This window comes from Agrobacterium sp. 22-226-1, assembly GCF_053522345.1.
The window spans coordinates 1-57,671 of the sequence record NZ_JBNWCP010000022.1; the positions used below are offsets into that span (position 1 = coordinate 1).

Consider the following 57,671-nt stretch of genomic DNA (forward strand, 5'->3'; position numbering starts at 1 on the left):
GAGGGCCGTTCCCATGGCGAAATCTCCTTCCGCCATGTTGAATCATGATTTGCCCGAAAACGGAATCCCGTGAGTCAATTTCATCGGGCCTTGGTATAACACCCTGCTGATGATCCTCGTATTGTCGTCCATGCAGCTCGACATGGTCATCCGGCTCTATGGGCTGATGGTACTTCTGGGCGATAACGGTCTCATCAACGGCGCGCTCATCCGCATGGGCATCGTTTCGCAGCCGCTGCCGCTGATGTACAACATCTTCGGTGTCGTGGTCGGGCTGGTGCAGATCACGCTGCCTTTCATGATCCTCTCCCTGATCGGCATCATTAAATCCATCCATCCGGCGCTGGAAGAGGCGGCCAGATCGCTTGGCGCCTCCCGCACGAAGGCCTTCTTCTCCATCGTGCTCCCGCTTTCCATGCCGGGAATTCTGGCGGGCACGCTGCTGGTCTTCGCACTTGCCATTTCATCCTATGTCGTGCCGGCGCTGATGGGCGGCTGGAAGGTCATGGTCATGCCGATCCACATCTACCAGCAGGTGGCGGAAACCGGGCGCTGGCAGTTCGGTGCGGCCATCGCCGTGGTCCTCTTCGTCACCAGCCTGATGGCGATCGCCGTCTATCACCGCGCTGCCATGCGCACCACGGGAGGGCGCAGCTGATGCGTGAGGAATCATCCATTCCGCTTGTTTTCAGGCTTCTGTCGGTCCTGACACTGACCGTCCTGCTGGTGCCGGTCATCATCGTCATCCTGTCCGGGCTGAATGCCGGCGATTACCTGACCTTTCCGCCGCAGGGTTTTTCCCTGCGCTGGGTCTATGCCTTCCTGACCTCGCCGACCTTCCTTTCGGCCTATGGCGTTTCCTTCCTCGTCGCCGGCATTTCGACAGCGATTGCGACGGTGCTCGGCACCATGGCGGCACTGTTCCTCACACGGTCGTCGAGCCGTCTTGTCGCACCGCTACGCGCCTTCTTCATGATGCCCATCGTCCTGCCGGGGGTGGTGCTTGGCCTTGCGCTCTATGTGTTTTACGTCACCACGGGCATCGGGCTCGCGCGGAGCATGACCGGGCTTATCATCGGCCACGTCATCGTTACCTGCCCCTTTGTCATCGCCACGGTCACCGCCGCCCTCGTCGGCTTCGACCGCAGCCTGGAAGAGGCGGCGCGGTCGCTCGGGGCTTCTCCCTTCACCGCCTTTCGGCTCGTGACGCTGAAGATCATTTCACCGGCCATTTCCGCGGGCACCATCTTCGCTTTCATCATTTCCTTTGGCCAGTTCGAGGTGACGCTCTTTCTCTCAACGCCAAACCTGCAAACCTTGCCGATGGCGATGTATGTGGCGCTGCGCTACGCCTTCGAACCCGCCGCGGCTGCGGCAGGCATCTTCGCCATCCTCCTCGTCGTCGTCTCGATGGTGGCGACCTCCAGGCTCATCAATTTGAAGCGCATTTTCGGCGGCTAGGGGCCCGCCGGACATTCAATGAACTACCCGTATCCATAGATTCAAAAACAAGGGGAACATGGACATGACAGGAATGACATTCGATCCCGGCCGCCGCAGGCTCCTCAAGATGGGTGCTGCAGCGGCAACCTTGCCGCTCTTCAACATCAACCACGCCTTCTCGCAGGATGTGACCTATGACGGTTCCGTCTTCGATGCCGGCGGGGCGGTGTTGCGGATAGGCGAATGGGGCGGCCCCTGGGGCGAGCTGGTGCACAAATATCTGCTGACCGACTTCGCGAAAGATTTCAACTGCAAGATCGAATATGATTCCACCTGGCCGTGGTTTCCGAAATTCGTCGCCAACGGGCCGAAGAAACCGCCGCTCGACATCACCAACTGGAACCTGCCGGAAATGTTCAAGACGGCGGCGGCGGGCGATTTCTTCCACACGATCGACGAAATTCTTCCCAATGTGCCGAACGGCAAAAATCTCTGGCCCTTCGCCACCTCGAACGGCGTCGGCGTCACCTGGGCCTTCAACCAGTATGTGCATGCCTACCGCACCGACCTCGTCACCCCGCCGCCCACCAGCTTCAAGGACATGTGGAAGCCGGAACTCGCCGGCAAGCGCGGCACCTACATCACCTCCAACACCCTGCAGATGGACTTCTTTCTCGTCGCCTGCTCGCTCTTCGGCAAGGATCAGTACGATCTCGATGCCGGTTACAAGGCGATGAAGGAATTGATGCCCGCCAAGATTTCGGATTTCACCGGCAACATGCAGACGCTGATGGATCGCGGTGAAGTGGTCATCGCCGTGCAGAGCGATGCCGAACCCATGCAGGCCCGCGACAAGGGCGCGCCTTTCGCCGTGATGTACTGGAAGGAACTCCAGCCGATCCTGACCCAGACCTACACGGTCAGCCGCTATTCCGAGCCGACCCAGAAGAAGCTTGCCTATGCGCTTCTCAATCGCGCGCTGGAGCCGTCCTTCATGACCAATATGGGCAAGGAATTCTACCTGCGCCCCACCGTCTCCAATGCCGTCCTGCCGGATAATCTCGTCAAGGCCGGCATCGTCAACAGCGCCGACGCCACCAAGGATTTCTGGTTGCCGGACTGGAAAGCCTATCTCGAAAACGAAGACGAGATCGTCGAGACCGTGAACGAGATATTCGCGGGCTGACCTTCGCGCCGGAGAAAGCCCCGGCGCCAGCAGAACGTCGTGGCCGGCCCCGCCGGCCACGCCCTAGAGGAAAGGACAACGGAAGCCGATGTCGGATATTCAACTGAAAAGCCTCGTCAAATCCTATGGCGACAATGTCGCGGTCGCGGGCATCGATCTGCATATAGAACAGGGCGAATTCTTCTCGCTGCTGGGACCTTCCGGCTGCGGCAAGTCCACGACATTGCGCATGATCGCCGGCTTCATCCGCCCATCATCGGGGCAGATCCTGATCGGATCGGACGATGTCACCCATCAGCCGCCCGAAAAGCGCGACATCGGCATCGTCTTCCAGAACTATGCGATTTTTCCGCATATGAGCGTGGCGGAAAACATCGCCTTCGGCCTGAAGCTGCGAAAGAAATCCAGAGAGGAAATCGACAGCTCCGTCGCCTTCGCGTTACGCCAGGTCGGGTTGATGGGATATGAAAACCGCTATCAGCGCCAGCTTTCCGGCGGCGAGCAGCAGCGTGTGGCCCTTGCCCGCGTGCTGGTTACCGAACCGCGTATCCTGCTTCTCGACGAACCGCTTTCGGCGCTCGACAAATCGCTGCGGGAGGAAATGAAATACTGGATCAAGGATCTGCAAAAGAAGCTCGGCATCACCACGGTGTACGTGACCCACGATCAGGATGAGGCGCTCACCATGTCCGACCGCATCGGCGTGATGCAGAAAGCCAGAGTCGAGCAGGTGGGCACGCCGCAGGAAATCTACGAGAGGCCGAAGACGCTTTTCGTCACCACCTTCATCGGCCAGTCGAATGTCATCGACGCCACAGTGAGGGGCCGCCAAGGCGAAAGTCTGGTGGTCAGCTTCGGCGACACCGTGGCGTTGACACGTGTTCCCGCCGAAGACTTCGCCGATGGCAAAGCCGTCAAGCTCGTCGTCAGGCCGGAAAACATCATCATCGGCGAGGCCGGCACCGGCGTTCCGGCAACCGTCGTCTCTGAAACCTATCAGGGCGCCCTTGTCCGCTACCATCTTTCGGTCGGCGGGCAGGATATCGTCGCCGAACGGCAGAACCAGTCCCATCTCGCCAGGCTGTCGCCCGGACAGGCGATCGGCGTGACGTGGGACCCCGAACGATCCGAAGTCTTGGTGGCCTGAGACCCGGCCATCGGAACCAGAAAATCGGGAAAGGATGCAATGTGCGGTGAGCAGCCGCGCAGGCGCCCTTCCCTTGTCAATCGACAGGAGAAAGACATGCGTATTGGCATTGATGTGGGTGGCACGAATACTGACGCCGCCCTTATGGATGGGGCAGCGGTCATCGGCGCCTGCAAAAGCCCGACAACGGCCGATGTCGGCTCGGGCATCGTGGCGGTGCTGAACAAGCTTCTGGGCATGACGGGCGTATCCGTCTCGCAAATTCAGGCGGTGATGATCGGCACGACCCATTTCACCAATGCCGTGGTCGAACGCAAGCGTCTGCTGGAAGTTGCCGCCATCCGCCTCGGCCTGCCGGCCACCAAGGGCCTGCCGCCGCTGACCGACTGGCCGAAGGACCTTGCCGACACACTTGGCCGCCACACCTTCATACTGCGCGGCGGACATGAATTCGACGGGCGCACCATCGCGCCTCTCGACGAAAAAGGATTGGTGGAGGTTGCCGCCACCGTGCGCGAACGCGGCCTGAAGACGGCGGCCATCACCTCGGTTTTTTCGCCGGTCACGCCGGAAATGGAGCTTCGCGCCGCCGAAATCCTGCGCGATGCGGTTCCTGACATCGCCATCTCGCTCAGCCACGAAATCGGCAGGGTCGGCTTTCTTGAGCGTGAAAACGCGTCGATCATGAATGCCTCGCTGGCCGAGCTTTCCCGCAAGGTCGTCTCCTCCTTCCGCAGCGCGCTGAAGGAACTCGACATCAAGGCGCCCTTTTTCATCAGCCAGAACGACGGAACATTGATGTCTCCCGACTATGTCGAGCGTTATCCCGTCCTTACCTTCGCCTCCGGTCCCACCAATTCCATGCGCGGCGCTGCCATGCTGGCCGGTGTCAAGGAAGCCATGGTGGTGGATATTGGCGGTACGACATCGGATGTCGGCATGCTCGTGCACGGTTTTCCGCGAGAATCGGCGGTTGCCGTCGATATTGGCGGAGTGCGTACGAATTTCCGCATGCCGGACGTGCTGGCCATCGGGCTTGGCGGCGGCTCTCTGGTGCGTGACGAAGGTGCGCGCATCGGCCCCGATTCCGTCGGTTACGAGATCACCAGCAAGGCGCTGGTTTTCGGCGGTGATACCCTGACCACCACGGATATCGTGGTGGCGGCCGGTCTGGAGGATATTGGCGACCGCTCCCGCGTTGCGCATATTCCCGCAAAAACCATCGAAACCGCCCTCGACACCATGCATCGCATGGTCGATGAGGCCGTGGATCGCATGAAAACCAGCGCCGATCCGCTTCCCGTCATTCTGGTGGGCGGCGGCTCAATTCTGGTCTCGCGCGACCTGCCTTCGGCATCGAAGGTTTTAAGGCCGGAAAACGCCTCCGTCGCCAATGCCATCGGCGCGGCCATCGCGCAGGTGGGAGGCGAGGTGGACCGCATCTTCTCGCTGGAAGGCACCTCGCGTGACGCCGTTCTGGCAAGCGCCAAGGCCGAGGCTTCTGAACGGGCGGTAAAGGCGGGGGCGACTGCAGCCTCCGTCAAGATCATGGATATCGAGGAAGTGCCGCTTGCCTATCTGCCCGGCAGCGCCACCCGCATCCGCGTCAAGGCGGTCGGCGACCTGGTGATCGGTTGAGGGCATGGCTATGAAACTCACACGCGAACATCTTGCCGATCTTGCCGTCGGCGCGGCTTTTCTCGGAACCGGCGGCGGCGGCGACCCCTATGTCGGGCGCATGATGGTGCAGCAATGCCTGGACGAAGGCTGCGAGGTCGAGCTGATCGACCCCAGTGAGCTGCCGGACGACAGCCTCGTCATCCCCACAGCCATGATGGGTGCGCCGACCGTGCTGGTGGAAAAAATCCCTTCGGGCGATGAAGCCATTTTCTCGCTTCGCCGTCTCGAAAAACGGCTCGGTAAAAAAGCCGGTTACACCATGCCCATTGAGATAGGCGGCATCAATTCCACCATTCCGCTGGTCGTTGGCGCCCGGCTCGGTCTGCCCATCGTCGATGCCGACGGTATGGGGCGCGCCTTTCCGTTTCTGGAAATGGAGACATTCGGCGTTTACGGCATATCCGGCTCCCCCATGGCGGTCAGCAACGAATGGGGTGATTGCGCGCTGATCGAAGCCGTCGATAACAGGCAGATGGAATGGCTCTCCCGTGCCGTCGCCATTCGCATGGGCGGCTGCGCCTATATTGCGGAATATGCCATGAGCGGCGCGGAGGTGAAGCGCACGGCCATTCCCAATACGCTGACACTGGCGATCCACATCGGCAAGGTGTTGCGCAAGGCGCAGGAGGACCACATCAATCCCATCGAAGCGCTTCTCGGTTTCCTGCCTTCCACGCTTTACCGTTACGGCCGCGTCATCTTCAAGGGAAAGATCGTGGATGTGATGCGCGAAACCAAAGCCGGTTTCACCATTGGCCGCGCCCGTATCGAAGCTGTCGCGCCATTCACCTCGCAGATGGAAATCGAAATCCAGAACGAGAACCTGATCGCCAGGCAGGATGGCAGGGTAAGAGCCATCGTGCCGGACCTGATCTCGATCATGAACACGGAAACCGCCGAGCCAATCACCAGCGAAAACCTGCGTTACGGCCAGCGCGTCACCGTGGTCGCCGTCTCGGTGCCCGAGATCATGCGCACCCCGGAAGCGCTCGACGTATTCGGCCCGGCCTGCTTCGGCCTGAAGGAACCCTTTACCTCCATCGAGGAGATCGACTGACATGGCAATCATCACGGAGCAGGACATAGACGATCTGGCCGTCGGCGCGGCCGTTCTCGGCACCGGCGGCGGCGGCGATCCCTATATCGGCAAACTTCTGGCCAAGGCCGCCATCGAAAAATACGGACCGGTCGATCTGATCGCACTCGACGCGGTGCCCGATGGCGCAGCCGTCGTCGCCTGCGGCGCAATGGGAGCGCCCACCATCCTCATCGAAAAAATCCCCTCCGGAGAAGAGGGCGACTTTGCGCTTGAGACCTATGAGGACCACACCGGCATCGATGTCGGCGCCATCATTCCCTTCGAGGCGGGTGGCATCAATTCCATGATACCCATTGTGCTGGCGGCCAAAAAGCGCGTACCCGTCATCGATGCGGACGGCATGGGCCGCGCCTTCCCGCAGCTTGAGATGGAAACCTTCAACGTCTACGGCGTGCCGGCCAGCCCCGTTGCGGTGGCCGACGAACGCGGCAACCGCGTGCTGATCGAGACCGAAGACGCCGCAAAGGCCGAGTGGCTGGCCCGGGGCGTGACCATCCGCATGGGCGGACAGGCTTACATCGTCAATTACGGCATGGATGGCGAAACGGCAAAACGTGTTTCGGTGCCCGCCACCATGTCGCTCGCCATCGGCATTGGCCGGACCCTGCGCGAGGCCGCCGCAGGGCATCTCGACCCGGTCCGGGCGCTTGTCGATTTTTTTGCGGGCACGCATTACGGCCATGCCGAAATCATCACCTCCGGCAAGGTCTGCGATGTCGCCCGCAAGGAGGAAAACGGCTGGTCGGTCGGGATTGCCACCGTGGAACCCTTCGACACCTCGAAACCGAAGGTCAAAATCCGCATCCAGAACGAAAATCTCGTCGCCGAGGAAGAAGGCGGACGCGTGCTGGCGATCGTTCCCGATCTCATCACCGTGCTCGACATCGACACGGCCGAAGCCATCACCACCGAGAGGCTGCGTTATGGACAGCGCGTAAACGTGCTTGCCGTGCGTGTGCCGCCCATCATGCGCACGCCGGAAGCGCTGGCCGTATTCGGTCCCGCCGCCTTCGGCCTGCCGCAAGCCTACCGGCCACTCGGCTCTTGACGAACGCCCGGCATCAGGCGCTGATAATGCCCTGCCCTTTCCGGACATCATTTCGGCTGGGGCCGGTCGTTCAGTGACGAAAGAGGACCGATGCCGAGCCGAGTCTTGCGTGAAAAGCCGTTGCATGCCGTAAGAACCTTTACCGGCGCCGGGTTGCGCTTCAGCCCGCCGCGCATGCTTTTTTCAGGCATCGAAAGACCCTATCTGCTCTCCAAGCTGGCCGCAGGGCTTTCCAGACAGATCGTCGTTCTTCGCGCCCCGCCCGGTTTCGGCAAGACCGCCCTGATGAAAGCGGCCTATGAGCGTCTGGTGGATGGCACCCTCACTTTGCCGGGCATGCGCGATACGGCGGTTTCCCATTGCTCCTGGCTCAACGCGTCGGGCATTGCATCGCCTGAGCGTTTCGTCGGTGAATTGCGTCAATCGCTTGGCCTTGCCGCAATGGCGGACACGCAGGATGCAATGACGGACGCCATGGAAGCGGTGGCGCGGCGTGAGGGTCTGACCATTCTTTTCATCGACAATGTCGACGAAATCGACACCGGCAGCCGATACCGGCTTCTGGAGCAGCTCATTCTTTCCGCGCCCGATGCGCTCCGTATCGCCTGCTCGTCCTGTTCTCCCGCGCAATTGCCGCTTGCCCGGCTGAAGGCACGCGGGGTATTGACGGAGGTGACGGCGCGAGAACTCGAATTCGGGCGATCCGACCTGCGGCGGCTTCTGGCCCGTGGCGCGACGGCGGCGCTTGTCGACCCCCTGATGGAAATCACCCGTGGCTGGCCCGCGCTGGCGCAACTCGCCACCGGCATCGTGACCGGAGGCTCGACGGAAGAAGAGCGGCGCCTGTTGCTCGCCGGGACCCATGCCGATTTGACGGACTACACGCGCGAAACCGTCATCAACCGGCTTTCTCCGGCGCTCCTGTCCACCCTGCGCCGATTGTCGCCTTTCTCGGAATTTCGTCTTGATCTCGCATCCGACCTCGGTTTGCCCGGCTTGACGGAAGAGGATCTGGCCATGCTGGAGGCCATGCATCCCATTATCGAAAACGGGCCGAATGGCTGGCTCTCCCTGCACCCCGTGCTTCGCACCTGCCTCGAACGGGACACCGCCTTCGTTTCGGAAACGGAAAAGAAGGCGCTGCATCGCCAGGCCGCCCTCTGGTTTGCAACCCGCGCCCATCTGGAACGCGCCGTTTCCCACGCCGCCCAGAGCGGCGATTTCCATATGGCGGAAGAAATCATCGGAAAAGCCGGTGGCGTCGATATTTTCCTGCGGGCCGGGCATCAGGTGCTGGAGCACCTGATCGATAATTTTCCGCCGGAAATCCTGCATGCATCGCCCGGCCTGATGGTCTGTTATGCCGTGGTGCTCTCCAAGCGCGGCAATGCGGCGGCCGGGCGCGAACGGCTCGATATTCTGAAAGAAAACGGCGAATGGTCCGCTGCCGCACTTGCCGCCGTCGACCGTAGCGTCCTCGACCATATCGACAGCCTGATCGATGTTTATGAAGACCGCCGCATGAGCCCTGCCGAGGCGCAACGGCTGGAACGGGCCGCCGCCGCCCTGCCGCCGCATGCCACATGGGAACTCGCCTGGCTCTTCAACCACCTCTGCATCATTTACACCCGGACCGGCGAGCTTGAGGAAGCGCGGCGGGCGGCGCTGAAGGCGCTCGGATATTACCGCGAGGAGAAAACGCCCTATGCCCAGGTCTTCATGCTCATCCACCTCGGCCTCGTCAGCACGCTGACCGGTGAATTTTCCGCAGCCCTGCAATTTTGCCGGGAGGCAGAGGAACTGGTGGAACGCGTGCACTGGACGGACAGGAACCTGCTCGCCATCGTCCGCCTCGCAACTGCCGACGTGCTTTATCAACAGGGTGAGGTGCTTCATGTCGAGCAGACCCTGACGGAATGCGTGGAGCCGCTGATACGCGGCGAAAGCTGGGTCGACCTTTTCATGCGCCTGTTCTGGCTGCTGGCCCGCAGCCGTCTTCAGGTCAGCGGCTTCGATGCCGCCGCAGCCGCAATCGACAAGGCGGAGGAAGTGGCGGTGGAGCGCAACCTGCCCCGCCTGAAGACTGCGGCTGCGATCATGCGTGTCGATCTGCTCGTCAGGGCCGGCATGATCGAGTCGGCAACGCAGGCGATGGAACGGGTGGAAAGCCTGAAACAGGCGGGCGGTCCCGGCAACTGGACCTGGCGCGAGGCCTATGATTTCGACATCGCCAGCGCCCGGTTCGCGCTTGCGCAGGGGCAGGCGCCGCAGGCATTGCTAAGGCTCGAAGCTCTGATCCTCTCCGCCAAGGCGTCCGGCCGCGCCTATCACCGCATGCTGGCCGAAATCATGGCGGTACAGGCCTCGTGGAAAGCAGGCCGGCAACAACAGGCCTTCGCCTATCTGCAATCGGCCATCGCCCTTGCCCGCGCTCACGAGGCGACGCAGCTCTTTACCGATGAAGGGCACGATCTTGCCACCACATTGCGCGCCATCGTGCGCCGTTTCGGCCTGAAGGTATTCAGCCCGAACGCGGTGGAATTCATGAGCCGCATCGTCGGACACGGCCTTGGCCGCCAGCCACGTATGGTGATGCCGCTGGGCGGCAATGACGACGGCGCAACACATGCCGCCGGACTGCTGAGCGGGCGGGAAACCACCGTTTTGAAACTTCTCTCCGAAGGCCGCAGCAACAAGGAAATGGCCCGCGATCTCGGCCTTTCGGAAGCGACCGTGAAATTCCACCTGAAGAACATCTACGCGAAACTTGGCGTCAGCCGGCGCGGCATGGCCGTCTCCGTCAGCAAACATCTCAAGTTGACCGACCGCGAATGATGCCGACATCGATATGCGATGTCGGCCGGCTCACATGAGGTTCGTAGACTGGACTACCCTTGAACCAGGTTGAGGCAAATGACGGTCCTGTCATCGCTGAATTCCGCCGTTGTCGAACCTTTGACGGACGGATACTCACGCAGCTTGTGAAAATCCGCCGCCTCGACACGCGCGAATTCCGCTTCCCAGGCCGCAACATCCGTCCCCGCAGGCAGGGACAAATAGCCGTCGGAGAATATTTCAACGCTCGAGAGCCCGTCTTTGGCGATGCGGACGTCAACCGTCCCCTCCTGCATGACGGTTCCGCCATTCACCGAGGCGTAACCCAGTACATGCCCATGCCGGTTTGCGAATTGCGGCTGGACACGGATTCCACCCATCAGGAATTCCTCGACCGTTTCGATGTCGTTTTCAAGACCACTCATCCCGGCCGCGGCAATAACGACATTTTCCGCATCCCGTGCCGTCATGATGCCGTTTGCGACAGCCGAACGCAGGCCTGAGAAGATCGTCGCGCGCGTGCGCGCCTCGGCCGCATCGCCATCGCCTATGGCCGCGAGAAGCTGTTTGAACACGAATATGCGCGCCGAAGTGCTTACCGTATCGATCAGCTTTGTGTGCTGAAACAGACGGGTGCCGTTGATCCTGACGCCGGAATCGCCGGCAAGCAGCAGGCGGAAGCTGTCGCCCATATCCGCGACGAGCGCCAATGTGGTCGATGGCGGATGGCCGGCATTGATGCGCTGCGCCTCCTTTTTCAGGATATCGCTGATATTCTGAAAAAGCGCGGGCGCAGCGAGCGTTTCCAGCCTGCCGTCAAGGCTCATCTCAGCCACGGCATTGGCGGCGGCAAGGGCCGCGATGCGGCCGGAACTCAGCCCGCCGTAACTTGCTCCGGTCGGGTCGGTCGCGCCGTCGAAAACGGCCAGAACCCGTCCGGGAATGAGAAGCGCCACATCGTCCCCCGGCTTTGCGGCGTTCTTGTATTTCGATTGCGAAAAGCTCGCGATATTCATCTTTCTGGTGTCCTTGCAGAGGGAGGCTGGCGGCGACACATGGGTCGCCGCTGCTGCAGTTTTGAATGATATTTGGATGGTTTCAGACGAAAGAGGCTTCCTTGTCTTCCGAAAGCCGGAAGACGACGAAGACGCAAAGTCCGGTGCTGACGAGAAGTAAGGTAGAAAGAGCCGCGGCCGTGCCGAACTCGCCGTCAATCACCTGAATATAGATCAGCACGGGCATCGTAATTGTCCGCGCCGTGTAGAGGATCAGCGTCGAGGACAATTCGTTGATGGCGGTGATGAAGCTCATCAAGGAACCGATGATGAGACCCGGCAACATCAGCGGCACCGTCACCGATATGAACGTCTTTGCCGGCGAAGCGCCGAGATTGACCGCAGCCTCCTCGATGGAAGGCTTGATCTGCCGCAGGATCGACGTCGTGGAGCGCACGCCGTAAGGCAGGCGGCGGATAAACACCAGCAGGATGATGATGAGTGCCGTGCCGGTAATGTCAAAAGGCGGATAACGGAACGTCGTGACGTAGCCGATCGCCATGACGACGCCGGGTATCAGATAGGGCACCATCAGCAGAAGATCGAGTGAGCCCGATACTGCATTGTCCCGCCTGACTACGATGAAAGAAAGCAGGCCGGAAACGATGGCGATCAACACCACGGCGGCAATCGCAAAGGTGAAGCTGTTGGCAATCGCCTGCGGTGAATCGCGAAGAATGCGGGCATAGCTGTCCAACCCGAAACCGCCTGTGAAGACGGGACCGTTCGTTGCGAGGAACGATGTATAGATGACCGTAAGGGACGGCAGCATGGCGACAAAGACGACCAGATAACAGAAACCGTGCACGATAAACGATTTCAGCGGGCGCATGGAACGCTTTACCGGCCGGTTGGTCAATGAGCTGGCATAACGGCGCTTGGCGAGAATGTGCCGCTGCAACAGAAGTGCGGCCATGGAAATAGCGATCATCACCATGGAAATCGTGACTGCCATGGTCGGCGTGCCAGCCATTTCGGAGGTGTATTGCGCATAGGCGATGGTCGAGAGCGTCCTGATGCCCTTGCCGAGGATTGCCGGTGTTCCGAAGTCTGCGATGGACAATACGAAGCAGATGATCGCGCCGGTGCTGACTGCCGGAAAGACCAGCGGCAAGGTGATCTTGCGGAAGCGTTCGAACGCTGTGCAGCCGAGGTTTTCCGCCGCATCCTCATAGGATTTGTTGATGGTGTTCAGCGCATTTTCCGTCATCAGGAAGATATAGGGGAAGAACTTCAGGCTGAAGACCATCACGATGCCCGGTATCCCGTAGATGGTAGGCAGTGAAATGCCGGCGAAAGACAGGAGATTGGTGACCGCACCGTTGGCGCCGAACAGCATGATCCAGGCATAGGCGCCGATGAAGGGCGGCGCGCACAGAACCAGCACCGCGAAGGTGGCAATGAAGGTGCGGCCCTTGATGCGGTAACGCGAGGTGCAGAAGGCAAGCGGAATACCGAGCAGGCAGGCCCCCAACATGCCGAGCACGCCGATGACAAGGGTGTTCCACAATGCCACGGTATAAAAACGCCGCGTCAGCACCTGAACATAGTTGCCGAAACCGAAATCACCCGTCTTGGCGTCGAAGAAGCTGATGAAGAACACGCTGAAAATGGGCAGGATCAAAAAGATCGCCAATATGACAACGGCAAATGCCGTCACGCTGGTCCAGAAGCCCGGCAGTCTCAGGCGGAAGCCGCCCCTGGTTGCGGTCGCGGTCATATCCGTCATGACAGGCGCTCCCCGGTAACGCCCTCACCGAAGAGCTTGGTATCGCCCGCAGACCAGGAGAAAACCGTTTTCTGGCCGGGCTGAAGGGCGATGATATCGGGCGACGGCTTGGTGATCGCCTCGATTTCCTCTCCCGACGACAGCACCGCGGCAACATTCATCTCGCGGCCGGTGAAGCTGACCTGCCTTATGGTGACAGGCAGTTCGATGCGGCGTTCATCTTCGGTCGCAGGCGAGCCGACGGTAATCGCCTCAGGACGGATGGCGGCAACGACCGTTCGTTGCGGCGCAATGGCGTCAACCTGCGGAAGCCCCACACCGTGCCCGGAAATGGATGTCCGCCCACCCGAACGATCCAGCGTCAGGAAATTGTTTGCCCCGACGAAGGAGGCGACGAAACGGTTGGCGGGGTTGTTATAGACCTCCCAGGGCGCTGCGGCCTGCTGGATGACGCCGCCATACATCACACAGACCAGATCGGACATGGCAAGCGCCTCCTCCTGATCGTGGGTCACATAAACCGTGGTAATGTTCATGGCCTGCTGGATTTCGCGCAGCTCGCGCCGCAGATCCACGCGTAGTTTCGCATCGAGGTTGGATAGGGGCTCGTCCATCAACAACACTTTCGGATTGATGACGAGCGCACGCGCCAGACCGACACGCTGCTGCTGACCGCCGGATAATTCATGCGGCATGCGCTTGGCGTAGGGAGCGAGCTGCACGATGTCGAGAATCTTGCCGACGCGTTCGCGAATCTCGGTGGAAGACGCCTTGCGCTGCTTCAAACCGAAGGCGATGTTGTCGAAGACGGAAATATGCGGGAAAACCGCATAATCCTGAAAAACCATGCCGACATCGCGCTTATGCGCAGGCACATGTTGGATCGCCTGTCTTTCGATGCTGATACTGCCGCTATCCTGCTGGTGAAACCCGGCAATCGTGCGCAGGAGGGTCGTCTTGCCGCATCCGCTCGGACCAAGAAGCGTAAAAAACGATCCCGAGGGGATGGAGATATTGATGTCGGAGAGGGCAACGACATCCCGGTAACTCTTCTTGATGCTGGTGATTTCCACGGCGGCCATGTGCTGCTCCATGACAAATCCTGCACGGCCGGTGACCACGCTGGACAAAACGAAAGCGAATTGTGAATGGGATAAAGGGGGACGGTCGCTTCTGCGCTGTCCCCGGCAATTATCTTACTGAACGTCGAGCAATGTCTCGTTCCACTTTTCCATCAGGCGCGCGCGGTTGTCCGCAGCCCATTTGAAATCGTATTTCGCGTCTGGAACATCGGACAGCGGAACGAGTGCCGGATTGGCGGGAACATCGGTTCGAACCGAGCGACGACCCGCCTTCACCACGATTTCCTGCGCTTCCCTGGAGACGATGAAATCGATGAAGGCCTTGCCATTGCCGGCATTCGGCGCTCCCTTCACGAGCGCCATGCCATCAGGCGCGATTGCCGTACCCTCTTTCGGATAAACGATTTCGACCGGCGCACTGCCGAGCTTGTAGCGCAGCGCGGCATCTTCCAGCGTAATGCCAACGGCCTGTTCGCCATCGTTGACGAAACGCGGAACCGCGCCTGAAGAAGTGGAAAGAACCGAGTTGCCGAGGATGCCGGTATAAATTTCCCAGCCTTTTTCCTCGCTGTCGAAATCCTGCAATACCGTCGCCATCTGAATATAGGCCGAGCCGGACTGGTCGGCGCGGGCCGACGAAATCAGGCCCTTATATTCCGGCTTTGCGAGATCGGCCCAGGACGTCGGAACGGGAGCGCCTTTCAGGGCCTCCTTATTGACGATAAAGGCCGTGACGACAGCCGTGAAAGGCACCCAGTTCGCGCTCGGTGAGAAGGCTGGGTTGATCGACGCAGCCTCAACCGGCTTGTATGGCTCGAAAAGGTCGGCGGAGAAATCGATAACCGTCCCGTCGACGCTCCAGATCACATCGCCCGCCGCCTTGCCGCTCTCCGCCTTGATGCGGTTCATCAGCTCGCCGGACCCGGCTTTGACAAGCTCGACCTTGGTGCCGGTTTTCTTTTCGAACATGGGCAGCAATTCGTCCATGAGCTGCTGCGGGGCAGCGGAATAGACCACGACGGTACCTTCGGCATGAGCGAAAGCCGCGCTGGCAAGGAAAGTGGCGCCGGCAAAAAGGCGCGCGAAAATAGTGCATGATTTACGCATAAGGGGGCTCCGTTTTTTTGTTCCCTGACAGACCGGCCCTGCGACATGATTTCTTTTTGATATTGCCTGTCGCCACCCGCTGCCTATTATTTATTTTCTTTACGTAAATTAATTAGTCAGGCCGGAATTTATTTTGAATGCGAAAATAAAATATCCGATTGAAAAGAAATAATTTTTTATGATTTTCACTTACACGCCTTCAATCTCAACGGCAGGTTTTCCGGCAAAACGAGGTGTACAATCGCACGATTTGCGCTAATCATCCGGCGTAACTTCTCGCGGGGAGACTTGTTTGATCGATCTCGGCTACAATGAGAGGCGTCTGCTCGAGATTTTGCGCGGCAAGGGAGGCATGTCGCGTATCGAGCTGGCGCGGGAGATGGATGTTTCCGCACCGACCCTTACCCGCCTGACGGCCAATCTCCTGGAATCCGGCCTCATCGTCGAAGCGGAGGAGGCCCGCAATGACGGCAAACGGGGGAAACCCTCCACCGCCATCGAAATCAACCCGAACGGGCTTTTCACGCTGGGGGTCTACTTCAATCCAGACGATCTGCGTGTCTGCGTGGCCGATCTCAACGGCACGATAAGGCAGGAAATCAGATCGGAACTGGAAGGGCACAGTTTCGAGCATATTATGGAGATGGCCGAGGCCGCCGCCCGGCAAGTGCTTGAAAAAGCAAAGATAAGAAAGAAAGATGTGCTGGGCTGCGGCATCAGCTTTCCCGGCCATTTCAAGCGGGATCGCGGCCATGTCTTCCGGATTAAGCAGTTCGAAAGCTGGCGCGATATCGACGTCGAAAAGGACTTCCAGCCCTATTTCGATTTCCCGGTCTTTCACGAAAATGACGGCAACACCGTCATTCTTTCGGAACTCTATTATGGTGCAGGCCGCAATGTCCGAAATTTCGCGATGATCTGGCTGACATATGGCATTGGCGGCGCGCTGGTGGTGCAGCGCCATCTCTATCGCGGCACCAATGGCAATGCCGGCGAGTTCGGTGGACTGTTTCCCAAATCCCATCCCCGACCCTCGGGACAGGACCTGTGCGACACTCTGGCTGCTCAGGGCATCAGCATTCGACGCCTCAAAGATATTGACGAAAGTTATTCCGATCATCCCGCCGTGGTGTCGTGGCTGGAGCGGGCAACGGATCAGCTTCGCCTGCTTTCACTGACGGTCGCCCGCACGATGGATCCGGCAGCCATCATTTTCGGTGGATCGCTGCCAGACTGGATTCTCGAACATATCGTGCGGCGTATCGGTTCCCTGGAAATGCTCGGCGAGGATTTTTTCGTCGAGCCGCCGGAAATACGCAAATCGATCATGAGCGACTTGCCTCATCTGGGTGCCGCCAGCATACCGATCTACCGCGCCACCACGCCCAGCTATTATTCCGGGCGGGCGCTGAAAGGCTGGGCATGACACGTCATGGCCGGCAGAACTGTTTTCCGCATTTGTCTGGCCGTTGATGACAGGGGACGCCGCTATCTGGATATGCGCCGCCGGAATTCCTCCGTGCCCTGCATGATCTTGTCCAGAAGAGCCTCTATCGCCCAGAAACGCTCCTGAATATCGAACGTCACCGCGCGGCTTTCGACATCGCTTATGGTGCCGAGGCGCTGGTGATAGAGCTTCGCCAGTTTGGGATACCCCATGGGCTCCGCCATGGCGGCGAGCGCCAGATAGACCGACAGCTCGTCAGCCAGTTCCGGTTGCCGGCCGGCTTCCGTCAGCAGCCATTTGTAGAGATCGGGATGGAAATTGGTGAAGACCCCGGTGAAACCGCGCGATCCCGCTTTCATGGCGTCGAACGCAATTGCCGCATTGGCGTTGACGATGGCGAGCGGCGTATTCGCGGTGAGCGCTACACGCCGCTTGACCGTTTCAAGATCACAGGAGACATCCTTGAGGATAACGAAACGACCGCTCTTGGCGCAGAAGGAAATTTCGGCATCGGTCATGAGACGGCGATAGGGAGCCGGGCATTCGTAGAGACCAAGCGGCAGATCGGAAGGCAGACGCTCGAGAAGCCAGCCGAGATCATCGAGAAACTTCGAGCCGCCCTCCTGCCGGGCATCCAGCCGGTTGGTGACAAGCACCATGCCGTCAACACCCGTCTGCGCGATGGCATTGAGCTCTTTCTGCTGATCTTCAAGCGTCTCGCTGATATGGCCCGAGGCAATGACGGGAATGCGGCCGGCTGTGGCCTTCTTGACAAAAGCAGCCAGTTCCACGCGCTCCTGAAGGGTGAGGAACATCATTTCAGAAGACTGGCAAACGGCAAACAGCGCGTCCGATCCATTGGCGATGTACCATTCCACGAGATTGGCGACGCCCTCGAAATCTATTTTGCCGCCCCTGAAGGGGGTGATCATCACGGGAATGATGCCTTCGATACGCTTGGTCATTGTTTTCGTCCTGTCAAACATATGTGGTCCCGGCATTCCGATGCGGAAGCCATGCCGGCGTGGATCAGAGCTGGTTGCGTGGCTGGCGGTTCGCGAGCACATCGATCACGGCCTCGGCGGTAATCCGGCCGATAGACGTGTAGGTTTCGTAGGTTTCCGCTGCCGTATGCGGCGTGGTGACGATCTGCGGCAGCGTAAAGAGCGGATTATCGGGCAAGGCAGGCTCCATCTCATAGACATCGATCGCCGCCGCCTGAAGATGGCCGCTGACGATGGCGTCGTAAAGCGCCTTCTCATCCACAAGGGCGCCACGCGCCGTGTTTATGAAGATCGAGCCGGGTTTCATCCGGGCAAAACGGCCTGCATCCATGAGACGGCGTGTCTCTGGCAGGCTTGGCATCATCATCACGAGAATGTCTGAAGACGAAAGCACCTCATCCATCTCGCACATCCGCACGCCAAGCTTCGTTGCGGCAGCCTGGTCGGGAAACTTGTCGTAAGCGATCACCTCCACATCGAAACCGGAGAGTTTGCGCGCGATCTTGCGGGCGATGTTACCGAAACCGAGGAGGCCGACGCGGCGGCCGATCAGTTCCTGCCCGACGAAACGGTCCCACGCGCCACCGCGCAAGGCATCGTGCAGATAGGGTATCCGGCGCATTGCCGAAAGGATCAGTCCGAGCGTCAGTTCGGCCACCGCATTGGCATTGCCGCCCGGCGCATTCGTCACCGCGATGCCATGCCGGTGGGCCGCATCGATATCGATATTATCGACACCGACGCCAAAACGCGCAATCGCCTTCAGTCGCGGGGCAAGGTCGAAAACACGGTCATTCCAGGTGTCGACACCGGCGATAACGGCATCGACATCGCCAAGTCTCGCGGATAATTCATCAAATGTCATCGGCCGCCCGAAGCCGTTTTCAACGACGTCGATACCTTCCGCCTCCAGCATCGCCTTGGCGTCCGCGCAATAGCGGGAATAATTCGTTGCCGTTACCAGTACGGTCTTGCTCATTGCAGTGTCTCTCGGAAAATCGAAATTAAATACGTGCACCGGCCTGATCGAACAGAACGCAGCGATCGGGATCGAAACTCACGGTCAGGATCTCGCCCGGTGCAGGCGCCATATCGCCCGACAGGCGGCAATTCAGCCGGTTGCCGGCAATATCCAGCAAGGCGAGCGTGTCGGCCCCCAATGGCTCGATCAGTTGAACCGGACCGGAAATCGTGGCGGACAACGAAGCCCGATGGGCCGAATCCAGCGAAAGATGTTCTGGCCGCACGCCGAGTTCCGCTGCACCTTCATAGTCCCGGCGTTCGACCGAAACGGGGATGCGCGTGCCATCCGGCAGGGTTGCGACACCCTTCGAAAGCTGCACGGGCAGGAAATTCATGGCCGGCGCCCCGATAAAACCGGCGACGAAGCGGGTTCTCGGGTTGCGGTAAAGCTCCTGCGGCGCACCGATCTGCTGGATGTGACCGTCCTTCAGCACGACGATACGATCGGCCATGGTCATGGCTTCCACCTGATCGTGAGTGACATAGATCATGGTGCTGCCGAGCCGCTGGTGGAGCTGCTTGATTTCCGCACGCAGATCGACACGCAACTGGGCGTCGAGATTGGAGAGCGGCTCATCGAAGAGAAAAACTTTCGGTCCGCGCACCATGGCGCGCCCCATCGCCACACGCTGGCGCTGGCCACCGGAAAGCTCGCGCGGGCGTCGCTTCAGCAGATGGGTAAGCTGCAGGGTGCGCGACACGTCTTCGACGCGCTGCTTCACCTGCGCCTCCGGCACACCGTTCATCCGCAGGGCAAAGCCGATGTTCTTTTCCACGGTCATATGCGGATAAAGCGCATATTCCTGAAACACCATCGCCACGTCCCGTTCCCAGGGGCGGAGCCTGTTGACGACCGTTCCCTCAATGGAGATCGAACCCTCCTGAAAATTCTCCAGGCCGGCAATCATGCGCAGCAGCGTCGATTTTCCGCAGCCGGAAGGACCGACGAAGACAATGAACTCGCCATCGACAATATCAAAGGAGAGGCCATGGATGACACGGTGCGCGCCGTAAGCCTTGACGACGTTCTGAATGGAAAGAGTGGCCATGGAATTATCCTTTGACTGCCCCTGCGGACAGGCCCGCGACAAGGCGGCGCTGGACGAGCAGGGTAAGAATGAGCGGCGGAAGAGCGATCATGGTTGCGGCGGCCATCAGCGCGCCCCAGTTGGTGACGCCCTCGCCGATGAAATTGAACGACGCGACGATGGCGGTCTTGGTGTCGAAGCCGGAGAGCGCCAGAGCGAACAGGAAATAGTTCCAGGTGAAGATGAAGCAGAGAATGGATGACACCACCACGCCGGGCATGACGACCGGAAGAACGATGCGCCAGAGCACCGACAGCGGACGGCAACCGTCCATCTGGGCGGCTTCCACCAGTTCGCGCGGCATGGCGTCGAAATAGGGCAGCATCGTCCACAGGGCGACCGGCATGGCGATGACGGCATGGGTCAGGATCAACACCGTGTAGGAACCGACAAGCCCGAGTTCGGAAAAGATGATGAACCAGGGCAGCAGGAACAGCGTGCCCGGCGCCATGCGTGAAAACAGCGCCAGTGTCGCGGGCCATGTGGTGCGATGCCAGGAGACCGCAAAGGCCGCCGGAAATGCGAGCAGGATGCCGAGCAACGTCGCGCCCGTGGAAACGATGAGCGAATTCAGCGTATTGGACAGGAATTCCGTGCGCTCGAAAAGCTGCCGGTAATTGTCCAGGGTGGGCGTGAAAAAGAGGCTCGGCGGCAGCTTCGTCACCTCGTAACGATCCTTGAAGGACGACAGGATCATCCAGAGGATCGGGGTGATCGCGGCGATGACCAGAATGGCGGTGCTCAGACCGCCGCGCAGTCTTTCGGCAAGGGAAGGCTGGTATGCCTCGTGTTCGTGCATGAAAATTCCTCCTCGATTTACCAGGTGACGGCCTGTCGCAGCCGGGAAAAGGCGACGACGGTGACCATGACGACGGCCGCGAGCGTGATCATGCCGGCCGAGGCGTAGCCGAAACGGGAAAACTCGAAGCCCTGCTGGTAGGCATAGATATTGAGCGTGGTCGACGCATTGCCCGGCCCGCCGCGCGTGGTGATGTAGATCACGTCGAAGAAACGCAGCAGATCGACCGACCGCAGGATCGCGGCGGACAGGAGCGTCGGCGCAAGCAACGGCAGGGTGATGTGAACGAGCCTCTTCCAGCCGATCACGCCATCGATCTCCGCCGCCTCGAACACCTTCGTCGGCAGGGACTGAAGGCCGCCCAGAACCAGAAGTCCGATCAGCGGCGACCATTGCCATGTGTCGACGGCGGCAACCGTCAGAAGGACCCACTTGGGATCGGCGAGCCAGAGGCTCGGGCCAATCCCCACCTCCCCGAGCAGCCAGTTCGCGACGCCGACGGCCGGATCGAGAATGACGATCGCCATCATGCCCACGACCACCGGCGGCATCATGAAGGGCATGACAGCCACCGTGCGAACGAGATTGCGCGCGCTACGCACCCGGTTGAGGGTGAAACCAAGCCAGGTGCCGATCATCATCTGCATGGCGAGCGCGAGTCCATAAAGCACCCATGTCAGAATGAAGGCGTTGTGAAATTCCCCGTCGGAAAGCAGCTCGAGATAATTCGCAAGACCGACGAAACGATCATCCATGCCGAGCGAGTTTTCGCGCAGCGAAATCCAGATCGCATAAAGAATGGGGAAAACGATCATCAAGCCGACGAATGCCACGGCGGGCGCCATCATCCAGCGAAAGGAAAGAACGGTCTGGCCGGGGCCGGAGATGCGGGAAGGCATCGGAGCGGTCATCACACGGGGATCCCTCATGAAAATGATATTTGTGTCTGCAATTGCTTGCCCCAAGCCGCGCCAGGCCGCACGCCGTGAAACTGACCGGCGGCCTGTGCAACGATTGGGGAGAGCAATATTTCCCGCCGGGGATCCGGCTCCGGACTTTGCAGCACGGAACCGGATTTCCCGGGAGGAATTCCTGGAGCCGGCGAATTATTGCAGGGCGAGCAGGGCCTTGTCCGCCTCGCAGGCGCCATCCTTGATCGTATTGTTGCCGAGCAGGTAATCCTGAACCACCTTGCCGATGATCTCGCGGGTCTGCGGCACCTTGTCGGTCGGCGATGCGTAGTCGCCGGTGCCGGTTTTGCTGATCTGCCTGATGGCGTCGGCCCAGCTTTTGCGGATCGGCAATTCGTCAGTGAATTTTTTCATATCCGCACCGTCGAAGACCGAACTGCGTGGCGGCGCGACACCGGCCTGAATGAGACGGGCCTCGATCTCCGGCGACGTTGCCCATTGCATGAACAGCCAGGTGGCCTCCTTGCGTTTGGAGAAATTCGACATCGACAGACCCCAGCCGAAGGCGACGGGCTTGGAAATGCCGGTTTCCTTGCCGGGCGGAAGCACCTTGATGGCAAGATCTTCAGCGCGGCCGGGGAATTTGACGATATTGGAGAATTCGTTGGAGGACTCATGCGTCATGGCGACCTTGCCCTGACCGAGAAGCTCAACGACCTGTGGGAAGGAATGGTTGGAAGCACCGACCGCGCCATAGGTTTTCAGAAGATCGCCATACATCTGCAGGCCGGCTATGGTCTTTTCCTGGCACAGGCCCGGCTTGGTCTTGTCCGCAGACTTGAAGTCGCCGCCAAGATTGAAGACGAAAGACGCCATCGGATAGGGTATCGCATTGCGCACGCCGCGCGCCGTCCAGGCGTTGACCGACTTGTCGCATTCCGAAATTGTTTTTGCAGCAGCGGGAATGTCTTCGAGATATTGCGGTTCAGGAATGTTGCACTTGGCGAAAATATCCTTGCGCCAGTAGAACAGCGGACCTTCGACATTGATCGGCACGCCGGTCAGCTTGCCATCAAAAATCTCGTTCTTGCGCAGCCCCTCGCCGAAATCCTCGAAATTGAAATCCGGCGAGGTCAGACTCGCGTCCTTCAGCAGCGGGTTGAGATCGGCATACCAGCCAGCCTTGTTGTAGACCGCGCCCTCACGGATTTTCAGCGAAATGAAGGCATCGACATCCGATGACCTGGCCTGCATGAGCGTCGACAGACGCGCGCGGATCGGGTCTTCGTTGAGAATCTCGACGCGAACCTTGATGCCGGTCTTTTCCGTGAATTCACTGGTCATATCCTTGATGGCGTTCGGCCAGGGATGGTTCGTGAACAGGACATTTATTGTCTGGCCTTCCTGTGAACGCCAGTTGAAATCGGCGGCTCCCGCAATCGAACCTGTAAAAACGACGCATGATGCAAGGGCTGCCATTTTTGACGCCGCCGCCAGACTGTTTCTGAAAAATTTCATGTCAATCATATCCTCCCAAATCTCGGTTATTTTCCTCAATGACGTATCGCCCCCGGATGAGTATGCGGGCGCATATCTCTCCCTCCCGGTCGGCGCGGATTTGCTGCGCGACCGCATCTCCTCCCTCAAGTCAGACGGAAGCTAGCAGGAAAATTTCACTGCCGCAATAGCTAACATGTTACCTTGATTGATGGTGACATTCCACCACGGCGCCCTTATGCATTCGGCAGCAGTTTCATTGGACGTCACGCTCTGGCCTGGCTGCCCCAAGCATAGGGAAACAGCCCGGAAGGCCCGCCAGAAGGGCGGCTACCGTGCGATCGCGCGGTTTTTGGCATTGTGAATGTGCTGTTCCATCGCTGCTGCTGCTGCAGCCGGATCGCGTGAGGCAATCGCATCGAGAAGGTTCAGGTGATCGTACATCGTGGGCAGGACGAGCGGAGGATTGAGCTGTGTATGCGCCTGGCGGATCAGCCGGATTTTTATCGCGTTCACACGGTAGATATTGGTGAGGATCGAATTCTGCAGGGAATCGATCATCCCGTGATGAAATCGGGAATCCAGCTCCTGCGCCCTGTCCACAAGGGCTCTGGAGACGTGATTGGCGTCCGGCTCGGCATTGCAGGCATCGATGATATCCAGATGTTCCTGCCGGATGGCCTCCAGCGTCTCGTCGCTAACCAGCCTCGCGAATATCTGGACAGCCTCCTTTTCCAGAAACAGCCTGACCTGAAATGCATCCTGCACCAGATTGAGATCGACCTGGGCAATCTGCATGCCACGCTGCGGAACCGTCACCAGCAGCCCTTCGGCTTCAAGGCGCGGGATCAGCTCACGGATCGCCGCAAGCGGCAACTGGGTAAGCTCGACCAATTGCCGTTGCGAAACAAATTGTCCGGGGCGGAGCTGGCGGGAAAGAAGGTGCTCCGTGAAACTGGAATAGGCGCGGTCTCTCTGATTGACGTGCCCCTCCGCATTTCTCAGGCTACGGCCATCCTTTTTCTTTTTCTCTACCAATGAGCGAACCTCCAATGCATGTATCTAACATGTTAGTAAGGTTGCCAATGAGATTCAATCACGGTCGAAGATGAAATTCGAAAATAGGCCATTCAGCCTCGAGGGGACTGAAATGCCCGCGTGATCCGTCGCAGCACGGCATTCGCGTCGAATATACCGAGGTTGAAATCCCGGCAGAAAATGTGCTGGAACTCGTTGATCCCTCCGTTGCCCAGCAGGATAATCGCGGCCACGAGGCGATGACGCTTGCCCTGACCGCAATTTATCTGGGTGCGTCTGAGGCCGCCCAGGAAGCGTTCATTCGCTTCGGGCATGAGCGCGTGCCCGCCAATCTGGGCCGTGCCATTGCGCGGACAGAACGTTTTGTCACGCTTTCGGGCGAAATCGACCTTTTGGTCTCCGGCGCCCGGCAGATCATCTTTGGCGCGCTCGCAAACCATATCGGCGATGCCGAACACCTGATAAGGGCCCGGCTTCTCGCCGGCCGGCGAATCCGCGAGGCCGTCCAGATAGCCGTTCGCGGCATCGGCAATCCCGGCCTCAACGCCGATCTCGGCCTCGAGCGGCATTTCCGCGATATCCAGTCGGTTCTCGTCCATGCTCCCCAGGAGGACACCTCCGTCGCCATTCTCGGACGCGCCGCCTTTGACCGCTGGAAAACGAGCGAGGATGACCGGTCGGCACCCAACCTGTCGATCCTGAAGACGGCTTGAAACGCAGTGACAAACCGCCTTTTATTCAGATCACGACGTCCAGCATATCGTTGCTTTTAGCCTCCATTGCGAATGGCGGGTTGAGATGCCGTCCGGCAAAGGGTATCAGATGCCACTCCCAGCGGAGCTTCCGCAAGCAACAAGGCGCATCCTGACATGATCCCGGACTTCCTCGTCACCCATTCCGGTGGCTTCCATGCCGACGAACTGCTGTCGAGCGTCGTGCTGACCCAGGTTTTCCCGCAGGCACGCCTGATCCGCAGCAGGGCGCCCGAATGGATCGCACCCGGCGCAGACCGCATCGTCTATGACGTCGGCGGTGTTTATGACGCGGCAAAGGGCGCCTTCGACCACCACCAGCGCGGCGCACCATTGCGGGAGGACGGTCAACCCTATAGTTCGTTCGGCTTGATCTGGAAGCATTTCGGCCGCGATTATCTCGCCGCCTTTGGCGTTCCTGAAGACCATATCGAAATCGTTTACGCCTCTTTCGATGCCAGCTTCGTGCTGCCGGTCGATCTGGTCGACAATGGCGCGCTCAGCCCCTCCACCGCAGGGGCACTCGCCGGGCTGACCCTGCCCGTGTTGCTGGAAACTCTGAAACCTGTTTTCGACGAGACAGATCCCGAAGCGGACAATCGCAGTTTCCACGCGGCGCTGGCCATCGCCCGCAGCTTCCTGGAGGCAAAGATTGCCAACAGCACCGCGAAATTGCGGGCTGAAGCGCTCGTGAGCCGGGCTATCGTGGATGCCGGCGAGGGACATATTCTGGAACTGCCGATGGGAATGCCGTTTCGGTCCGCCATCAAGAAGGCGGGCGCTGACCATCTGCTCTTCGTCGTTCATCCACGCAACAACGACTGGTGCCTGACCGGCATCCGCCGCGCGGACGAAGGCTTTGAGCTGCGGGCGGATCTGCCGGCGGCCTGGGCCGGCCTGACGGACAAAGATCTGGAGGCGGTTTGTGGCGTCGAAGGCGCGAGCTTCTGCCACAACGGCCGATTTGTCGCAGCGGCCAGAACCCGCGATGCGGCACTCGCCATGGCGGAGCTGGCGGTAAAAGAGGCGACCGCAGCCAAACAGTGACATGGCAGCCGCCCGTGCGGGTGGCCTGCATCTTGCGGTTTAAACGGATTTGAACCGACGGCCGGTGTTCAGATGGGCTTCGCCGGTGATTTTCTGGCAGGTGCAACCGCGCATTCGGGCCGGCAGCAGAAGGCGAAATTAAGCCCGGGTGCGGGTTTTGATCTCGCCCATACCCAGTTCTCGGTACGTCTCACGAAATTCGCCGGCGCGCGCCCTTGAGCGTCAGGCCACCATGGTTATCCTGCCCGAATTATGGCGGTCACACACGTATTGAGGAGTACGCGGCCGCTTTCGGGGAGGATATCATGAAGTTTCTGTTGGCCGTTTCGCGCGCCATCGATGCCGCCAATGCAGCCATTGGCAAAGGCATTTCCTGGCTGCTTCTCGCGGCTATTTTCATCAGCGCCATCAATGCCGTCATGCGCAAGGCGTTTTCGATGAGTTCCAACGCCTGGCTTGAATCGCAGTGGTATTTGTTCTCCGCCGTGTTTCTGATCGCCGCCGCCTACACGCTTCTTAACAACGAGCATGTGAAGGTCGATCTGGTCTACGGAAATCTTCCGCGCAAAGGGCAGCTGTGGGTCGACATTCTCGGGACCATTTTCTTTCTCATGCCCTTCTGCCTCATCACGGTCTATCTCTCCTGGCCGGTGTTTCTGCAGAAACTTGCTTCTGGTGAGGTTTCAAACAACACGGGCGGCCTCATTCAATGGCCCGTCTGGGCGCTGATACCGATTGGCTTCAGCCTTCTCGCCATTCAGGGCGTTTCGGAACTCATCAAGCGTGTCGCGATCCTGCGCGGCGATATCCCCGATCCGGTTGCAGCGGCTGACGCCGCCGCCGCACTGCTCTGATCGAAGGAAACAACAACAATGGCATTCATTGCGGAAAATCTCGCGCCCATCATGTTTGCGGCGCTCATCATCGTGCTTTTGCTCGGCTACCCCGTCGCCTTCGCCCTGGCCTTTGTCGGCTTTTTCTTCGGCTTCATCGGGATCGAACTCGGCCTGCTGCCGGCGACGCTGTTCCAGGCCATTCCCGATCGCATATTCGGCCAGATGTCGAACGAAACGCTGCTGGCGATACCGTTCTTCACCTTCATGGGGCTCATTCTTGAAAAGAGCGGCATGGCGGAGGATTTGCTGGACACGATCGGCCAGCTGTTTGGACCGGTCCGCGGCGGCATTGCGTTTGCCGTCATCTTCGTCGGGGCAATTCTGGCCGCCACCACCGGCGTCGTCGCCGCCTCGGTTATCTCGATGGGCCTCATCTCGCTTCCCATCATGTTGCGCTATGGTTATGACCGCAAGGTCGCCGCCGGCACGATCGCGGCTTCCGGCACGCTGGCGCAGGTCATCCCGCCCAGCCTCGTACTGATCGTGCTGGCCGACCAGCTCGGCCGTTCGGTGGGCGACATGTACAAGGGCGCGCTCGTTCCGGGTCTCATGCTCGTGGCGGCCTATACGCTTTATATCATCGTGACCTCGATCATCAGCCCCACGAAAGTCCCGGCCCTGCCGCTGGAGGCGCGGACCCTGCGCGGTACCAAGCTGCTGCTCAAGGTCATCACCTCGCTGGTGCCGCCGCTCGTATTGATATTCCTCGTGCTCGGCACGATCTTCCTCGGGATCGCCACCCCCACGGAAGGCGGCGCCATGGGCGCTGTCGGCGCGCTCGCCCTTGCGCTTGCCAACCGCAAGCTCAATTTCGGCCTGATCCAGCAGTCGCTGCATGCCACGGCAAAGCTGTCGTCCTTCGTGCTGCTCATCCTGCTCGGCGCGCGCGTCTTTTCCCTGACCTTCTATGGCGTGAACGGCCACGTCTGGGTCGAGCATCTGATGACATCGATTCCCGGCGGCGAGATCGGCTTCCTGATCGTCGCCAACCTGCTGGTCTTTTTCCTGGCCTTCTTCCTCGATTATTTCGAGCTGGCCTTCATCATCATCCCGCTGCTGGCGCCGGTCGCCGATGCGCTTGGCATCGACCTGATCTGGTTTGGCGTGATGCTGGCGGTCAACATGCAGACGTCGTTCATGCACCCGCCCTTCGGTTTCTCGCTGTTCTTCCTGCGGTCAGTCGCACCGACGCGCGCCTATAAGGACCGGATCACGGGACAGACCATCCAGCCGGTCACCTCGTCCCAGATATATCTGGGCGCCATTCCCTATCTGTTCATCCAGCTGACCATGGTCGTCATCATCATCGCCTTCCCCGGCATCGTGATGCACTACAAGTCAGGCGCCAAACAGGTCGATCCTTCCGCCGTCCATATCAATGTACCGATGCCCAGCATCGGCACGGACGCCGATCCCTTCGCCAATCCTTTCTCGGCGCCCGGCAACACCGCACCGAGTTTCGGAAAGCCGGCCACCCCATGACAATCGGCCGGGCGCAAAAGCGCCCGCCGCAACAAAAATCGCTAACGTTCAATAGGAGGAGGTAAACTATGAAGGTCAACCCAGGTCGCAGACAGCTCTTGTCAGGCGGCGTACTTGCAGGGGCGGCTGCGGCTGCTTCGGCACTTGCGACACCCGCCATAGCCCAGTCTTTGCCAACCGTTCGCTGGCGTCTCACGTCCGGCTTCCCAAACAATCTGGACACGATCTATGGCGGCGCCGTCGTCATGGCCAATGCATTGAAGGCCGTTACGGGCGGCAAGTTCGAAATCCAGGTCTTCCAGGCCGGAGAAATCGTTCCCGGTGCCCAAGCCATCGACGCCGTAAAAGCCAATACCGTCGAGATTTCCCATACCTGCGGCTACTATTTCACCGGGAAAGATCCGACATTCGCCATCGGTTCGACCATCCCCTTCGGCCTGAACGCCCGCCAGCAGAACGCATGGCTCTATCATGGCGGCGGCAACGAGGCTTACAACGAATTCCTTTCCGACTACGGCGTCATCGGCATTCCCGGTGGTGCGACGGGCGCCCAGATGGGCGGCTGGTATCGCAAGGAGATCAAGAGCCTCGAGGATATCAAGGGCCTCAAGATGCGTATTGCCGGCGTCGCCGGACAGGTACTCGCCAAGCTTGGCGCGGTGCCGCAGCAGCTTCCGGGTGGCGACATTTATCCGGCGCTGGAGCGGGGCACCATTGATGCCGCGGAATGGGTCGGTCCCTATGACGACGAAAAGCTCGGCTTCTACCAGATCGCGCCTTATTACTATTATCCCGCGTTCTGGGAAGGTGGGCTGACGATCCACTTCTTCGTCAACAAGGACCAATATGCAGCACTGCCTGATGAATACAAGGCAGCGCTCGACACCGCCTGCAAGGCCGCCAACATCAACATGCAGGCGCTGTACGACGTCAAGAACAAGGATGCGATCCGCTCGCTGGTTTCCAAGGGCACGCAGCTTCGCCCGCTGCCCCGCGATGTGCTCGACGCCGCCTACAAGGCGACCTTCGAGCTTTATGACGAGTACACGCAGAAGCATCCCGCATGGGCCAAGATCTATCCGGGCTGGAAGAAGTTCCGCGACGAGAGCTTCGAATGGTTCCGCGTCGCCGAATATACCTATGACAGCTACGGCTATGCCATGCAGACGGCCGGCAAATAAGCCGACATAGACTCTACCGAGGCCCCCGGATGGCGACATCCTGGGGCCTCAGGCCTTTGGCGGCTATTCTTTGATAAGCCCGTTATCGATCGCATAGCGGATGAGACCGGCGGTCGTCGCTATATCCAGTTTCCTCTTGATGTTCTTGCGATGGGTTTCCATCGTGCGCTCGGCGATGTCGAGCGCCAGGGCAGCGTCGCGATTGCTCTTTCCGCGCGCGATCAGCAGCAGAACCTCCTGCTCGCGTGTCGTCAGCGCCTTCAGCCTGCCCGAAGACCCCTCCATCAGCACATCGCGAACACCAGAGGAAAAATAGGTGCCGCCGGCAGCCACGGTTTCGATTGCGGCGACTATTTCTTCGGTCGCCACATCCTTCAGAATGTAACCCGCCGCGCCATACATGACCGAGGTCGATATATATTCCCGGCTGTCATGCATCGACAGCATCAGCACCCGGGCGGAAAGCTGTTTTTCCTTGAACAGCTCCAGGGCATCGATGCCATTGATCTGCGGCATGTTGATATCCATCAGCACCACATCGGGCCGCGTGGCGACAGCCGCGTCGATACCGGCCATGGCGGACACCGCGGTTCCAACGACTGCGAGATGCTCGTAAGTCTCGAGAACGGCCCTCAACCCATCCAGAACCAGAGGATGGTTGTCGATCAACAACACACGGATCGGATGAACGGTCACTCGGCGGCCTCCTGTAAGCCGCTATTGCGATCCTTCATGGCGGTGATGGGCAGCACCGCCCGCAGAACGGTTCCCCTGGCGGAGCTTTCGACATCCAGCCTGCCCCCGAAATGCGTCATGCGTTCCTGCATGTTTCTCAAACCCAGCCCCTTGCTTGCCGGCATCCCGTTCTCTGTCCGAACGGCCGGAAAGCCGCGGCCATTGTCGCTGACATCCATCTGGACCCGTTCATCGCGACTGGAGAACCGGATGGCGACCTGCGTCGCGCCGGCATGGCGCTCGATATTGGTCAGCGCCTCCTGTGCGACACGGTAAAGCGCAACCCGTGCCTCCGGGACAAGCATATGCTTGAAGGCCACAGATTCAAGCGTCGCCGCAATTCCCGTGCGTTCGGAAAAACTCGAGATCAGGGATTCCAGAGCTGCCGTCAGCCCCAGATCGTCGAGGACACGCGGGCGAAGATCGTGCGAGATGCGGCGGACCTCCTTGATCGCTTCGTTCAGCGCAATGGCGCCTTTGCCGATTGCCTCGACAGCGCCGACATTATCCGGCGTGACCTTGCGCCGTGCGAGATCGATCGCAAAACGCACGCCGACGAGATTCTGGGAAATGCCGTCATGCAGCTCCCGGGCAATGCGCAGACGCTCCTCCTCCTGGGTATCGATGATCCTTTGCATCAACTCCTTGAGCCGGCCATCCGCCAGCCGCTGCTGGCGCAGATTGAGCAGCATGCAGGTGGCAAACACCAGCAATACGGCAGGAACCGCAAACAGGGCGACGATCAGGAAGTTCCAGGTGATTGAATGCCGCAACTCCTCCTTCGCCGCCGCCGTCGTCGCAAAAACGTCGTCGAGGTAAACGCCGGTACCGATCATCCAGCGCCATTTGTCGAGGCCGGCCGCAAAGGAAAGCTTGTCGGCCATTTTTTTGGTGGAAGGCTTTTCCCACTTGTACTGGACCAGCCCTCCCCCCTTTTTCGCCTCGACGATCAGATCGTAGATCACCCGGTTGCCATCGGGATCGTGGAGATCCAGCCAGTTGTTCCCCGGACGGAAATTCTGCCGCGGATGGACCACGTTCAGCCCGTCATAGTCATAGACGAAGAAATAGCCGTCAGTGCCGTAGTCGAGACCGGTCAGGATGCGCTTGACCTCTTCCTTCGCGGCCTCGTCATCCGGCCCTGCCCTGTCATAGACCGAGCGGATCGCCGAAAGGGCAAGATTGGTGAGGTTAAGAAGTTCAGCCTCCTTTGCAGCGAGCATGTTGCGTTCGAACGCATCGATGCTCGTGCGCGCCAGCGTCATAGACTGCCACGTAATCAGCGCTGTGATGACGATAATCGCAAGAACGAGAGGCCCGATGGCCAATGCGAGAATCTGGCTCCTGAGTTTCATGCGCCCCCCGACACATTCATCTTGCACTCTTCACTTCACAACACTTAATGCCGCAAATCGGCGACGTTGGAAAGCGAGCCGCACGATGCGACCATAAGTGACCTATCCAGGTTTGTAACCTGAGGGCAGCTTTCAAACATTTCTGTGGCCCGTGGGATAAACGGCGTTCCCGTTTTCGTCAGGCCTGATCCAGGGCAAGGGTCAGGTCAGCAACAAGATCGTCGGGATGTTCGATGCCGATGGACAGCCGGATCGTGGAATCAAGCACACCAATGCGCTGGCGGATATCGGCAGGAACGCCCGAATGCGTCATCGTTGCGGGGTGAGACGCAAGAGACTCCGTGCCGCCGAGGCTTACCGCGAGTTTGAATATGTTGAGCGCATTGAGGAATTTGAAAGATGCGGCCTGCCCGCCGACGATATCGAACGAGAAGGTCGATCCCGCGCCGGAGCATTGAGCGGCGAATACCCTGCCAACCGCGGACGCCGGATCGCTGAACGGCAGGTAATGGATTTTCTCGACCTTGGGATGCGTATTCAGGAATTCCGCCACGACCCTGGCGTTGCTGTCCGCCCGCTCCATCCGAATCTGCAGCGTCTCAAGGGAACGTCCGAGCATCCAGCACGAATGCGGATCGAGCTGCGTGCCGATTGCTCCACGCAACGCCTTCACCTGTTTCATGACATCCTTCCGGCCGAGCGCCGCGCCGGCAATGAGGTCGGAATGCCCGCCAACATATTTCGTCAGCGAATAGAGCGAGATGTCCGCACCGTATTCGATGGGCCGCTGGAACACCGGGCCGAGAAGCGTATTATCGCAGGCGATGATCGGCCTGTGCCCCTGCCTTTCGCCGATCACGTCGGCGACCCGGCTCATCATCGCGATATCGACAATGCTGTTTGTCGGATTGGCGGGGGTCTCGATGAGGATGACGGAGACCCTGCCTTTCGCCATTGCCTCCTCTGCGGCAGCCATCACCGAGGTCTCGCTGACACCATCGGCGAACCCCACTGCCGAGACGCCGAAATTATGGAAGGTCTTGGCCAGCAGCGTCTCCGTGCCGCCATACAGCGGCTGGGAATGGAGCACGGTGTCGCCGGGCCGGACGAAGGCGAAAAGTGTCGTCGAAATGGCGGACATGCCCGAGGAGAACAGTGCACAGCTCTCCGTGCGCTCATAAACCGCAAGACGATCCTCGACGATCTCGCTGTTCGGATGGTTAAAGCGAGAATAGACGAGGCCCGCGCCCCTGCCCTCGGGCGGCTCCTTGCGGCCGGAGACATAGTCGAAGAAGTCGCGCCCGTCTTCCGCCGATTTGAAAACGAAGGTCGATGTCAGGAACACGGGAGGCTTTACGGCGCCCTCCGACAATTCCGGATCATAACCGTAATTGAGCATCTGGGTTTCAGGATGGAGAGCGTGGTTGCCGATATGGGTTTTGGACGGATGCGGCGCGGTCATTTCCGATGATCCCTCAGCTGGCGTTGAACTACCTGCAGGTTACACGCAGTGAAACCAAAATACCTTGCATTCTGAAGCGTCGAGTTGTCTCATGAAGCAATATATTGCGGAGAATGGTCATTTATGTCGCAAAAAATTGCAGACCCGATCGACAGGCGGATACTCAAGGAATTGTCTGCCGATGCGCGGATCACGAACAACGAACTTGCCGAGCGGGTCGGACTGTCGGCATCGGCGTGCCTGCGGCGGCTTCGACGCCTGGAGGAGATGGGCGCCATCAAAGGGTACTCCGCGATCATCAATCCGGCAATCGAGGGATGGACCATGACCGCCCTTGCGTCCGTCCGCCTCAGCCGCCAGCACGATGACGAAATCCGGATGTTCGAGGCGGCTGTGCTTGACTGGGACGAGGTTCTCGAATGTCATCTGGTCACGGGGCCAAGGGACTACATGCTCAAGGTCATGTGCGGTGGGCTGGAGGATTACGAGCGTTTCATCAAGGACAAGATCGCAAAGCTGAAATGCGTCGAGACCATCGAGACCAGCTTCGTCATGAACACGATCAAGGCGCGGCGCATCTGAGCGTCACGGCCACGGCGGCAATCCGCTTTCTCATCCGGCTCCCGCAACGCTCGGCATTGCAGGGTTTTAGAGGAGCCTGGGCGGCGCATGCCTGCTCCGGCCCGCCGCCCATCGGCGCTAATCGTTGCCGATTGCTTCAAGCCAGATGCTGACTGCGACCGCACCCGCATCGGGATGTCCTATTGCCCGCTCACCAAGATAGCTCGCGCGCCCGAGCCGCGGCTTCATCGACGTCGTCGCCTCGGCGCCTGCGATGCCTGCCGCCGAGGCGGATCGCCAGGCCACGTCGGCCGAAGCTCCGCCTGCGAGTTTGTCCCGGAACGTTTCCGCGGCCGGATGAAGCGCATCTATCATCGTACGGTCCCCCGGTTTCGCGCCGCCGAGTTCCGAGACGGCGAGAACGGCAGCCACGAACGCCTCCGCCATCTGTGGGGCCGTCGGCTTTTCGATCCCGGCAAGATGGCGCGAAGCGCGCATCAGGCCCGTGGCGTAAAACGGGCCCGAGCTTCCGCCGATTGCCTTCCGCATCGCATTCGCCATCGCCATCAAACCACCGGACACATCTGCGAAGCTCTCCCCGGGCAGCGCCAATATTGCTTCGGCGCCTCGCACCATGCTTGTCCCAAGGTCACCGTCACCCGTAACACTGTCCAGCTGCGTCAGTATGGGCTCTGCGGCGATCAGGGCTCGGGCGACCCGCTCCGCCGCGGAACGCAGTCGTTCACCGGCGGCTGTTATCCTGATTTCCGCAGTCACGCTCTTCTTAACACCTGCCGAAGGCAAGACGCGGTTGCGGTTCACCGCACCGCCGCGCGGCCATGCACCGGCATCGGTCGGCGCATCGATGAGGTTGACCATTGCCTCATCCACATGCATGACCGACAAAGAAAAGCCGGGCATGTCGAGGGCGGAGAGGAAGGTACCGGCCCATGCCCGTTCGACCACGACGCCCTTTGCTTCCAGACGCGCGACGGCGGATCGCGCCACGACCGCAAGTTCCATTGGCGGCGTCGATCCCAGTCCGTTGACCAGAAGCGCAACCCTGTCTCCGCTCTTCAGCCTGCCATCGGCTTCGATCGTCTCGAGGACCAGATTCACAAGCTCGTCCGCCGATGCGATGGACATCCTCCGGACACCCTGCTCGCCATGGATACCGAGCCCGACTTCGATTTCAGCGTCGCCAAGGACGAAGCCCGGCCTGCCGACGGCAGGGAGCGTGCAGGAGCCTAGCGATATTCCCATGGAGGACAATTTTCCGGCAGCTTCCCGCGCGATGCGGGCCACCTCTTGAAGGGGAAGCCCCTGTTCAGCGGCCGCGCCGGCAAGCTTGTGCACAAGCACCGTGCCCGCAATACCCCGGCGACGATCGTCGGGAACTGTGTCCTTCAACGCAACGTCATCGGCGACGACCACGATCTCGACCGGAATTCCTTCAGCCCGTGCCAGCTCGGCCGCCAATCCGAAATTCAGCCGATCGCCCGTGTAGTTCTTGACGATAACCAGAGCGCCGGCGGGTCCGGCCGCAGCCCTGATGCCGGCAAGAATCGCATCGGTGCTCGGCGAGGTGAAGACATCGCCTGCCACCGCAACGGTCAGCATGCCCGCGCCGACATAACCCGCATGAGCTGGCTCATGACCACTGCCCCCGCCCGACAGGACCGCCACCATGCGCTTTTCCGGGTCCAGAAGGCCAGACCGGATAACGACATTCTCATCCGTAAGCAGGACGGTTGCAGGGCTGAGGGCCACCACGCCTTCGAGCATGTCCCGCACAACGGTGGCTGGATCGTTGATGAGTTTCTTCATGCCTTACTCCTCGATGCAGTTCGTCGACCGGCGGGGACGCGCACGTGCCCTGCTGACCGTGAACAAGCACGATCTCCCGACCAATTTCAAGTTCCAGCTATTCGAACTCGCGGCATCGATTGAGGGCGCGCAAGGGAAACACAGGTGCATATCCGCCATTGCCTCTCGCGACGGAGGCGCTATCATGATCGCGCTGTAGGACGGTAAGCTTTGGGAGGAGCGATACGTGAGACGGATGTGGCCAGACGAATTTGCGTTTCTGCTGGACGGTGCAGAAGAGGTTGACCTACATATTCCATCGGCGGCGCATGACGATGGTTCGCCCGGAAAAACAATATCCAGAAAGGCCTTGAAAGCCCGGATCAGCCAGCAGGATTTTGAAAAAATCTGGCATCTCGCAGAGGCCCGCTACCGGCTGAACGGCAGGTTCTCTGACAAAGCGATTACGCTGATCGCCAACAACCCCCATTACCAGAAATGGCACCCCTCCGACGGCGGCAGCATCGAAAGCGTCTCCGATAGCGGTCAGAAATACACGACGCGCTATGTGAACGTGCACTTTCTTCTGGATGATGTCAGCGAAGCTGTCGAAGCCTGAAATCCGGAGAGGCGGTTCCTGCCAGTGAGTGGTGGAGGGACCTCGAAAGCCATATTTCGAGGATTTAGAACTGGGAGCAACAGTGTGCGCTTGGCCCATTGTTCATGTCGTCAGCTAACTGTGGTGACAAGCGGAGAACCCCGCAAGGTCTCCGTTTGTCACTGCCGTGCATGTCAGCATCGTACCGGCTCAGCGTTCGGAGTCGCGGTGTTTTATGAAGCAGATCAAGTTACTGCGTCGGGAGCACACCAAACCTATATGCGCCCTGGAGATAGCGGAAAGAGCCTGGAGTTTCGCTTCTGCCCCGCCTGCGGATCCACCGTCTATTGGATACCGGAATTTCGGCCCAGTCTCGTCGCCATCGCCTTGGGCTGTTTTGAGGATTCAGGTGCCATGGAACCAACTCAAAGCGTTTATGAGGAGACCCGCCATACTTGGGTTTCCCTATCTTTTCGAGATACTGGAGAGAGATGTTGAGGGGCAAGTTCACTGCAGGGAGATCGGCCATCCGTCGGATCGATACAGAGTCATGCAAAGTTTGAGTTGACCCTCCTGGACGGTGAGATGACACTTGAATGCCGAAACGATGGGGGAATTGATGGACCAACCACACCGATGGCGCCATATGGCAAGCGCGCCGAAAAACGGAGATCGGATTCTCATCACGATACGGTCGTCCGAACAAGGGCCGTCCCAGGTAGACCTTGCGTACTGGTCGAAAGGCGACCAGTACGGTTCAGAAGGCTGGCGTGCCTCGGACTCTTCGCCGGGGCGGATCATCGAATACGCGGAGCCGGAATTGAAGTGCTGGATGCCTATGCCCTCCGCAAATACCGATGGCCTCACGATGCCCGCTCCATGGGAAGGCGAGGATGCCCGCGAGCTCGATGGGTCGGGAATCTGAGGAGAAAGCCAAAGCAATAAGCCCGCAACGGTCACCATCGCCCAGTGGCTGGGGTTCTTCTGGAAACTGATGCACCAAAAACTGCTCCACGACTTTCGCCAGTTTGCGCACAGCAAAAATTAAGGAGAACAGGACAATTTGTTCTCCGGCTACTGTTGGAGAGTAACAATGCAGGCTCGGCGTTGGCGCGTAATAGCAGTGGGGATACTTCTGGCCATAATCGGAGCCGTGCTTCCCATTGCCGCCATGGCCTGGACCTCCTGGCGGGTCGCGGTCCAAAAGGAACTCGACATCCTGGCTCTCGTTGCCGAAAGGTCACTCGCGCGCGCCGACAATACATTCAAGGAAGCGCAAGGCGCGCTGGAAGCAATCGAAGCCGCGCATCTTCCTGCGTGTTCGGATCAACATATCGCGCAAATGCGGATCGTGACGATCAATGTTCCGTCAATCGAGGAGATTGGTTATTTCGAAAACGGCGTTATCAAATGTACGTCCTGGGGCCGCACCGCAGGAAATATCGCCAAATCCCATGTCGATTATGTCACGTCCGAAGGCATCGAAGTGACGTTGCGTATTCAGCCGGGTGTCAGCCATGGCGATCAGATGACGAGTCTGCACCTCGGCCATCACAACGCGCTCGTCGCGCCTTCCCGCTTTGTCGATATCATACTGCGAGACGGAATATCCCTCGCGCTCCTCAACGATCATGGGCAGGTCATCAGCACGCAGAACCAGCCGGATGCGCGCGTTGTAACGGCACTTGCGGCGCAGGCGGGCCGGGGTGTCAATGATGCTTCGCTTTACTCTGTCGTAAAAGACGATGGGCTGACCGCAATCGTCCTCGAACCGAGGGCGGCTATGCGGGAGAAACTCCTGCGCGAGCTGATGGTTCTTTTGCCGATCGGAGCATTCATTGCGTCCTTTATCGTCGGAATCATTGTCTGGATGTCGCGCAAGCGGTTGTCCCCACAAACAGAATTGGAAATCGCAATTCGGAATCGCGAGTTTGTCGTCCATTATCAGCCGATTATCGATCTGAAGACCAATATATGCGTCGGCGCGGAGGCGCTCGTCCGCTGGAGGCGGCCCGATGGCACCCTTGTAAGACCAGATTTTTTCATTCCCCTTGCTGAGGAGACCGGATTGATAGAGCCGATTACCGATCAGGTCGTCGAAGCCGTTATTGCCGATATCGGGCCCATGCTCGTTGAGGATCGTACGCTGCACATCGCCGTCAATCTCTGCGCCCAGGACATCAAAACCGGACGAATTTTGGATTTCATCGATCAGCGTCTGACGCCTGCCGGTATCCGCAAGGAGCAAATATGGCTCGAAGCGACGGAGCGCGGTTTCATCGACATCGACGCAGCCCGCATTACCCTGGATAAAGCGCGCAGGGCGGGCCATTCCGTCGCAATAGACGACTTCGGCACCGGCTATTCCAGCCTTCAATATTTGCAGGGGCTCCCGATGGATGCCCTGAAGATCGACAAGTCCTTCGTCGACACGATCGGCAGGAACACCGCCACCAGCACCGTCACGCTCCATATTATCGGAATGGCGCGTGAACTTGGCCTGTTCTCCGTCGCCGAAGGTATCGAGACGGAGGAGCAGGCAGCCTATCTGCGCGAACATGGCGTGGACTTCGGTCAGGGCTGGCTTTTTTCGAGGCCCCTCCCCGCCGGGCAATTTATCGCGTTCCAGCGGCAAAACAAATCGGAATACGGTGCCGCTCCGGAGGTCATTCAGGCGACGCCTGTCGAAGCGGTGGAAAAGAACCCCTCACTTTGATGGTCTGTTTCGGACCGCCAGAACACAAATTTTCTGCGGAACAATCGGTGGATGCTGAAGTTACTCTTCCTCAGGAGGAGGACCATCTATGATCACCAAAGCCATTTTTGCGGGGGCAGCCGCTGCCCTGACGACGCTTTTTTCCACCGTGGCACTGGCGCAGACCGACTTGACCATGTGGTATCACGGCGCGGGCAATGTGGAAGAACGCAAGATTCTGGCCGGCATCATCGAGGACTTCAATTCGTCCCAGTCGGACTGGCGGGTGTCGCTTCAGGAGTTCCCCCAAACCGCCTATAACGAATCCGTCACCGCCGCCGCGCTCTCCAACAAGCTGCCAGACATTCTGGATGTCGACGGCCCCAACATGCCGAACTGGGCGTGGTCCGGTTATCTGCAGCCACTGCAGATCGATGAGGCAAAGCTTGCCAATTTTCTGCCAGGTGCGGTGGGGAAGTGGGGAGACAAGCTCTATTCGGTCGGCCTGTGGGATGCGGCTGTCGCGGTCTTCGCCCGCAAATCCGTTCTCGATGAAAATGGCATTCGCATTCCAACGCTGGACCAGCCATGGAGCGGCGAGGAATTTAATGCAGTGCTCGAAAAGCTCGCGGCCAGCGGCAAATTCGAATATGCGATCGACCTCGGCATGGCCGATAAAACCGAATGGTACAGCTATGCCTTCAGCCCGTTTCTGGAAAGCTTCGGCGGCAGTTTGATCGACAAGGAAAATTATCAAACCGCCGAGAACGCCCTCAACGGAGACAACGCCATCAAGTTCGGAGAATGGTGGCAGTCCCTGTTCCAGAAAAAACTCGCACCCGGAACATCGCAATCGCCTGCCGACCATGAAACCGGCTTTCTGGAAGGCCGCCATGCCCTGCAATGGATGGGCAACTGGGTTGCGGTGAAGGCTCTGGAGAAATATGGAGACGACCTGCTGTTCCTGCCTGCCCCTGATTTCGGGAACGGTCCAAAGATCGGTGCAGGCTCCTGGCAGTTTGGCGTCTCAGCCACCAGCAAACATCCCGAAGGCGCCTCCGCCTTCATCGAATTCGCCATACAGGACAAATATCTCGCGCAGTTCTCCGATGCGATCGGCCTCATCCCGGCCACGTCTTCGGCAGCCCAGATGACGAAGAACTACAAACAGGGCGGCCCGCTCGAGGTTTTCTTCGAGCTCTCGAAACGTCAGGGAACGTTGCGCCCGGTGACGCCCGCTTACGCCTTCATCTCACCGGTCTTTTCCAAGGCCGTGTCCGACATTGCCAACAGCGCGGATGTTGCCGATACGCTGGACAACGCGGCCAACGAGATAAACAACAACATAGAGCGCAATTCCGGTTACCAACCCAAATAGGGGCGTGTGATCGATGGCGCTCTTTTCTTCAAAGGGGAAACTGACCCGGGACGGCTTGACGGGCTGGTTCATGGCTGGACCGGCGCTGGTGCTGATCGGGCTTTTCCTGATCACGCCCTTTCTGCTGGGGCTCGGTTTTTCCTTCACCAACCAGCGGCTGACATCTCCCAATCCAACCGAGTTTGTCGGCGTTGAAAATTACACCCGGCTGCTGGGTATTGGTGTGCTCACGCTCGAGCCGGAAAGGCAGGCGGGTGGGAGCCTTAAACAGGGCGCAGATGGCGCCATCTCCTATCCGCGCATTCGCAATTTCACCCGCAACAATCCCGACTATCCCCATCTGGAGGGGATGCGGGAATATAAGAGCTTCACCTGGGGTGAGAACCAGATCGTCATTCTGGCGCGCGACGTCGTGTTTTTGACCGCGCTCGTCAATACGCTTGCCTTCGTGGCGGTCGTTGCACCGGTTCAGGCGGCGCTGGCGTTGTTTCTTGCCCTGCTGGTGAACCAGAAGGTTCCCGGCGTCACGATTTTCCGCGCGATCTACTTCATGCCTGTCGTGCTGTCGGTGGTGGTGGTGGCGCTGCTCTGGCGGTTTATCTACGCGGCGGATAACGGGCTTCTGAACAGCCTTTTGAGTTATATGAGCTTCGGGCTGTTCCAGCCAGTCGACTGGCTGGGCAGAACCGATACAGCCCTGTGGGCCATCCTGGTCATGTCAGTCTGGCAGGGCGTCGGGTTCCACATGGTCATATGGCTCTCCGGTCTGCAAACCATCTCTCCGGATCTTTACGAGGCGGCCGATATCGAAGGCGCGAGCCGCTGGCAAAAGTTCAGCATGATAACCTGGCCGCTGCTGCGCAACACGGCCGTGCTGATTATCATCGTCATCACCATGCAGGCTTTTGCCCTTTTTGCGCAGATCGACGTGATGACCAAAGGCGGGCCTCGCGATTCTACGCAGAGCATTGTCTATCAGGCGGTTGAGCGAGGATACCGCCAGCAGGACATCGCGGCCGGTTCCGCAATTTCGGTCGTCCTGTTCCTGCTTGTCCTGTGTATCTCTCTAACCCAGCGATACCTCACAAGGGAGAAGCCATGATGCAGGCCGGACAACGCAAAAGCCTCGCTTTTCTCATCGGTAACTATATGCTCATGCTTGCCTTCGCGGCGATCTTCATTTTGCCGCTGTTGTTCATGGGGTTCTCGTCGCTAAAACCGAACGACCAGTTGCTGCGTGACGCCACATCGATACGAGCCTTCCTGCCGGTGGGAAATCTTTCGCTTGAAAACTATACGGCAGCTTTCGCCCGGGCACCGATTGCGACCTTCATATTCAATTCGGTTGTGGTGACGGGCGTTACCGTGTTTCTCGCGCTGCTGCTTGGCTCGCTCGCCGCCTTCGCCTTCACCTTTTTGAACTGGCGCGGAAAGGATGTTCTCTTCTCGATCATCCTCGCCACGCTCATCATTCCCTTTGAAACAATTGCCGTGCCGCTCCTGCTGGAAGTCAACAACCTGCCATGGATTGGCAGCAACGGGTTCACCTGGGGATGGCTCAACTCCTGGCATGTGCAGATCATTCCATGGATTGCAGACGGGCTGACGATTTTCCTCTTCGCGCAATATTTCAAGGATTTGCCGAGGGAGTTACTGGAGGCGGCGCGCATCGACGGGGCAGGCTGGCTGCGGATTTACGCGCAGGTGGTTATGCCGCTCAGCGGCCCGGTGATCGCAACGGCTGCGATCCTGAAGTTTCTCGTCATGTATAGTCAGCAGTATCTGTGGCCGCTTCTCGTTACCCAGTCCGAGGCATACAGACCTGTAATGGTTGGGCTGCAATACTTTTTCCAGCTCAACACGCCCTGGGGCGAAGTCATGGCCTATCTCACCATCATCACCCTGCCGGTGCTGATCTTTTATCTCTGCCTGCAGAGGCTGTTCATCTCCAGTATCGCGGCAAGCGGGATAAAGGGATAGCGCCTTGTCCGGGTACAGGGTGAGAGCGTAACCGCTAACAGCTTGCAAGCTGGTGGCAGAAGTGTGAATCACTGAGCGAAAGCATCTGGCTCCGACCCAACTGCAGGGAGGGCAAGTCGCGCAACGTGATCTGCGATCGGATAAACCGCCTGAAACAAAGCGGCAAAATGCTTAAACGCTTTACTCATACTCGCGGACGAGGCTGAAATACGGGTGACGCCGGGCCCCTGCGGGAACGAAGGAAGAATTCGGAAAATCATCTGCGCCTGAATCGCTACGGGTTTGACCCGGCTGCTGGCTCAGATGCCCTTCTCACATTAACGGATTGTGCCGCTCTGGAGGATAAGGCTAATGAAAATGAGATTTCTCAGCGAGGCTGTTCTCGCCTTAATGTTTTCCACCGCAATCGCCTGCGCCCAGCAGGCATCTGACACGGTGGCGCCAGAGAAAGCGACGGGGCTTGCGACTGCCAGACGTGTCGAGTCAAGGAGCTTCATGGTCGCCGCAGCCAATCCGCTGGCGGCCGAGGCGGGGCGCGACGTGATCGCCGCGGGCGGTAACGCCATAGATGCGATGGTGGCGGTGCAGACCGTGCTGGGCCTCGTTGAGCCGCAGAGTTCCGGTCTCGGCGGCGGCGCCTTCCTCGTCTATTACCACGCAAAAAGCGGCAAGCTGACGACGTTGGACGGCCGGGAGACGGCGCCGATGGAAGCCACGCCAAAGGTCTTCCTGGATGACAAGGGTCAGCCGCTTAAATTCATGAACGCAGTAATCGGCGGCCGTTCCGTTGGCACGCCGGGAACGGTGCGACTTCTGGAGGAAGCTCACAAACGCTATGGAAAGGCGGAGTGGGCAAGCCTGCTGAAGCCGGCGGAAACGTTGGCGACCGAGGGTTTTCAGGTGTCGCCGCGTCTTGCCTCCCTCATCGCGTCCGAGGGCGACCGGCTAAAGAAATATCCAGAGGCGCGGTCCTATTTCTTTGATACCTCCGGGGCAGCGTTGCAGGCCGGTGCTCCATTGAAGAACCCGGCCTATGCCGAGACGCTTGCAGCGATCGCCAAAGGCGGCGCCGATGCCTTTTACAAGGGGAAAATTGCCGAGGCGGTCGTCAAGACCGTGCGCGAGGCAGCCGACAATCCTGGCGTGCTGTCGCTTTCCGATCTTTCCAACTATCGCGTCATCGAGCGCGAACCGGTCTGCTTTATCTATCGTGCACTTGACGTTTGCGGTATGGGACCGCCATCGTCGGGCGCTATCGCCATCGGCCAGATGCTCGGTATGGCGGAGAATTTCGATCTCAGATCTCTAGGCCCGAAAAATGTCGACAGTTGGCGCATTATCGGCGATGCGCAGCGTCTGGCCTTCGCCGACCGCGAGCGTTACGTCGCTGACACCGATTTCGTGCCGCTACCGATCAAGGGCATGCTGGACAAGACCTATCTAGGCGAGAGAGCAAAGCTTCTCGACGGCGACAGGGCCTTGGCCAACGATGCCGTCAAGGCCGGCGAGCCGGAATGGGACCATGCGCTACTTTTCGGTCGGGATGCCGCACTCGAGTTGCCTTCCACAAGCCATTTCGTCGTCGTCGACAAGGATGGCAACGTTGTCTCGATGACGACGACGATCGAAAGCGGTTTCGGCTCGCGTCTGATGACGAATGGCTTCCTGCTAAATAACGAGTTGACGGACTTTTCCTTCAAGACCCATGACGGCGCCCTCCCTATCGCCAACCGCGTCGAGCCCGGCAAACGGCCGCGCTCCTCCATGGCCCCGACTATCGTGATGAAGGATGGAAAACCGCTGCTCGCCATTGGTTCGCCCGGCGGTAGCCAGATCATCGGTTATGTGGCCCAGGCGCTGATCGCCTATATCGACTGGGGCATGCCCGTCGAGGTGATCGTCGCCCAGCCGCATCTCATCAACCGGTTCGGCACCTATGACATCGAGGCCGGCACCAGCGCGGAAGAACTGGTCGGTCCGCTGAAGGCGCTGGGTTACGAGGTGAAACCGGGTGAAATGAACTCCGGTTTGCATGCCATCGAAATAACCGCCCGAGGTCTGGTCGGCAGCGCCGACCCACGACGCGAGGGAGTGGTGGTGGGGGAGTGAACGCTCCACCTGCGGAAAGTGCATGAGCGTTGGCGGCAACATGCTCCATGCCGGAAACCGACACATCATCATGAAGTACTCCATTGACATCCCCTCGCAAACCCTGTTTATACGCATAAGCAGCTAATACGAATTAGCAGCGGCAGAAAACGAGGTTTCGATGGTTAGGCGTGTGACGCAACGGGACATTGCGATCTTCGCTGGGGTCAGCCAGGCAACGGTTTCGCTCGTGCTCAACGAAGCGAAATCCGCTGAAGGTCGCATTCCGCCTGAAACACGCGAGCGTGTGCTGAAGGCCATTCGCGACACCGGTTACGTGGCGGACCCCATCGCGCGCAGCATGGTCAAGGGCGCCAACCGGATTCTGGGTGTTTTCACCTATCAGCCGGCTTTCCCGATTGCGCAGGCGGATTTCTATACGCCTTTCCTGATGGGAATAGAGGAGGAAGCGGAGAGGTTGAGCTACGACCTTCTGCTGATGACGGCTGCGGCGCGCGACGATAACGGCCGCAAGCGCATCTTCGGGGAAACGGGTCGGCTTCGACTTGCTGACGGATGCCTCATTCTGGGCAGCCAGTTCGATCGTGATGAGCTGGCCCAGCTGGTTGCCGGTGACTATCCTTACGTCGCAGTCGGTCGCCGTGACGATGCCGGCGGGCCGGTGCGTTATGTTGGCGCCGATTACGTGACAGCCACACATGCTCTTGTCCGAGAAGCACTTGCCGCTGGCCATCGCCGTTTCGCCTTTATCGGTGCGACGGGTCCGGCGGAATCCATCAGCGATCGCTGGCGTGGTTTTCTCGCCGCAATCAAGGGCGCGGCGGAGCTGGTCTATTCCCACGAAAGCGAAAATGGCGATCCGGCCGAGCAACTGGCCGCCGTTCGCGCCAGCGGCGCAAGCGTCGTTTTTTTTGCCGAGGTGGCCGAAGCGGTGGTCTTCGACAATTATGCCCGTGCCCAGGGGGTGAGCGTCCCCGCCGATCTTTCCATCGTGGTGCTGGGCAGCGGCACCCGCACGCATACGCTTCGGTTACAGCGCGTCTTCACCTCCTATGCCATCCCCCGCGAAGAAATGGGCAGGCAGGCGACTTCCATGCTGGTCGAGACCCTCACCAGCCCCCCCGGCCCCGTAAAGCAGATATTGCTGGGCTGCGACATCGTGGCGGGCGAAACGCTCGCCTCCCCAACTCAAGGCCCAACTCAAGGAAAGAGAACCTGACGTGAGAGAATACAATGCAGATATTCTTGTGGTTGGCGGCGGCCTTGGCGGCGTGGCGGCGGCGCTCGGGGCCCTGCGCAATGGCCGCAGCGTTATCCTGACCGAAGCATTCGAGTGGATTGGCGGCCAGCTGACTAGCCAGGCCGTGCCACCCGACGAGCACAGCTGGGTCGAGCAGTTCGGGATCACTGCCAGCTATCGCGCCCTGCGCACGGGCGTTCGGCAATATTACCGCGACCACTATCCGCTCACCGACACCGCCCGGGCCGATCTAACGCTCAACCCCGGAGACGGCAACGTATCTCGCCTGTGCCACGAGCCGCGCGTTTCGCTGGCGGTGATGGAAGCAATGCTTGCGCCTTACGCGGCGGGCGGCAAACTGACCATCCTCAAGCCCTATGAGCCGATATCAGCGGAGGTCGACAGCGACACCGTGCAGGCTGTGACCCTGCGCCATTGCAATACGGGCGACCTTATTTCCTGCTCCGCCCGCTACATCATCGACGCCACCGAACTGGGCGATCTGCTGCCTCTGACAGCTACTGAATACGTCACGGGTTTCGAAGCCCAATCCGAAACCGGCGAGCCGAGCGCGCCGGCCGAGGCGCAACCGCACAATCAGCAGGCCGTATCGATCTGCTTCGCCGTCGATCAGGTTGACGGCAATCATGTCATCGACAAGCCCGCCCGGTATGACCACTGGCGGCAGGTTGCTCCCGAATTCTGGGGCGGCCCGCTGTTGAGCTGGGACTCGCCCAATCCGCGGACACTGGAACGCAGCCGCCGGTTCTTCGATCCCAACCCGGTCGACAACGCAACACGCGACGTTGCCGACCAGCGACACAGCGCGGGCGATATGAGCCTGTGGATATTCCGCCGCATTGCCGCCCGCCACACATTTCGGCCCGGCGCCTATGTCAGCGATATCTGCCTCGTGAACTGGCCGATGATCGATTATTTCGAGGCGCCGATCATTGATGTTACCCCCGAACAATATGCCGAGCGGCTGGCCGATGCGGCTAGTCTGTCCTATTCCATGTTCTACTGGATGCAGACCGAAGCGCCTCGCCCGGATGGCGATCAGGGCTTTCCGGGACTGCGCCTGCGCGGCGACATTACCGGCACGGAGCATGGCCTGGCCATGGCGCCCTATATCCGTGAAAGCCGTCGCATTCGTGCCCTGACCACGGTGGTCGAGCAGGATTTGTCGCTTGCCGTGCGCGGCGATCGCGGCGCGGTGCATTACCCTGATAGCATCGGTATCGGCATGTATCGCATCGACCTGCACCCCTCGACGGGCGGCGATAACTATATCGATGTCGGCGCCTGCCCTTTCGAAATTCCGCTGGGTGCCCTTATCCCCCGCCACAAAACGAACCTGCTGGCGGCATCCAAGAATATAGGCACCACGCATATCACCAATGGTTGCTACAGGCTGCATCCGGTCGAATGGAACATCGGCGAAGTGGCCGGCATGCTGGCCGCCTATTGCCTCGACAGGGGCGAGACCCCGCATGGCGTGCATACCGATGAAAAGCGGCTGGCGGAGTTTCACACCCACATCGAACGCCAAGGGGTGGAGCGCCATTGGCCTGATATTCGCGGCTACTAGCCAAAACGTATAATCTGGGAGGATTATTCATGCGCAGGAGTATAGTGAAAATTGCAGTGGCCGGTTTTCTGGTCACATCCGGGCTGGTTTCGCCGGCTCTGTCGCAGGAATTGCGGATGGCCATCTGGAGCGCCAACGAAGCTCATCTGGCCCTGTTCAACGAGATCGCCGATGAGTTCGAGGCGAGCCATCCCGGCGTCAAGATCACCTACGATTCGCTTGCCTACGAAGGCTATGCCACCACTCTGACCACCCAGATCGCCGGCGGCAATCCCCCCGATCTGGCCTGGCTGTTCGACACGACCGCGCCCGACTTCATGGCGGCCGGGGCGCTTTATCCCCTCACCGAAACCTTTGCCAATACCGAAGGTTACGACATGGGCGACTTCCCCCCGGCAACGCTCACCGCCTGGTCGTATGAAGGGGTACAATATCTCTATCCGTTCTCGACATCGCCCTTCGGCGTCTTCGTCAACAACGACATGATCCGGGCGGCAGGCGCAAAGACGCCCGCCGAGATGATCGCCGCCGGCGAATGGAACTGGGACAATGCCATTGCGACGGCCGCAAAAGTCGCGACGACCGGCAAACAGGGATTGATCATTCGTGATTTTGAATACAAGGCGTGGGAGAATCTTGCCGAAGTCTATACCGGCTGGAATGCCTATCCCTGGTCGAAAGACACCAAGTCCTGCGCTTTTGCCAGCCCGGAGATGGTTGACGCCATGCGCTTCATCCACGATGCGATCTTCGTGAAGAAAGCCATGCCGGGGCCTGGCGTTTCGGCCGATTTCTTTGCCGGGGATGCGGCGATGACAACCACCCAGATCAGCCGCGCATCGCTGCTGCCGAAAGGCGACAAGGCCTTCGACTGGGATCTCGTGCCGTTGCCTAAAGGACCCGCAGGTGACTATGCCGTAACAGGTCGGGCAGGCATTGGCGTCATGGCCAGCGGCAAAAACCCGAAGCTTGCGGCGGAATTCCTGGCGTTTTTCTCCTCCAAGCCGAATGTAGCCAAGCTCGCGCGCTTTTTCCCGCCGGCACGGCAAAGTCTGCTCACCGCCGATGTGCTCGCGGCCGCCAACCCATTGCTGTCGCGCGAGCAGATAGAGGCCGTGGTCATTCGCGGCGTCGCCACCGGTCAATCGACGCAGCAGGTTCTCAATTTTGCCCGGCTGCAACAGACTGTTCGCGCCGGCCTCGACGGTCTCTGGCGAGACGATGCCGATGTCGCGGCTGTCCTGCAAGCGCTTTGCGGCCGTCTCGATCCGTTGCTGGCGGCCAATTGACGCTGGTAGCCATCCGATTTTCCGTGGATGCGAAAGGCAGAAGGAAGAAAAGCCATGACGCTTGCCCTCCCGACAGCGCAGACACAGGCCCGGCGCGGCTTCTGGACCATGGCGCGCCGTGACGCCGCCACCGGTTATCTGTTCATAGCGCCGCAACTCATTGGTATCGTTGTCTTCGTGCTCGTGCCGCTGGTATTGGTCTTCTGGTATTCACTACATGAGTGGAACGTGCTGGCGGGATCGTTCCGGTTCACCGGCGTCGCCAACTACCAGAAGCTGCTCAGCGACCCGGCCATAGGCGAAGTGCTGGGCGTGACCGCCGTGTTCTCCGCGGGGCTTGCCCTGCTCAATATGAGCCTGGCGCTGGGGCTTGCGTTGCTCCTGAACCAGAAGCTGGCCTTCATGACCGTGTTCCGCACGCTGTTCTTTTCGCCTGTCGTGGTGTCGCTGGTCGCCTGGACAATCGTGTGGAGCTTCCTGCTGCAGAACAATGGCGGCATCAACGGCCTCCTGCAAATGATCGGCGTCGAGGGGCCCAACTGGCTGCGCCACCCCACGACGGCGATGATCTCGGTCATCGTCGTGCAGGCGCTCAAGAATCTCGGTCTCAACATGATCCTGTTTCTCGCAGCACTGCAGGGCGTGCCGCGGGAACTGTTCGAAGCCGCGCGCGTCGACGGTGTGCCGCGCTTCAAGCAGTTCTATCGCATCACCCTGCCGATGATCAGCCCGACTATCCTGCTCGCTTCCATCGTCACCATCGTCGGCGCGTTGCAGGTCTTTGCGCAGATCATGATCCTCACCCAGGGCGGGCCGGGCTTCTCCACGACGGTTCTCGTTTATTACCTCTACCAGCAGGCCTTCCAGTTCTACCTCTTCGGTTATGGCTCGACACTCTCCATCATCCTGCTGGTCATTGTCGGCGCGCTCACCTTCATTCAATGGCACCTGCGCAGAAAGTTCGTATTCTATGAAAACTGAACTCAGCCCTCGCGCGCAGACGCTGATCTATTTCATACTCTGCGTGCTGCTTGTCCCCTTCGTTTTTCCGACCTGGTGGATGGTCACGTCGTCGGTCAAACCCGTCAGCCAGATATTTGCCTTTCCGCCGGATATCTGGCCGCGCGCCTTTGATTTCTCCTCCTATTCCGACGTTTTCAGAATACAGCCCTTCGCGCTGCAATACTGGAACTCCGCCTATATCGCCGCAATCGTCACCATCGGCACCATGGCAGTGGCTTCGATGGCCGGATATGCCTTTGCGCGCATCCGGTTCCCCTTCGCCAACACCATCTTCATGGTGGTGCTGGTGGGGTTGCTCATCCCATCCGAAGTAACGCTGGTTCCGCTGTTCCGGATGTTTCTCAAATGGGGCATGATCAACACACACTGGCCGCTGATCCTGATGCCGATCTTCGGCGCGCCGGCGGTCTTCGCCACCTTCATCATGCGCCAGTTCTTTATCTCCTTACCCGTGGAACTGGAGGAAGCCGCCCGGGTCGATGGCCTCGGCCGGTTCAAGATATTCTGGACCATCGCCCTGCCGCTTGCCCGTCCAGCGCTGGCTGCCGTTGCGATCTTCACATTTCTCGGCAGCTGGAACCTCTATCTCGAACCCATCGTCTTTCTCTCCAGCCCCGACAAGTTCACCCTGCCGCAGGCACTGACACAATTTACCGACGCCTATGGTGGACCGATGTGGAACATCCAGCTTGCCGCCGCAACGATGACCGCCATCCCCGTACTCATCGTCTTTATCGTCGCGCAGAAACAATTCGTCGAAGGCCTCGCCCATACCGGGCTTAAAGGCTAATCGAAAGGCTGACCCATGGCACCCGTTACCCTTAGATCCGTCAAGAAAAGCTATGGCGCATTCGCCACCATCCATGGTGTCGATATCGATATTGCCGATGGCGAATTCGTTGTCCTCGTCGGCCCTTCGGGCTGCGGAAAATCCACCCTGCTGCGGATGATCGCAGGCCTTGAAACCGTGACCAGCGGCGATATCTCGATCAGCAGCCGTGTCGTCAACGAGATCGAGCCGAAAGACCGCGACATCGCCATGGTCTTCCAGAACTACGCGCTTTATCCGCACATGAGCGTAGCCAGAAACATGGCCTTCTCGCTCGAGCATCGCGGCGGCAGCAAGACCGAGATTGCCGAGCGGGTGAGCTGGGCAGCTGACATATTGGGGCTGACGCCATTGCTCGAACGGTTTCCCCGCCAGCTTTCCGGCGGCCAACGGCAGCGCGTCGCCATGGGCCGCGCAATCGTCCGCAATCCTCAGGTTTTTCTGTTCGACGAACCGCTCAGCAATCTCGATGCCAAGCTGCGCGTGGTGATGCGCGGTGAAATCAAGGGGCTGCACCAGCGTCTGGGGGTCACCACCGTTTATGTCACGCATGACCAGGTGGAAGCCATGACCATGGCCGACAAGATCGTGGTGATGAATGCCGGGCGGGTCGAGCAATGCGGGGCGCCGCTCGAACTTTATGACCGGCCCGCCAATCCCTTCGTCGCCGGCTTCATCGGTTCCCCGGCGATGAATTTCATCAAGGGAAGATTGACCGCCGACGGCTTCGAGGCTGACGGCGTCGTCCTGCCCCTGCCGCCCGGCCCGACCTCGGGCAACGCAATATACGGCATCCGCCCGGAACATTTCGAGCTGGTCAACCAAGGCCTCACCGCGACCGTTTTGCTGGTGGAACCAATGGGATCGGAAACGCAGGTCACGATGATGCTCGGCAAACACCAGGTCATCGGTGTCTTCCGCGAGCGCGTCCAATCGCAGCCGGGCGCGACCATCCAGGTTCAGCCGGATCTGGCATCGATCCATTTGTTCGATGCCGCAACCAATCAACGCCTCAACTAACGCCGATGAAACCCGGGAGCGCGCGGATGGAATTCGAACCGCCCGGGCTGCAACGCCGCCTGACTGCAATGGTAGCGCAATCGCGACGCAATACAGAATTCAATGATTAAAAATCACTACCCACGGAAGCCATGCGGCGTTGAACTTGGGATAGACAGTACAAAATCGGCATGTCAGGTGTTGGAAAAGCCGTAACCGGAGGGCATGCAAATTCGCACGAATGTAACACGCCGCAATACCGGTCCGGTCCCTCGCCTCTTTCTCACTGCCGGGCTGACATTCCAGGCAACCATGGCAGTCGGCCCCGCGCAGGCGGCAGAGAGCGTGACCGTCCCGCCTTATGCGCCCGCCATCGGGACTGAGCTTCATTATCGCGTTCAAAAGACGACCGAGACCGACATGTCGCTCTGGTTGGACAAGCCGGGAGTATCGCCCGTTGTCATGCGCGGTGACTTCCGCCAATCGGCAACGGTGCTGTCGCGGAATGACGAAGGCATGCGGGTGCAATGGAGGCTCTCCGCCGATATCCCGCCGGATGCGGTGGACGCGGCGGATTCCTATCCGATGAACGCCATGTTTCGCAATTCGCTCGCCGCCTACGGTGTTCAGCAACTGGAATTCGAGACCGACCTGAGCGGCACCCCGACGGCGCTTGTCGGCGCGGATCAGATCGTTGCCAATATGGAAAGGCTCCTCTCCACCTCAGCGCCGGACAGCACGGCCTCCCGCATGCTCCAGACCGTCAAAAGTAACCCTCTCACAATTATCGACGTTCTTGCGCCCGAAAGCATGATCCTTGCGCTTGGGCAATCTTCAGAAGCTTTCACGACCGATATCGGACGGGAATGGACGGTTGAAGGCAATGAAGAACTGAAGGGCATGCTCGTCCCGACAAGCACCGTCTGGAAACTCGAAGCCGCCGACAAGATCAGGCAAACAGCCACGTTCAGCGCGAAGATAACCTATGATCCGGCTGCCCTGCTGCAATCGCAGCAATCCTCGATCGATGGCATGATCGCAAGTTTCGGAGACCGGGCGAAGCAACTGACCGAAGCCCAGCTGGCGCAGGTCAAAAGTGCCGGGAAGTCACGAACCGTGACCTATGTGAATTCAACACGCGACGGTTCGACAGTCGAAGTGCTGGAAAACACGGTCGCAAGTGTCGGCGGCGTGACACTCACAATGGCGGTGCATGTCTGGCAAGAGGGTCAGCCACCGGTCCTGCCTGCACCGCATGCGTGGAATGCCAGGACCCTGTCTGGCCAACTTGTTGAACCGCTGCCCAAAAACGATCCGCAAGCTTCGATCGATCTGAACCAGTACCGAGCGAAGACCGATGTCGATACGCCTTCCTCTCCCAACCCGACCGATGGCGGCAACGCCTCTGCCGACGGTGCAAGGGACATTGCACCGATTTCGCTCAAGGTCGCAAAGGTGAAAACCTCGGTCGATCCCGCTGCCGGACCTGCAGTGGAGATTGCGTTGACACCGGAAAGCGCCAAGGCCTTCGAGGATTTCACACGCGCCGCTCTCGGGCAAAAGACCCAGTTGCTGGTTGATGGAGACGTCATCTTCGAACCGGTCGTGAGAGAGCCGATTATGGGCGGCAGCGTCACCATCAGTGGCGTTGATTCAGCGCAAGCTCTGGCCGTCGCGCGGAAATTGTCGTCTTCCGAGGCCTCGATCATTATGCGGTTGGCGCCATAATCCCTTTTGTTCTCGCCGGTGGGGGCTTTCAGAGGGGGTCAGTGGGCTCATCACTTTGAATGTGAAGGGCGTGACGCGTATGCCGCCGCTCCCCAATGCGTGTTAGGGCGCCGATCTTGACGAGTTGCTGAAGGTCGCGTGTCGCTGTCGCCCGCGATGTGGCGGTTATCGAAATGTAGTTTTCCGCGCTTAGCCCACCCAAGGCCCCAGAACACGAAAAACCGATCTCACATCTTCGGGAACATCGTTTGACCACTGGAGTTAGGGGCGCTTCAACCAAGAGGAGAAGCACGATGCCCCGTGGCGACAAATCTTCCTATACGGACAAACAGAAGCGCAAGGCCGAGCATATCGAAGAAGGATATGAGGATCGCGGCGTCGGCGAGAAAGAAGCCGAGCGGCGCGCCTGGGCCACCGTGAACAAGGAAAGCGGCGGCGGCAAGAAATCCGGCTCCGGTCGCGGTCATGCCGAGAACTGCGTATTCCGATGAAGCCGGCCACTGATTCCGAAATCAAGCCGGCCAGTCATTCCGATCTCATTCCGGCCGCCGTTCCGATTTGAAGGCGGCCACTTGTCGGACTGATCCTGGGTCTAATGGATGTGTGGCTTTGGTTTCGTTCGACGTCAAGCTTGCGATGTTTCGGGGAGCGTTGGAGCACGCTGTTTTCGCATGCTTTCGCCGCTGAGCTCGATGCGGTAGGCGTTGTGAACAAGGCGATCGAGGATGGCGTCGGCGAGCGTCGGATTTGCGATGATCTCGTACCACCGATCCAGGGGTACCTGGCTTGTGACGATGGTAGAGCGCCGTTCGTAGCGATCTTCGATGATCTCAAGGAGGTCGCGGCGCTGGTCGTCATTGAGCTTTTCCGGGCCCCAGTCATCAAGGATCAGCAGGTCGGTCTTGGCCAGCGACTTGAGGATCCGGCCATATCTGCCATCACCTCTTGCCAGTGCGAGGCTGGCAAACAACCTCGGGACGCGGTGGTACGCGACGGAGAAATCCTCGCGGCATGCTTTGTGACCGATCGCGCAAGCCAACCAGCTTTTGCCGACCCCGGCCGGGCCGGTGATGAGAAGGCTGTGGTGTTTTGTGATCCAATCGCAACCGGCCAGGGTCATGAACATATTACGATCAAGGCCGCGGGCCGCACGGAAGTCTACGTTCTCGATCTGCGCGTCATGGCGTAGCTTTGCGGCCCTTGCGCGCGCTTCGAAGCGCTTTTGTTGGCGCATGGTGGCTTCCCGTTCCAGCAGAATGGCAAGCCACTCGCCATGTTCGAGACCACGCGCCTCTGACTGGGCATCAAGCTCCTGGAAGGCAGTGGCCATGCCGTAAAGACCAAGCTCTCGTAGTCGGTCGATAGTGGGGTGTGTCAGCATCAGTTTTGTCCTCAATGAAAGTAGCCCGGACCACGCAGATTGGCGTGGTCGATGATTGCAGAAGGTTCGGTGGAATGTTTTGCTGCCTTATGGTTGGCTAGAAGCGAGGCAATGCTTTTGCAGTTCAGGCCTCCGATCTCGACAGCTCTGGCTGATACGGCCTCGGCGCGTTCGCAAGCGATGTCGCGAAACAGGCGCAGGATGCCCAGGCATGTTCGAAAGCCCTGTTCCGGGTGCGGCCGGCTGGCGAGAACAGCGATGACCAGGCCTTCGGTATGGGGCCCAATCGATGCGCCCCAACGGCGAAAACGATCGGGCGTCCACTCTGCATAACGCCGGTGGGAGCTGGGCATGTGCTCCGGATCAGTGCCGTACCGAGGGCCACCATATCGGCGTTGATGAGCCGCGACGCGCTTGCCGCGGTGAAAGACCTCGATGGTCCGTGCCGTCGCTCTGAGATCGACCTGCTGACGGATAAGGCCATGTGGAACGGAATAGAGGAAGGTCTTGTATTCAACGTGGTAGTCGGTTGAAACACGGACCAATCGCCATTCCGCAAACTCGTAATCGTCACCGGGCAGATTTGCGAGCGCGGCACGCTCGACATTCTCGAACAACTGCCGTCGGGTGACACCAAGGCGACGCATGACATGGTCGTTTATGCGGTCCAGAGACTGGGCAATGGCCCCATTGGCCTCGGCGAGCGAGAAGAAGGTCTGCTTGCGCAAGCGGCCAAGGATGCAGGACTGAGCGAAACGGACACCGTTCTCGACTTTTGATTTGTCTTTCGGTCGCTTCGGCCGTGCCGGCAAGACTCCAATGCCGTAGTGCGAGGCCATCATGCCGTAGCTGCGGTTAATCTCGGGATCGTAGAAGCTGGCGCGATTCACGCCCGATTTGAGATTGTCGGGAACGATCAGCCGAGGGACCCCGCCGATGAAGCGAAACAAGCGGACATGCGAGCCGATCCAGTCGGGCAGGGTCTGGGTCCAGGTTGCCTCGGCGTAGGTGAAGCTGGAAGCGCCGAGCACCGCGACGAAGATCTCAGCCTCGCGGATCTCGCCCGTCGTCCGATCGACGATCGGTATCTTCTTTCCCGAATAGTCCACGAAAACCTTGTCGCCGGCAGCATGCTCCTGGCGCATCGTCGGAGACAGCCGTTGCTCGAAGCTGCGGAACAGCTCACAAAACCGGCTGTATCCATACCCCTCAGGGTTTGAAGCGCGATACTCTTCCCATAGGATTTGGAGCGTAACGCCAGGCTTCTTGAGCTCGACGACAAGTTCGGCCCATATCGGCTCTGTTCGCCGTCGGGTGCCCTGCTTGACACCGTTGCGAGCGAAAAGCTTATTCTCGAGAGCATCGTCGGTCAGGTCGCCTGGCAAAGGCCAAGTCAAGCCGATCTCAGTTGCTCGCCGTAAATTATCCTGCACTGTGCTGCGCGCTATTCCTAACACGACCGCAATCTCACGGGAGCTCGTCCCGCTTCCGGCAAGCCGCAGCATCTGTCGTAATTGTCTCATGGTCAGCCTTCTCTTTGCCGGCATCAAAATCTCCACGTTGCGCGTGGTCCATTTGATGCCAAAGTTGCTGACCCAGGGGATGATAATCAGTGGCGGAAAGTGGCCGGTCTTTGATTGGAATGGTGGCCGGCTTCATATCGGAATGCTGGCCGGTATTTGATCGGAATGGTGGCCGGCTTCATATCGGAATGCTGGCCGGTATTTGATCGGAATGGTGGCCGGCTTCACGTCGGAATCCGCACGAGAACCACGCCTCTTCCGAAAAGGGTGGCCGCAAAGGTGGCGAGGCCGCTGCTGCAAGACCGAAGGCAGAGCGATCCGCTTCCGCCAAAAAGGCCGCCGCCACCCGCAAGCGCAATGAGCAGCACGCCCAGCACTAAGCGGGTGCGCAGCAAGGATTTACCGTCAGAAGGAGTTACCGCGATGAAAGTCCAGGAAGTCATGACGCATGATGTGCGTGTCGTGAATGCGGAAGAAACCATTCAGGAAGCAGCCCGCATCATGGCGGAAATCGATGCCGGTGTGCTGCCGGTCGGCAAGGAAGGCAAACTGGTAGGAATGCTGACCGACCGCGATATCGCAATTCGCGCGGTTGCCGAAGGCAAAGGTCCGGACACAAAAGCAAGCGACATCATGTCCAGGGAAGTGAAATATTGCTTCGATGACGAGGATGTGGAAGATGTCTGCGGCAATCTCGGCGACCAGCAGATCCGTCGTATTCCCGTCCTCGACCGCAACAAGCAGCTGGTGGGAATCCTGTCCCTCGGCGATGTCGCCGTGGAAACCGACGGCAACGGCGTGGGCGAGGCATTGGCAGCGATCTCCCGTCCCGGCGGCACCCACAGCCAGTCCGGTGTGCAGCCGCATTAAACCTATGGCCCCGGGGGCTGTTTTGACAGTCCCCGCCGATTAGATCTTCACCGGTGAGGGCTGCAATCCTCCCCGGGCAAGTCGCTGCGCGGCAACGGGAGCACCAGATGGACGACGATCACGGCACCACTCGTCAAAGGAAAGCCCACACCGCCAGCCATCCTTATGCGGCTTTCGCCCTTAACATGGTCCTCAGCCTGGTGGTCATGTACCTCGTCATGTTCTCCATGATCGATGGCTGGGGCGACTTCCGGAACAATCTCAACATGGTCTACATGGCGCTGACCATGGTTGCGCCCATGGGCATCCTCATGCTCGCGACGATGGGTGGGATGTATCCGAACAAGCGGTTGAACCTTTTTCTCCATGCCGGTCTCGCCCTCCTCTTCGTGGCGGCCTTCACCGGGACGCGTAGCCAGACCCTGATCGGCGACCGGCAATTCATTGCTTCGATGGTTCCCCATCATTCCGGCGCCATTCTCATGTGCCGGAAAGCGGCGATCACTGACCCGGAACTGATGACGCTCTGTTCGGAAATTTCCCGCGGCCAGCGGATCGAAATCGAGCGAATGAACGCAATCGACGAACGCCTCGGCGCAAGGGTTGGCGGCGCGCAGAGATGATTGCTCCGCCATGTCTCTGTCGCGTCGGACAGCTGATATGGCCGCCGGTTATCACGGGTCAGCTTTTGGCAGACCTTCTCCGCGCATCATCGTCCGCAGCGGCTCTCGCGCCATATTCTCTTCTATCTGCCGATGCCCCGGCGTATCGGGCAGCGCCTTCTTGAAGTTCGCGGCATAGTCGTCCGGCATTTTCGGCGGCATCATCGGCTCGTATTTATCGACAATCGACTGGATGATAACAGGGCCATCCTCGGCGAACGCCGCGTCAAGGACCGGTTCTATCTCGTCAAACCCGGAAATCGTAAAACCCTTTCCGCCCA

The 57,671-nt window shown here is 59.5% G+C and carries 49 protein-coding genes and 4 pseudogenes (1 of these 53 running past the window's edge); 34 read left to right on the forward strand and 19 right to left on the reverse strand.

Features of this window, described 5'->3' with window-relative positions; all coding sequences use genetic code 11:
- Window positions 1–109: 109 nt before the first annotated feature.
- The 8 genes from ACQZ5K_RS24565 to ACQZ5K_RS24600 all read left to right on the forward strand — a co-directional run bounded on the left by ACQZ5K_RS24565 (window position 110) and on the right by ACQZ5K_RS24600 (window position 10,438).
- Window positions 110–658: an ABC transporter permease gene (locus ACQZ5K_RS24565; protein WP_448741736.1), complete on the forward strand. Its 549-nt coding sequence runs from the start codon at window positions 110–112 to the stop codon at window positions 656–658.
- Entirely contained in the window at window positions 658–1,461 is an 804-nt protein-coding gene (locus tag ACQZ5K_RS24570) for an ABC transporter permease (RefSeq protein ID WP_448741737.1), read from the forward strand. The genes ACQZ5K_RS24565 and ACQZ5K_RS24570 overlap by 1 nt, the downstream gene beginning before the upstream one ends.
- Window positions 1,462–1,525: 64 nt before the next feature.
- Entirely contained in the window at window positions 1,526–2,629 is a 1,104-nt protein-coding gene (locus ACQZ5K_RS24575; RefSeq protein ID WP_448741738.1) for an ABC transporter substrate-binding protein, read from the forward strand.
- Between the two features lie 88 nt (window positions 2,630–2,717).
- Window positions 2,718–3,776, forward strand: coding sequence for an ABC transporter ATP-binding protein (locus ACQZ5K_RS24580; protein WP_448741739.1), 1,059 nt, complete (start codon window positions 2,718–2,720; stop codon window positions 3,774–3,776).
- A 96-nt stretch (window positions 3,777–3,872) separates the two neighbouring features.
- Window positions 3,873–5,414, forward strand: coding sequence for a hydantoinase/oxoprolinase N-terminal domain-containing protein (locus ACQZ5K_RS24585; RefSeq protein ID WP_448741740.1), 1,542 nt, complete (start codon window positions 3,873–3,875; stop codon window positions 5,412–5,414).
- A gap of 4 nt (window positions 5,415–5,418) precedes the next feature.
- The gene (locus ACQZ5K_RS24590; RefSeq protein WP_448741741.1) at window positions 5,419–6,513 is read left to right on the forward strand and encodes a DUF917 domain-containing protein; all 1,095 of its coding nucleotides are present in this window, start codon (window positions 5,419–5,421) and stop codon (window positions 6,511–6,513) included.
- 1 nt (window position 6,514) lies between these two features.
- Complete coding sequence (locus tag ACQZ5K_RS24595) at window positions 6,515–7,603, forward strand: DUF917 domain-containing protein (protein WP_448741742.1); 1,089 nt, start codon at window positions 6,515–6,517, stop codon at window positions 7,601–7,603.
- A 90-nt stretch (window positions 7,604–7,693) separates the two neighbouring features.
- On the forward strand, window positions 7,694–10,438 hold the full coding sequence (locus ACQZ5K_RS24600) for a LuxR C-terminal-related transcriptional regulator (RefSeq protein WP_448741743.1): 2,745 nt from the start codon (window positions 7,694–7,696) through the stop codon (window positions 10,436–10,438).
- A gap of 53 nt (window positions 10,439–10,491) precedes the next feature.
- Here the strand turns inward: ACQZ5K_RS24600 and ACQZ5K_RS24605 are convergent, their stop codons facing one another.
- From ACQZ5K_RS24605 to ACQZ5K_RS24620, 4 genes are all read right to left on the reverse strand, one after another.
- Window positions 10,492–11,454, reverse strand: a complete 963-nt coding sequence (locus ACQZ5K_RS24605) for a hypothetical protein (protein ID WP_448741744.1) — start codon at window positions 11,452–11,454, stop codon at window positions 10,492–10,494.
- A gap of 82 nt (window positions 11,455–11,536) precedes the next feature.
- Entirely contained in the window at window positions 11,537–13,222 is a 1,686-nt protein-coding gene (locus ACQZ5K_RS24610) for an ABC transporter permease (protein WP_448741745.1), read from the reverse strand.
- Window positions 13,219–14,316, reverse strand: coding sequence for an ABC transporter ATP-binding protein (locus ACQZ5K_RS24615; protein ID WP_448741746.1), 1,098 nt, complete (start codon window positions 14,314–14,316; stop codon window positions 13,219–13,221). Before ACQZ5K_RS24615 ends, ACQZ5K_RS24610 begins: the two co-directional genes overlap by 4 nt.
- Window positions 14,317–14,418: 102 nt before the next feature.
- Window positions 14,419–15,411 carry an ABC transporter substrate-binding protein gene (locus ACQZ5K_RS24620; RefSeq protein WP_425645154.1) on the reverse strand — a complete coding sequence of 331 codons (993 nt, stop codon included), beginning with the start codon at window positions 15,409–15,411 and terminating at the stop codon, window positions 14,419–14,421.
- Window positions 15,412–15,703: 292 nt separating this feature from the next.
- Here ACQZ5K_RS24620 and ACQZ5K_RS24625 point away from each other — a divergent pair, with 292 nt between their 5' ends.
- The gene (locus tag ACQZ5K_RS24625; RefSeq protein WP_448741747.1) at window positions 15,704–16,837 is read left to right on the forward strand and encodes an ROK family transcriptional regulator; all 1,134 of its coding nucleotides are present in this window, start codon (window positions 15,704–15,706) and stop codon (window positions 16,835–16,837) included.
- 62 nt (window positions 16,838–16,899) lie between these two features.
- Here the strand turns inward: ACQZ5K_RS24625 and ACQZ5K_RS24630 are convergent, their stop codons facing one another.
- The 7 genes from ACQZ5K_RS24630 to ACQZ5K_RS24660 all read right to left on the reverse strand — a co-directional run bounded on the left by ACQZ5K_RS24630 (window position 16,900) and on the right by ACQZ5K_RS24660 (window position 24,218).
- Window positions 16,900–17,823: a dihydrodipicolinate synthase family protein gene (locus ACQZ5K_RS24630; RefSeq protein ID WP_448741748.1), complete on the reverse strand. Its 924-nt coding sequence runs from the start codon at window positions 17,821–17,823 to the stop codon at window positions 16,900–16,902.
- A 64-nt stretch (window positions 17,824–17,887) separates the two neighbouring features.
- Window positions 17,888–18,841 carry a phosphoglycerate dehydrogenase gene (locus tag ACQZ5K_RS24635; protein ID WP_020812372.1) on the reverse strand — a complete coding sequence of 318 codons (954 nt, stop codon included), beginning with the start codon at window positions 18,839–18,841 and terminating at the stop codon, window positions 17,888–17,890.
- Window positions 18,842–18,866: 25 nt separating this feature from the next.
- Window positions 18,867–19,934 carry an ABC transporter ATP-binding protein gene (locus ACQZ5K_RS24640; RefSeq protein ID WP_448741749.1) on the reverse strand — a complete coding sequence of 356 codons (1,068 nt, stop codon included), beginning with the start codon at window positions 19,932–19,934 and terminating at the stop codon, window positions 18,867–18,869.
- 4 nt (window positions 19,935–19,938) lie between these two features.
- Window positions 19,939–20,772 (reverse strand): carbohydrate ABC transporter permease, encoded by an 834-nt coding sequence (locus tag ACQZ5K_RS24645; protein WP_020812374.1) that lies wholly within the window; start codon window positions 20,770–20,772, stop codon window positions 19,939–19,941.
- Window positions 20,773–20,789: 17 nt separating this feature from the next.
- Window positions 20,790–21,683: a carbohydrate ABC transporter permease gene (locus tag ACQZ5K_RS24650; RefSeq protein WP_448741750.1), complete on the reverse strand. Its 894-nt coding sequence runs from the start codon at window positions 21,681–21,683 to the stop codon at window positions 20,790–20,792.
- A 195-nt stretch (window positions 21,684–21,878) separates the two neighbouring features.
- Entirely contained in the window at window positions 21,879–23,201 is a 1,323-nt protein-coding gene (locus tag ACQZ5K_RS24655) for an ABC transporter substrate-binding protein (RefSeq protein WP_448741751.1), read from the reverse strand.
- A 309-nt stretch (window positions 23,202–23,510) separates the two neighbouring features.
- Complete coding sequence (locus ACQZ5K_RS24660) at window positions 23,511–24,218, reverse strand: GntR family transcriptional regulator (protein WP_020812378.1); 708 nt, start codon at window positions 24,216–24,218, stop codon at window positions 23,511–23,513.
- 146 nt (window positions 24,219–24,364) lie between these two features.
- Here ACQZ5K_RS24660 and ACQZ5K_RS24665 point away from each other — a divergent pair.
- The 5 genes and pseudogenes from ACQZ5K_RS24665 to ACQZ5K_RS24685 form a co-directional block, all read left to right on the forward strand.
- Window positions 24,365–24,931, forward strand: a pseudogene (locus tag ACQZ5K_RS24665) (acyl-CoA dehydrogenase family protein); the annotation flags it as partial.
- 156 nt (window positions 24,932–25,087) lie between these two features.
- Window positions 25,088–26,017 carry an MYG1 family protein gene (locus tag ACQZ5K_RS24670; protein WP_448741752.1) on the forward strand — a complete coding sequence of 310 codons (930 nt, stop codon included), beginning with the start codon at window positions 25,088–25,090 and terminating at the stop codon, window positions 26,015–26,017.
- Window positions 26,018–26,322: 305 nt separating this feature from the next.
- Window positions 26,323–26,871 (forward strand): TRAP transporter small permease subunit, encoded by a 549-nt coding sequence (locus tag ACQZ5K_RS24675; RefSeq protein WP_137005399.1) that lies wholly within the window; start codon window positions 26,323–26,325, stop codon window positions 26,869–26,871.
- Between the two features lie 18 nt (window positions 26,872–26,889).
- On the forward strand, window positions 26,890–28,395 hold the full coding sequence (locus ACQZ5K_RS24680; protein ID WP_175422193.1) for a TRAP transporter large permease: 1,506 nt from the start codon (window positions 26,890–26,892) through the stop codon (window positions 28,393–28,395).
- A gap of 68 nt (window positions 28,396–28,463) precedes the next feature.
- Window positions 28,464–29,576 carry a TRAP transporter substrate-binding protein gene (locus ACQZ5K_RS24685; protein ID WP_137005398.1) on the forward strand — a complete coding sequence of 371 codons (1,113 nt, stop codon included), beginning with the start codon at window positions 28,464–28,466 and terminating at the stop codon, window positions 29,574–29,576.
- Between the two features lie 63 nt (window positions 29,577–29,639).
- Here ACQZ5K_RS24685 and mctR read toward each other — a convergent pair whose 3' ends face one another.
- The 3 genes from mctR to ACQZ5K_RS24700 form a co-directional block, all read right to left on the reverse strand.
- Window positions 29,640–30,272: a two-component system response regulator MctR gene (mctR, locus tag ACQZ5K_RS24690; RefSeq protein ID WP_059761235.1), complete on the reverse strand. Its 633-nt coding sequence runs from the start codon at window positions 30,270–30,272 to the stop codon at window positions 29,640–29,642.
- The gene (gene mctS, locus ACQZ5K_RS24695; RefSeq protein ID WP_020809086.1) at window positions 30,269–31,666 is read right to left on the reverse strand and encodes a two-component system sensor histidine kinase MctS; all 1,398 of its coding nucleotides are present in this window, start codon (window positions 31,664–31,666) and stop codon (window positions 30,269–30,271) included. Before mctS ends, mctR begins: the two co-directional genes overlap by 4 nt.
- Before the next feature lie 178 nt (window positions 31,667–31,844).
- Window positions 31,845–33,128: a cystathionine gamma-synthase family protein gene (locus ACQZ5K_RS24700; protein WP_137005397.1), complete on the reverse strand. Its 1,284-nt coding sequence runs from the start codon at window positions 33,126–33,128 to the stop codon at window positions 31,845–31,847.
- Window positions 33,129–33,251: 123 nt separating this feature from the next.
- Here ACQZ5K_RS24700 and ACQZ5K_RS24705 point away from each other — a divergent pair, with 123 nt between their 5' ends.
- On the forward strand, window positions 33,252–33,710 hold the full coding sequence (locus tag ACQZ5K_RS24705; RefSeq protein WP_003521846.1) for an Lrp/AsnC family transcriptional regulator: 459 nt from the start codon (window positions 33,252–33,254) through the stop codon (window positions 33,708–33,710).
- 117 nt (window positions 33,711–33,827) lie between these two features.
- On the opposite strand, the gene ACQZ5K_RS24710 is transcribed toward ACQZ5K_RS24705, so the two are convergent.
- On the reverse strand, window positions 33,828–35,516 hold the full coding sequence (locus ACQZ5K_RS24710) for a dihydroxyacetone kinase family protein (protein WP_137005396.1): 1,689 nt from the start codon (window positions 35,514–35,516) through the stop codon (window positions 33,828–33,830).
- A 235-nt stretch (window positions 35,517–35,751) separates the two neighbouring features.
- Between ACQZ5K_RS24710 and ACQZ5K_RS24715 the strand changes: the two genes are divergently transcribed.
- The 15 genes from ACQZ5K_RS24715 (at window position 35,752) to ACQZ5K_RS24785 (ending at window position 52,954) form a co-directional block, all read left to right on the forward strand.
- A complete protein-coding gene (locus tag ACQZ5K_RS24715) occupies window positions 35,752–36,114 on the forward strand; it encodes a hypothetical protein (protein ID WP_137005948.1) in 363 nt (120 codons plus the stop codon).
- Window positions 36,115–36,198: 84 nt separating this feature from the next.
- The gene (locus ACQZ5K_RS24720; protein ID WP_137005394.1) at window positions 36,199–36,591 is read left to right on the forward strand and encodes a GFA family protein; all 393 of its coding nucleotides are present in this window, start codon (window positions 36,199–36,201) and stop codon (window positions 36,589–36,591) included.
- Window positions 36,592–36,712: 121 nt separating this feature from the next.
- Complete coding sequence (locus ACQZ5K_RS24725) at window positions 36,713–37,018, forward strand: hypothetical protein (RefSeq protein WP_137005947.1); 306 nt, start codon at window positions 36,713–36,715, stop codon at window positions 37,016–37,018.
- 168 nt (window positions 37,019–37,186) lie between these two features.
- The gene (locus ACQZ5K_RS24730) at window positions 37,187–38,809 is read left to right on the forward strand and encodes an EAL domain-containing protein (protein ID WP_137005393.1); all 1,623 of its coding nucleotides are present in this window, start codon (window positions 37,187–37,189) and stop codon (window positions 38,807–38,809) included.
- Between the two features lie 88 nt (window positions 38,810–38,897).
- Window positions 38,898–40,166 carry a sugar ABC transporter substrate-binding protein gene (locus tag ACQZ5K_RS24735; protein WP_137005392.1) on the forward strand — a complete coding sequence of 423 codons (1,269 nt, stop codon included), beginning with the start codon at window positions 38,898–38,900 and terminating at the stop codon, window positions 40,164–40,166.
- Between the two features lie 13 nt (window positions 40,167–40,179).
- The gene (locus ACQZ5K_RS24740; RefSeq protein ID WP_137005391.1) at window positions 40,180–41,268 is read left to right on the forward strand and encodes a carbohydrate ABC transporter permease; all 1,089 of its coding nucleotides are present in this window, start codon (window positions 40,180–40,182) and stop codon (window positions 41,266–41,268) included.
- Entirely contained in the window at window positions 41,265–42,146 is an 882-nt protein-coding gene (locus ACQZ5K_RS24745; protein WP_137005390.1) for a carbohydrate ABC transporter permease, read from the forward strand. The genes ACQZ5K_RS24740 and ACQZ5K_RS24745 overlap by 4 nt, the downstream gene beginning before the upstream one ends.
- Window positions 42,147–42,497: 351 nt before the next feature.
- On the forward strand, window positions 42,498–44,255 hold the full coding sequence (gene ggt, locus ACQZ5K_RS24750) for a gamma-glutamyltransferase (RefSeq protein WP_448741753.1): 1,758 nt from the start codon (window positions 42,498–42,500) through the stop codon (window positions 44,253–44,255).
- A gap of 160 nt (window positions 44,256–44,415) precedes the next feature.
- Window positions 44,416–45,474: a LacI family DNA-binding transcriptional regulator gene (locus tag ACQZ5K_RS24755; protein WP_137005388.1), complete on the forward strand. Its 1,059-nt coding sequence runs from the start codon at window positions 44,416–44,418 to the stop codon at window positions 45,472–45,474.
- 1 nt (window position 45,475) lies between these two features.
- The gene (locus ACQZ5K_RS24760; RefSeq protein ID WP_448741754.1) at window positions 45,476–47,086 is read left to right on the forward strand and encodes an FAD-dependent oxidoreductase; all 1,611 of its coding nucleotides are present in this window, start codon (window positions 45,476–45,478) and stop codon (window positions 47,084–47,086) included.
- Window positions 47,087–47,115: 29 nt separating this feature from the next.
- Complete coding sequence (locus ACQZ5K_RS24765; protein ID WP_448741755.1) at window positions 47,116–48,375, forward strand: ABC transporter substrate-binding protein; 1,260 nt, start codon at window positions 47,116–47,118, stop codon at window positions 48,373–48,375.
- Window positions 48,376–48,429: 54 nt separating this feature from the next.
- Window positions 48,430–49,356, forward strand: a complete 927-nt coding sequence (locus tag ACQZ5K_RS24770) for a carbohydrate ABC transporter permease (protein WP_448741756.1) — start codon at window positions 48,430–48,432, stop codon at window positions 49,354–49,356.
- Entirely contained in the window at window positions 49,346–50,188 is an 843-nt protein-coding gene (locus ACQZ5K_RS24775; protein WP_137005384.1) for a carbohydrate ABC transporter permease, read from the forward strand. Before ACQZ5K_RS24770 ends, ACQZ5K_RS24775 begins: the two co-directional genes overlap by 11 nt.
- 15 nt (window positions 50,189–50,203) lie before the next feature.
- Window positions 50,204–51,247 (forward strand): ABC transporter ATP-binding protein, encoded by a 1,044-nt coding sequence (locus tag ACQZ5K_RS24780; protein ID WP_137005383.1) that lies wholly within the window; start codon window positions 50,204–50,206, stop codon window positions 51,245–51,247.
- Window positions 51,248–51,538: 291 nt separating this feature from the next.
- The gene (locus tag ACQZ5K_RS24785; protein WP_448741757.1) at window positions 51,539–52,954 is read left to right on the forward strand and encodes a SecDF P1 head subdomain-containing protein; all 1,416 of its coding nucleotides are present in this window, start codon (window positions 51,539–51,541) and stop codon (window positions 52,952–52,954) included.
- Window positions 52,955–52,982: 28 nt separating this feature from the next.
- Here ACQZ5K_RS24785 and ACQZ5K_RS24790 read toward each other — a convergent pair.
- Window positions 52,983–53,165: pseudogene (locus tag ACQZ5K_RS24790) on the reverse strand (hypothetical protein); the annotation flags it as partial.
- Between the two features lie 82 nt (window positions 53,166–53,247).
- Here ACQZ5K_RS24790 and ACQZ5K_RS24795 point away from each other — a divergent pair.
- Window positions 53,248–53,430: pseudogene (locus ACQZ5K_RS24795) on the forward strand (plasmid stabilization protein); the annotation flags it as partial.
- Window positions 53,431–53,579: 149 nt separating this feature from the next.
- Here the strand turns inward: ACQZ5K_RS24795 and istB are convergent.
- Entirely contained in the window at window positions 53,580–54,335 is a 756-nt protein-coding gene (gene istB, locus ACQZ5K_RS24800) for an IS21-like element helper ATPase IstB (protein ID WP_132281916.1), read from the reverse strand.
- Window positions 54,336–54,346: 11 nt separating this feature from the next.
- Window positions 54,347–55,882 carry an IS21 family transposase gene (gene istA / locus ACQZ5K_RS24805; RefSeq protein ID WP_448741758.1) on the reverse strand — a complete coding sequence of 512 codons (1,536 nt, stop codon included), beginning with the start codon at window positions 55,880–55,882 and terminating at the stop codon, window positions 54,347–54,349.
- A 224-nt stretch (window positions 55,883–56,106) separates the two neighbouring features.
- Here istA and ACQZ5K_RS24810 point away from each other — a divergent pair.
- The 3 genes and pseudogenes from ACQZ5K_RS24810 to ACQZ5K_RS24820 form a co-directional block, all read left to right on the forward strand.
- Window positions 56,107–56,238 (forward strand): annotated as a pseudogene (locus tag ACQZ5K_RS24810) (plasmid stabilization protein); the annotation flags it as partial.
- Between the two features lie 43 nt (window positions 56,239–56,281).
- Window positions 56,282–56,728, forward strand: a complete 447-nt coding sequence (locus ACQZ5K_RS24815) for a CBS domain-containing protein (RefSeq protein ID WP_078051597.1) — start codon at window positions 56,282–56,284, stop codon at window positions 56,726–56,728.
- Between the two features lie 107 nt (window positions 56,729–56,835).
- Complete coding sequence (locus tag ACQZ5K_RS24820) at window positions 56,836–57,351, forward strand: DUF305 domain-containing protein (protein ID WP_448741759.1); 516 nt, start codon at window positions 56,836–56,838, stop codon at window positions 57,349–57,351.
- Between the two features lie 51 nt (window positions 57,352–57,402).
- Here the strand turns inward: ACQZ5K_RS24820 and ACQZ5K_RS24825 are convergent, their stop codons facing one another.
- On the reverse strand, window positions 57,403–57,671 hold the 3' portion of the coding sequence (locus ACQZ5K_RS24825) for a thiamine pyrophosphate-binding protein (protein ID WP_137005380.1). 1,507 nt of this gene lie beyond the right edge of the window; the window shows 269 of its 1,776 coding nt (coding positions 1,508–1,776); its start codon lies beyond the right edge, outside the window; its stop codon occupies window positions 57,403–57,405.

Bases quoted from the DNA above. Each gene is read 5' to 3' on its own strand.
- ACQZ5K_RS24565 (WP_448741736.1), top strand. From the start codon at position 110: ATGATCCTCGTATTGTCGTCCATGCAGCTCGACATGGTCATCCGGCTC.
- ACQZ5K_RS24570 (WP_448741737.1), top strand. From the start codon at position 658: ATGCGTGAGGAATCATCCATTCCGCTTGTTTTCAGGCTTCTGTCGGTC.
- ACQZ5K_RS24575 (WP_448741738.1), top strand. From the start codon at position 1,526: ATGACAGGAATGACATTCGATCCCGGCCGCCGCAGGCTCCTCAAGATG.
- ACQZ5K_RS24580 (WP_448741739.1), top strand. From the start codon at position 2,718: ATGTCGGATATTCAACTGAAAAGCCTCGTCAAATCCTATGGCGACAAT.
- ACQZ5K_RS24585 (WP_448741740.1), top strand. From the start codon at position 3,873: ATGCGTATTGGCATTGATGTGGGTGGCACGAATACTGACGCCGCCCTT.
- ACQZ5K_RS24590 (WP_448741741.1), top strand. From the start codon at position 5,419: ATGGCTATGAAACTCACACGCGAACATCTTGCCGATCTTGCCGTCGGC.
- ACQZ5K_RS24595 (WP_448741742.1), top strand. From the start codon at position 6,515: ATGGCAATCATCACGGAGCAGGACATAGACGATCTGGCCGTCGGCGCG.
- ACQZ5K_RS24600 (WP_448741743.1), top strand. From the start codon at position 7,694: ATGCCGAGCCGAGTCTTGCGTGAAAAGCCGTTGCATGCCGTAAGAACC.
- ACQZ5K_RS24605 (WP_448741744.1), bottom strand. From the start codon at position 11,454: ATGAATATCGCGAGCTTTTCGCAATCGAAATACAAGAACGCCGCAAAG.
- ACQZ5K_RS24610 (WP_448741745.1), bottom strand. From the start codon at position 13,222: ATGACGGATATGACCGCGACCGCAACCAGGGGCGGCTTCCGCCTGAGA.
- ACQZ5K_RS24615 (WP_448741746.1), bottom strand. From the start codon at position 14,316: ATGGAGCAGCACATGGCCGCCGTGGAAATCACCAGCATCAAGAAGAGT.
- ACQZ5K_RS24620 (WP_425645154.1), bottom strand. From the start codon at position 15,411: ATGCGTAAATCATGCACTATTTTCGCGCGCCTTTTTGCCGGCGCCACT.
- ACQZ5K_RS24630 (WP_448741748.1), bottom strand. From the start codon at position 17,823: ATGACCAAGCGTATCGAAGGCATCATTCCCGTGATGATCACCCCCTTC.
- ACQZ5K_RS24635 (WP_020812372.1), bottom strand. From the start codon at position 18,841: ATGAGCAAGACCGTACTGGTAACGGCAACGAATTATTCCCGCTATTGC.
- ACQZ5K_RS24640 (WP_448741749.1), bottom strand. From the start codon at position 19,934: ATGGCCACTCTTTCCATTCAGAACGTCGTCAAGGCTTACGGCGCGCAC.
- ACQZ5K_RS24645 (WP_020812374.1), bottom strand. From the start codon at position 20,772: ATGCACGAACACGAGGCATACCAGCCTTCCCTTGCCGAAAGACTGCGC.
- ACQZ5K_RS24650 (WP_448741750.1), bottom strand. From the start codon at position 21,683: ATGACCGCTCCGATGCCTTCCCGCATCTCCGGCCCCGGCCAGACCGTT.
- ACQZ5K_RS24655 (WP_448741751.1), bottom strand. From the start codon at position 23,201: ATGAAATTTTTCAGAAACAGTCTGGCGGCGGCGTCAAAAATGGCAGCC.
- ACQZ5K_RS24670 (WP_448741752.1), top strand. From the start codon at position 25,088: ATGATCCCGGACTTCCTCGTCACCCATTCCGGTGGCTTCCATGCCGAC.
- ACQZ5K_RS24675 (WP_137005399.1), top strand. From the start codon at position 26,323: ATGAAGTTTCTGTTGGCCGTTTCGCGCGCCATCGATGCCGCCAATGCA.
- ACQZ5K_RS24680 (WP_175422193.1), top strand. From the start codon at position 26,890: ATGGCATTCATTGCGGAAAATCTCGCGCCCATCATGTTTGCGGCGCTC.
- ACQZ5K_RS24685 (WP_137005398.1), top strand. From the start codon at position 28,464: ATGAAGGTCAACCCAGGTCGCAGACAGCTCTTGTCAGGCGGCGTACTT.
- mctS (WP_020809086.1), bottom strand. From the start codon at position 31,666: ATGAAACTCAGGAGCCAGATTCTCGCATTGGCCATCGGGCCTCTCGTT.
- ACQZ5K_RS24700 (WP_137005397.1), bottom strand. From the start codon at position 33,128: ATGACCGCGCCGCATCCGTCCAAAACCCATATCGGCAACCACGCTCTC.
- ACQZ5K_RS24705 (WP_003521846.1), top strand. From the start codon at position 33,252: ATGTCGCAAAAAATTGCAGACCCGATCGACAGGCGGATACTCAAGGAA.
- ACQZ5K_RS24710 (WP_137005396.1), bottom strand. From the start codon at position 35,516: ATGAAGAAACTCATCAACGATCCAGCCACCGTTGTGCGGGACATGCTC.
- ACQZ5K_RS24715 (WP_137005948.1), top strand. From the start codon at position 35,752: ATGTGGCCAGACGAATTTGCGTTTCTGCTGGACGGTGCAGAAGAGGTT.
- ACQZ5K_RS24725 (WP_137005947.1), top strand. From the start codon at position 36,713: ATGGACCAACCACACCGATGGCGCCATATGGCAAGCGCGCCGAAAAAC.
- ACQZ5K_RS24730 (WP_137005393.1), top strand. From the start codon at position 37,187: ATGCAGGCTCGGCGTTGGCGCGTAATAGCAGTGGGGATACTTCTGGCC.
- ACQZ5K_RS24735 (WP_137005392.1), top strand. From the start codon at position 38,898: ATGATCACCAAAGCCATTTTTGCGGGGGCAGCCGCTGCCCTGACGACG.
- ACQZ5K_RS24740 (WP_137005391.1), top strand. From the start codon at position 40,180: ATGGCGCTCTTTTCTTCAAAGGGGAAACTGACCCGGGACGGCTTGACG.
- ACQZ5K_RS24745 (WP_137005390.1), top strand. From the start codon at position 41,265: ATGATGCAGGCCGGACAACGCAAAAGCCTCGCTTTTCTCATCGGTAAC.
- ggt (WP_448741753.1), top strand. From the start codon at position 42,498: ATGAAAATGAGATTTCTCAGCGAGGCTGTTCTCGCCTTAATGTTTTCC.
- ACQZ5K_RS24755 (WP_137005388.1), top strand. From the start codon at position 44,416: ATGGTTAGGCGTGTGACGCAACGGGACATTGCGATCTTCGCTGGGGTC.
- ACQZ5K_RS24765 (WP_448741755.1), top strand. From the start codon at position 47,116: ATGCGCAGGAGTATAGTGAAAATTGCAGTGGCCGGTTTTCTGGTCACA.
- ACQZ5K_RS24770 (WP_448741756.1), top strand. From the start codon at position 48,430: ATGACGCTTGCCCTCCCGACAGCGCAGACACAGGCCCGGCGCGGCTTC.
- ACQZ5K_RS24775 (WP_137005384.1), top strand. From the start codon at position 49,346: ATGAAAACTGAACTCAGCCCTCGCGCGCAGACGCTGATCTATTTCATA.
- ACQZ5K_RS24780 (WP_137005383.1), top strand. From the start codon at position 50,204: ATGGCACCCGTTACCCTTAGATCCGTCAAGAAAAGCTATGGCGCATTC.
- ACQZ5K_RS24785 (WP_448741757.1), top strand. From the start codon at position 51,539: ATGGCAGTCGGCCCCGCGCAGGCGGCAGAGAGCGTGACCGTCCCGCCT.
- istB (WP_132281916.1), bottom strand. From the start codon at position 54,335: ATGCTGACACACCCCACTATCGACCGACTACGAGAGCTTGGTCTTTAC.
- istA (WP_448741758.1), bottom strand. From the start codon at position 55,882: ATGCCGGCAAAGAGAAGGCTGACCATGAGACAATTACGACAGATGCTG.
- ACQZ5K_RS24815 (WP_078051597.1), top strand. From the start codon at position 56,282: ATGAAAGTCCAGGAAGTCATGACGCATGATGTGCGTGTCGTGAATGCG.
- ACQZ5K_RS24820 (WP_448741759.1), top strand. From the start codon at position 56,836: ATGGACGACGATCACGGCACCACTCGTCAAAGGAAAGCCCACACCGCC.